This window comes from Campylobacter sp. RM9331 (assembly GCF_020137685.1).
Taxonomy (GTDB): Bacteria; Campylobacterota; Campylobacteria; order Campylobacterales; family Campylobacteraceae; genus Campylobacter_E.
In genome coordinates this window covers 1-57,671 of record NZ_JACGBA010000008.1, presented here as the reverse complement: position 1 = coordinate 57,671, position 57,671 = coordinate 1, and the positions used below count along the sequence as shown (strand labels likewise).

Below are 57,671 nucleotides of genomic sequence, written 5' to 3'. Positions count from 1 at the left end.
ATATGACAATCCTAATGATGAAGAGTTTTTTGAACTACTAAATTCTGTAGACTATGGTATTCAATTAAGAAAATTTGCATATGGAGAAAGTTCTGGTCCTATTACTCAATTATTGTCTTTAAAAAAAGAAGTTATTGTAAATGAGTCTTTTATAGATAAAAATTTTGAAGATTATATACATGTAGTAGAAGATAAAATTTGTATCAATTCTTTAGAATTAGCAAAAGTATTAAAAAGCATATTGGATAAAAATTGCAAGTTAAATAATATAAATAAAGACTTATACAGTTTTGAAGTTTTACAAAAATTATTTTTGGAGTTATAATGAATAAAATTTTTAAAAAAATATTACACTATTTAAGTGATGTAAATATATTTAAAAGAAATAAAATTATATTTACTGATATGTATTTTAATAATAATGTAGAATTAATTGATAACTATAGTTTGTTTAAGTACTGTGTGAAAAATAAGTATAATGCATATTACATGTTAGACAAAAAACATGTTCAATATCACTTGATTAAAAAAGAATTTGGCTTTAGAATTATTTCATATAATAGTGGAATCTCTTTTTTGATTTTTTCATATCATCTTTTAAAAACTAAAATTTGGGTAGATTCTGCTAATTTTTTATTTATTAGCAGTTTATATTCTGTTCTTTCAAAAAAAAATATTACTTATATACAATCTCAACATGGCATAAATTATTTTAAAGAGGGCTATAGGTTTCATATGTCTTCAAGTATATATGATAAAGTTATTTTAGCAGGTAATGCTGAATTAAATATATTTAATAAGTTGTATTGCTATAATAAGGATAATATTATTATTTCAGGTTTGCCTAGGTGGGCTGGAATAAGTAATAATAAGATAAATAAAGTACTCATATATTTCACATACAGGGAATATTTATTGATAAAAAATAAATATTTAACAAGATATTATTTTGATGTTATAGAATCATTTCTTTCATCTAAAGAGTTAGAAAATTTGAGTAAAAAAGGTTTAATGTTTGATTTTGCAATACACCATGAATTGATAGAATTGGGTATTAAAATTAAGATCCCTAGTTTTGTTAATTTGGTATATGAAGAAGATATTAAAAAATCTAAAGAAGAAGCTAGTTTACTAATTACAGATTTTTCTAGCATGTGCTTTGATTTTTATTATTTAAGTAAACCAGTTTTATTTTATCATGGTTTTTCAGATGACCCAAATTTATATTTAAGCAATCAAGATTATGAGTTATTTTTAAATCTTGATGAAAAATATAGCATTTTACCAAATGTTTTTAGAGAAAAATCTGAACTTTTTAACTCATTAGATAAATATTTTGTTAATAGATTTGCATTTAGTGAAAAAGAAAATATTGCAAGATTAAGGTTTATATCAAATAATAATGAAGATATTTATTGTAGTATAATGCAAGGTATATTGCAAGAAAAAAAGAAGAATATTTTTATAATTGATAAATCTCTTGATTTTATTGAATTTAAAAAAGAATACACAAAATTTGAAGGTTCTGTATTTAAATTAAGTAATTTTAAAAAATTAAGTAATAGTAAATTAGAGTCATGTTTAAGTGAATGTTCAAATATAGGTTTTATATTGCCATTAGTGCTGGATAAGTTTTTATTAAGAATGAGATTAACACCAAATAAAATAAAATATCTGTATAATTTACAGATTTTTATAAACGATCAATTAATTGTAAATAACAATATTTGCAATAGTATAGATAAAGTGCTCTTTGTAGATATAGTGCCTACAAAGATGATAAATATTAGAATAGAATTTAAAACTATTAACAAAAATGATTTTATAATAAAAAATAGTGAGCAAAATTTTTTATTGGAATTAATACAAGTAATTCCTTGTGAAGGGTAATATGTGATTAATATTTTTATAGCAGGTCATAATGGTATGTTAGGTAAGGCTTTAGTTGCTTTACTAAAAAGTGTTGAGTATAGAGATAAATACAATTTAATATGTAGTGATAGCAATAGATTAGATTTTAGAAATAAACAAGAAGTTGATTTCTTTTTTAAAAATAATCATATAGATATTGTTATATTAGCAGCATCTAGGTTTGGTGGAATGAATGAACATTTAAAATATAGAGTGGATTTTTTACAAGATAATTTATTAATTTATATTAACATAATGGACTGTGCATACAGATATAATGTTAATAAGTTAATTTTTATAGCAAGTACTAGTGTATATCCGAATAATGTGCAAATTCCAACTAATGAATTTGAACTTTTAAGTGGAAAATTGAATTATACACAAGAGCCTTACTCGTTATCTAAGATTATAGGTATTAAATTGTGTCAGTTTTACAATGAACAATATGATACCAACTTTATATCAATATCTCCTGTTTGTTTATATGGAGAGAATGATAATTTTGATTTAGAGAAGTCAAATGTTTTAGCTGGTATATTTAGAAAAATATATTTATCTAAGTTGTTAATGGAAAATAATATAAATGAAATTTTAAGAGAATTAAATAACAACTCTATTGAAGAATCTATAAAATATTTAAATTCAATCGGAGTATATGAAAATAAAGTTGTATTATTTGGGACAGGAAAACCAAGAAGAGAATTTTTACATGTAAGAGATTTGGCAGATGTTTGTATGTATTTTGTTGATTATATAAATAAAAAAGATGTAGATAATACACATACAAATATTGGTATAGGTATTAATTATTCTATTGGTGATTTATCAAAAATTATAGCCAATACAATTGGATACAATGGAGATATTGAGTTTGACACTAGTAAACCAGATGGAGTTTTTGAAAGACTCTCGGATTGCAATAAAATCCATAGATTGGGTTGGAAACATAAGATATGTTTAGAACAAGGTTTAAAAGAATTATACATTTGGTATTTGAAAGAAAGGAATATTAAAAAATGAAAAAAGTTTTGATTACAGGATTTACAGGCCAAGTTGGCTCACAATTGGCTGATTTTTTATTAGAAAACACTGATTATTATATAATAGGTATGATGAGATGGCAAGAGCCTATGGATAATATTTATCGTCTAACAAAAAGGATAAATAATAAAGATAGAGTCGAGATATTTTATGCAGATTTAACAGATTTTTCAAGTATGCAAAAGCTTTTTGAAAATAAAAGACCTGATTTTATATTTCATTTAGCTGCACAATCTTATCCAAAAACTTCTTTTGATATACCTATAGAGACTTTACAGACCAATATTATAGGTACAGCTAATTTATTAGAAAATATTCGTTTATTAAAGCAAAAAGATGGGTATAATCCAGTGGTTCATGTATGTTCATCTAGTGAGGTTTATGGTAGAGCAAAAGTTGGCGTTAGATTAAACGAAGAAACCAAATTTCATGGAGCAAGTCCTTATAGCATTAGTAAGATTGGTACGGACTATTTAGGTCAGTTTTATGGAGAGGCTTATGGTATCAGAACATTTATAACTCGTATGGGAACACATAGTGGTCCAAGAAGAAGTGATGTATTTTTTGAAAGTACTGTAGCTAAGCAAATAGCGTTAATAGAAGCTGGCTTACAAGAGCCAGTTATTAAAGTAGGTAATTTATCTAGCACTAGAACATATCAAGATTGTAGAGATGCAATAAGGGCTTATTATCTATTAAGTCAAGCTAGTTTAAATAATAAAGTTCCATGTGGAGAAACATTTAATATAGCAGGAGAAGAAGCATTTAAATTACCTGAAGTTATTGATATTTTATTAAGTTTTAGCTATAGAAAAGACATAGTAGTAAAGACAGATAGTGAAAGACTAAGGCCAATTGACGCTGATTATCAGATGTTTGATAATACTAAAATAAAAAGTTTTATAGATTGGAAACCAGAGATTCCGGCTAGGAAAATGTTTGAAGATTTACTTAATCATTGGAGAGATGAAATTAAAAGTGGTAGAATTCCACTAGATAGGTGATATATGAAAATAATTAGAAGTATAGCGCCTTTAAGATTAGGTTTAGCAGGTGGCGGAACAGATATAGATTTGTATTGTAATAAATATATAGGCTATGTATTAAATGCCACTATATCTTTATATGTTCATTGCACTATTATTGAAAGAGATGATAATAAAATTTATTTTGAATCATCAGATTTTAACACAAAAGAATTATGTAATTCTAGTAGTCTATTAGAAAATAATGGAGATTTGAGATTATACAAATTAATTTATAATCGTATTGTTAGAGATTATATTAAACAACCTTTAAGTTTTAGTTTATATACATACTCTGATGTACCTAGTGGAAGTGGCTTGGGTGGAAGTTCAACTTTAGTTGTTTGTATATTAAAAGCATTTGTAGAATGGTTAAATTTGCCTTTGGGTGAATATGATATAGCAAAATTAGCGTATGAGATAGAAAGGGAAGAAGCTGGTATAGTAGGTGGTGCACAAGATCAGTATGCTGCTACATTCGGTGGTTTTAATTTTATGGAATTTCATGATAATAAAAAAGTAATTGTTAACCCTTTAAGGATTAAACGTTGGATTGTAAGCGAACTTGAATCTAGAATAGTTTTGTATTTTACAAATATAACAAGGGAAGCAAAAGATTTAGAAGAACATAAGAAAGGTAAATTAGGTGATGAAAAATCTTTGCAAGCGATGCATAGTATAAAGCAAGATGCTATAGGTATGAAGGAAGCTTTATTGAAAGGTGAATTTGATAATATAGCAAATATACTTGGTAAATCATGGCAATCTAAAAAAACTGTAGCAGGCATTGTATCCAACGATGAAATAGAAAGAATTTATAACATTGCAATGCAAAACGGAGCATATAGCGGAAAGACTAGTGGAGCAGGTGCTGGTGGGTTTATGTTTTTTATGATAGACCCCATTAAGAAATATGATTTAATAAAAATCTTAAATAAAGAGCAAGGATATATTGCTGATTTTCATTTTGTAGAAGAAGGAACTAGATCGTGGAAAATATAAATAATTATATAAAAGAACATATTTTTGATTCAATAAAAGTTAAGCAAGAAATATTAAGCAGTGCTTGCGTAATTGAAGAAATTAAAAAAGCTGCATTAGAAGTATTAAATGCTTATAAAAATAATAAAAAAACTTTACTAGCAGGCAATGGAGGTAGTGCAGCTGATGCTCAACATATTGCAGGAGAATTTGTTAGTAGATTTTATTTTGATAGACCTGGAATTCCTTCTATTGCATTAACTACAGATACTAGCATTTTAACAGCTATAGGAAATGATTATGGGTATGAAAATTTATTTTCAAGACAAATACAAGCTAATGGTGTTGCTGGCGATATTTTTATAGCTATTTCAACTAGCGGTAACAGTAAAAACATTTTGAAAGCTCTAGAGGTATGTAAAGAAAAAGATATAAAAACGATAGGGTTGACCGGAAGTAATGGAGGTTTAATGAATAATTTGTGTGATATTATAATTAAAGTTCCATCTAATTGCACTCCCAGGATTCAAGAATCTCATATTTTAATAGGACATATTATTTGTGCTATTGTAGAAGAAGAGATGTTTGGTAAAGGGTTTTAGTGGAGGCTATAATTTTAGCGGGTGGATTTGGCACAAGATTACAAAGTGTAGTTTCTGATGTGCCTAAACCAATGGCGCCTATTAATGGTAAGCCATTTTTAGAATATATTTTACTGTATTTAAAAAAATATGGCATTAATAAAGTTGTTTTGGCAGTCTCATATAAAAAAGATATTATTAAAAATTATTTTAAAGATTCTTTTTCTGGTATTAAAATTATATATAGCGAAGAAAATGAACCATTAGGAACTGGTGGAGCAGTAAAACGAGCTTTAGAAAATATCGAAAGAAGTAATGTGTATGTTTTGAATGGTGATACATTTTTTGATTTTAATATTTCTAATATGAGTATTAAAAACAGCAAAATACAAATTGCTTTGAAGAAAATGTACGATTTTGATAGATATGGTTGTATTTGCGTGGATGATTTAGGGGTGGTTAAGAGTTTTCATGAAAAAAAATATACCAAAAGTGGCTATATAAATAGTGGGATATATTTAATTGACAAGTATATATTTGAAGATTTTAATTTAAATATAAAATTTTCTTTTGAAAATTTTTTAGAAGAAAATATTAAAAAATTGCAAATAGAAACTATTGTTGGAGAAGGTTATTTTGTTGATATAGGTATTCCTGAGGACTATAAAAAAGCTTTTTGTTATTTATATTAGTTATTAAAATTATTATTAAAATAATATTTATTGATCTAATTTTTATGTTGGATAAGTTTATGAATGGCTAAAATAGATTTGCAAATTAATTTTAATTTTAAATTTAAATATCTAGGATATAAAATAATAACTCCAGCTATTAGTTCGTTGATGCTTAGGTTTCTACTACGGCGAGATAGGATTTCTGGGCTTATATTTTTATCAATTGTAAGCCCCCATCCAGCATAAAATGGAGCTCCGTAAGTTACCACTACTTTATCACGAATTAATGCATCATATCCTGCTGTTGATGTGATAGTATGCACTTCATCACAAGCTTTTATGCAGCTATCTATGCTAATATCAGTTATGATTTCATCGCAATATTTTAAGATAATTTTCTCATCATTAAGCCCCTTGCGATTACCAGCTACTACATCGGGATGAACCTTGTAGATTATATAGGCATTTGGATTTTCAATTTTTACTTGTTTGATTAATCTTAAAGTATCATATCCCAAGCCACCACATTTGATAGATGCATCATCTTCTACTTGTGCTGGAATAAGTATTGTTTTTTGTTCTCTTTTTTGTAGTTCTTTATGCTTTAAACAATTGTATTTAGAAAAAGAATTATCTAAGATTAACTTTCTAATCTCTTTTGCTTCTTGTATTAATTCATCATTAAAATCAGTATTTTTTAGGATATATTCTAATCTACTTGGAAGTTGAGGGTCAAAATAAATTCCCATATCATCAACTACTAATGAGTATGCTTTAGTAAGGTTTGAGCCAAGTCCAATTGAGCGTATAAAACCATCTTCTACTATGCTAACATTCTTAAAATACTTTTCGAGTTCATCTTTATCATATTTTTTACCCCATATAAATGCTTTATCGTTTTCTGTAACCTTATACCGCTTTAAAGTACTTAAAGAGTTCATGAAAATTATTTTATTATCAAATGATTTAAAAAAATGCTTTGTATGAGCTCTTTTCCATAAGGAAAACCCAAAGAAAAATAATCTCCCTGAATTTGCCTTATAAATTTCTCTAAATTGCACTATGGTTTTCATAGTATCAAAAATATCTGAAATATCTTCAGAGTAGGGATTATAATATTTCGTATATAAAAAATACATAGCATAAAATATTTCTTCAATATTTCTTATTTTTATTCTACGCTCACATTTTTGTTTATCTTTTGTAATTCCCCATCCTGCATAAAAAGGCATTCCATAGCACACACATTCACACCCGCAAAGTAAAGCTTCAAACCCCATTGTTGAAGTTTTTGTATAAACCTTTTTAAAGTTTTTAAGTAAAATTATTGGATTATAACTATCGCTTATAATCTCACACTCTTGTGGAATTTCATTTATGTTTATATCACTTTGTTTTTTGCTATTTAGTGTATCTGGATGAATTTTTACATAAATTTTAGAACTAGGGTTTTCCTTAATTGCGTCTTTAATCATATCAAGTGAATTAATATTATTAGCTAAACCATATTTAAGTGATAGATCATTTGCACTCTGTAAAATCACTAAAACATTATCTTTATTCCCTAATTTAAATTCTTTGTAAGCATTGTTATATTTGCTTATATTATTATCTACTAGATATTTGATAGCTTTTCTTGCTTTTTGTAATTCATCTTCGTTAAACTCGTAAGTATTCAAAATATTTTCTAATCTACTTGGAGTGGTTGCATCATAATAAATCCCAATATCATCAAATACTAGTGAAAAGCTATTTTTATCATTAATGCCAAGTCCTAAAGAGCGAATAAGCCCATCTTCAAGTAAGCAAAATTTAGCATTATTTTTTTTAGCTAAATTCTTGGCTATTTTGCCACTTTCCTTTCTTCCCCAGCCATAATAAACACCATTGCAACTTGCATCACACCAAGAAAGATTTAAAAAGTTTTTAACATTTTTACGAAGTTTATATTGTTTAAAATATCTAATTAACATAGGATAAAAACCCCTTTTTTAGGGGTAAAAATTATTTTTTACTTTCTTTTAGTGCAATGTGTAATTCATTTAGCTGAGCATAAGCAACTTTACTTGGTGCATCAGTCATTAGACATTGCGCTCTTTGAGTTTTAGGGAATGCTATTACATCTCTAATTGAGCTAGATTTTGTAACTAGCATTAATAATCTATCAAGCCCTATTGCAAATCCACCATGACTAGGTGCTCCGTAGCTTAATGCGTCTAGTAAAAAGCCAAATTTTTCTTTTTGTTCATCTTCGCTAATTCCAAGTAATTTAAATACTTTTTGTTGAATATCGCTTCTATGAATCCTTATACTTCCACCACCAAGCTCAACTCCGTTTAATACTATATCATAAGCAATAGAATTTATTTCATCAATTGGTGCATCGATATTTTTTGGCATTGTGAATGGATGGTGCATTGCCGAATAGCTTCCATCATCATTTTGCTCAAACATAGGAAAATCAACAACCCATAAAAACTCAAATTTATTTTCATCAATAATCTTTAATTCATTCGCTAAGAATAATCTAAATCTTCCCATATAATCTAAAACGGTTTTTTTAGCACCAACGCCAAAGAATACTACATCTCCTACACTAAAATCAGCTTTTTCTTTTAAGAAATTTATAAGTTCAGCACCTTCATCATCAAAAAATTTAGTTAATGGTCCTTTTGGTCCATCTTCTTTCATTTGAATAAATGCTAGACCTTTAGCGCCAAATTTTCTAACATATTCTTCAAATCCTTGCATTTGGCGTTTTGAAAAAATATTATCTCCATTTTTAACAACAATTGCTTTTACACGATTTTTCTTAGCATCTTTTGCAGGTTCGCTAAAAATAGTGTTATTTGACTTTGCAAAAATGTGTGCAACATCAATCATCGGCATATCAAATCTTAAATCAGGCTTATCACTTCCATAAAGCTCCATTGCTTCATTATAGGTCATTCTTTTTACATTTTGTGGCATTGTAATGCCAACACTTGCAAATGTTTCTCTTAAGAAAGTTTCAGCATTTTGCATAACCATTTCTTGGTCGCAAAAACTCATCTCAACATCTATTTGAGTAAATTCAGGTTGTCTATCAGCTCTTAAATCTTCATCTCTAAAGCATTTTGCAATTTGAAAGTATTTATCAAACCCAGCAACCATTAAAAGTTGTTTGAATAATTGTGGGCTTTGTGGTAACGCATAAAATTCGCCTTCATGTACACGAGATGGAACTAAATAATCTCTTGCACCTTCAGGTGTAGCTTTTGTTAAAATTGGAGTTTCAACTTCCATAAAGCCTAATTTTGTTAAAGCATTTCTAGCTGCTGTTGTAATGATTGAACGCTTTTTAAAATTATCTAATAATTTAGGATTTCTAAGACTTAAAAATCTATATTTTAGTCTTAATTCTTCATTAACATTTAAATCATTTATATCAAAAGGTAGCGCTTTTGCACTATTAATTAGTTCAATTTCGCTACATACTATTTCAATTTCTCCGGTTTTTAGTCTTGGATTTACTAAACCTTCGCCTCTAGCTCTAATCTTACCTTTAGCACTTATTACATACTCATCTCTTAAGCTACTTGCTATTTCGTGAGCATTTTTGTTTATTTCAGGGTCACATACTAATTGAATAATACCTTCTTTATCTCTTAAATCTAAAAATACAACTCCACCATGGTCGCGGTAGCTATTTACAAATCCAGCTACAACTACTTCTTCATCAATGTTTTTAATGCTAAGCTCAGTGCTATAATGTGTTCTCAATTTCTTTCCTTAACATGAATTTTTATTAAATTAATTGATTTTTACTCAAAAATTGTAAATTTATAATAAAAAGAATAAGAAAAGATTATGAAAAATAAAGAAATTAAAAAAATAATTATATTTTGCAAATTAGGTTTAGAAGATAGTTTGGAATTAAATAATATAAAAAATTATCTTAATAGTAAAAATATTGAATATTTAATATATATAAATGATAGAAAAAACGAAATAGAATTTGATTTAGAAAATGTGGGATTATTAATATCCTTAGGTGGAGATGGAAATATAATTTCAGCTTGTAGATATCTAGCAAATTCTAATATTCCTGTGTTTGGAGTAAATGCCGGTAATTTAGGCTTTTTAACGGAGTTTAAAACTACAGAATTTGAAACCGGTATGAATGAGTTTTTAAGTGGTTCATATAAACTTGAGCGACCATTTTTACTAAGTGTTCAAATAAAGCTAAATAATGGCAAAATCTTACAAAAATATGCTTTTAATGACGCAGTATTTAATAGAGCAAATCATTTATTATTAGCGGATATAAAAACTAGTTTTAAAGGAGATATTTTTAATAACTATAATGCCGATGGGCTTATAATCTCCACTCCTTCAGGCTCAACTGCTTATAATCTTAGTGCAGGCGGCTCAATTATTTATCCATTAAGCCGTGTTTTTATGCTAACTCCAATTTGTTCTCATTCGCTTACTCAAAGACCAATAGTATTACCTAAAAGTTTTTTTATTGATGTTATGAGTGCAAATTGCACTTTAAGTATAGATGGGCAAGAAGTATTTAATAAAGATGAATTTAAAAGCGTTAGAATAGGGCTTAGTAATGTAAGAGCAAATATCATTAGGCGTAAAAATAGCTCTTTTTTTAGGGTTTTAAATGAAAAGCTTAATTGGGGAGAAGTAAGATGATAGAAAGATTATATTTTACAAATAATATAACTTTTGATGAACTTAACTTAGAATTTAAAAATGGTCTTATAGTTTTTACAGGTTCTAGCGGAGCTGGAAAATCAGTGATTTTTAAAAGCATATTAGCAGTTTTTGGAATTTTTGAAAGCAGTGCAAGTCTTTTAGAAATTAGCATAGATGATAAGATAAATGATGAAAGTATAGAAAATTCTAATCCTAATGTTTTTAGGGTTAAAAAGGATAAAGTTACTAGATATTTTATAAACAATCAAGCAGTTTCAAAAAAGATTATGAGTGAGCTAAATGCTAGTAATATTCGCTATTTATCGGCTAAAAATTATGATGATTTTGAGCCAAATTATTTATTAAAAATGTTAGATTTAATCATAGTTAAAAAAGAACAAAATTATGAAAATACTTTAAATGAATATAAAAATAATTTTAAAAAATTAGATGAATTAGAAAAAGAATACAAAAAATTATGTGAAGATGAAAATAAAATCAATGATTTAAAAGAATTATTAAGCTTAGAAATTAAAAAAATTAAAGATATAAATCCAAAAATAGGCGAATATGAAAAATTATTAGATATTAAAACCAAGCTTTCAAAAAGAGATAAAATAGAACAAGCTTTAAGAAAATCAGAAGGCATTTTTGCTTATGAGAGTAGTGTTTTAGAACTTTTAAGATTAGCTAATATTGATAGTGAATTTTTTGTAAGTGCTATGAATGAATTAAATGATATTTATAATGATTTAAATAATGACAGTAGTGAGTTAGATATTGAAGAGATTTTAAATAGATTAGAAAAGCTTCATTATCTAGTAAAGCGTTATGGAAGCGTTGAAGATGCGTTAAATATACTCAAAGATAAAGAAAAAGAATTAAATATTTATGAAAATATTGATTACGAAAAAGACAATATTGAAAAAGAGCTTAAAACTCTAAAAAATAAGCTTATAAGCGATGCGAAAGCTATATCAAAAATAAGATTAATTTACCTTAATGAACTTGAGTGTAAAATTAATGATTATCTAAATTTGTTATACTTAGACAAAATTGCTCTTAGGTTAGTGGAATTTGAACTAGGAATTAACGGCATAGATAGATTTGAAATCAGTCTAAATAAAGCAGGTTTTAAAGAGATTAGCTCGGGCGAGTTAAATAGATTAAGACTTGCATTTTTAGCTAGTTTTGCTGATTTTATTGATTATGCGAATGGTTATATATTTTTAGATGAGATAGATGCTAATTTAAGCGGAAAAGAGGCTATTAGTATTGCAAATGTAATTAGTAAATTAAGTAAGCATTATCAAATATTTGTAATAACTCATATGCCTTGGATTTGTGCAAAAGCAAATCAGCATTTTTTAGTAAGTAAAGAAAACAATAAAAGCTTTGCAAGAGAGCTTAGAAAAGATGAAGTAGCAAATGAACTTGCAAGAATGATTAGTGATGAGAATATCAGCCAATCAGCCTTAGATTTTGCAAAAACCATATTAGAAGGAAAAGAATGAAATTACTATTAGTAGATGACAATAAGATGTTAGCTAAAGCAATAGCAAAAAAAGTTAGTGGCGCATTAAATTGCGAATTTGATGTAGCTTATGATTTTGCAGAGGCTAAAGAGTTGCTAGATAATAATCAGTATTTTGCTGCATTACTTGATTTATGTTTGCCTGATGCTATGCATGGTCAAGTTGTTGATTATGCTCTATCTAAGAAAATTCCAAGTATTATTCTAACTGGACTTGATGATGACGCTACAAGAAAAAGTTTTATGGATAAAGACATTGTTGATTATGTGCTAAAAGAAGGTAGCGAATGTGTTGATTATATAATAGATATTATTGAACGCTTACAAAGAAACGAAAATACAAAAATTATAGTGGCTGAAGATTCAATGGCTATGAGAAATATTATTAAAAATATTTTGCAAGCTTACAAATTCCAAGTTTTCCCAGCAGCTCACGGAGCTGAAGCATTAGGATATTTAGAACAACACCCTGATGTAAAACTTATTTTAACAGACAAAGAAATGCCAGCAGTTTCTGGTGAAGAGCTTATAAAAGAAGTTAGAAAATCTTATAATAAAAATCAATTAGGAATAATAGTTTTAACAGCTCACGGAAGTGATGATGTTGGTGCTAGAATGCTAAAAACCGGAGCAAATGATTTTATTCAAAAGCCATTTTCAAGAGAGAATATTATTTGTAGGATTAATAATAGTATAGATTTAATTTATTATTCAGAACAACTAAAAGAAAGTGCTGAAAAGGACTTTTTAACAAAATTAAATAATAGAAAAAGCTTTTTTGAGGCTAGCAAAGAATATTATTCAAAAATCAATGATGATGTTGATTTTGCTGTATTAATGATAGATATAGATAAATTTAAAAACATTAACGATACACTAGGTCATGCTGCAGGAGATAGCGTTATTGTTCAATGTGGTCAGACTCTACTTGAACAAGTTAAGGGCGGGGATATGGTTGCTAGATTTGGTGGCGAAGAATTTTGTTTATTAATTAAAAATATTAAGAAAGAAGACGCTATTAAAATGGCAGTGAAAATTAGAAGTGCAATTAAATCAACTCCTGCTATGTATCTTGATAAACCAATTAATTTCACAGCTTCAATAGGAGTTGCAGTAGGCTCTAAAAAATCAGAAATAGAAGAAATGATTAAAAAAGCTGATGAAGCTTTATACGACGCTAAAAGAAATGGTCGTGATAGAGTTGAAGTTTATGAAGGCGAATAATAGTGATAATTGATACTCATACGCATTTAGATGATGAAAGATATGATAATATCTTAGATGAAGTTTTGCTTAATGCTAGCAATGAAGAAGTAAAACTTCATATTATTCCAGGTGCTGATATAAAAACATTACAAAAAGCTCGTGATATTTCACATAAATATGATAATGTATATTTTGCTGCTGGAGTTCATCCTTATGATATACAAGATTTTGATTTAGACTACTTAAAGAGTTTTTTAGAAGATAGTAAATGTGTTGCAATAGGAGAATGTGGTTTAGATTATTATAAAAATCCTAGCGAAGAAGAAAAAAAGCTACAAAAAGAAGTATTCAAAAAACAGATTGAACTATCAATTGAAAGAAAACTACCATTAATAATACATATAAGAGACGCAAATGCTGATTCTTTAGAAATATTAAAGGCTTATAAAGAAGCTTTTGGAGTATTGCATTGTTTTAATGCAAGTCCAATTCTATTGGAATTAAGCGATAGATTTTATTATGGAATTGGAGGAGTGCTTACATTTAAAAATGCAAAAAACTTAGTTGAAATCTTACCTAAAATCAAAACAGATAGATTACTTATAGAAACTGATTCACCTTATCTTACCCCGCATCCACATAGGGGGACTTTAAATGAGCCAAAATATTGCAAATTGGTTGCACAAAAAATGGCAGAAATACTAAATAAATCAATTGAGGAGATAGAAGAACTTACAACAAATAACGCAAAAAAATTATTTAAAGGATTAATTTGAAAAAATTTATATTATTAATAGTTACAAGTATTTGTTTATATGCGAATTTTTCAGTAGATAAATACGATAAACAAGAAAAAATCTTAAAAAGTATTGATGTAGATTTAAGATATTTACAAGACCAATCTTTTATGGAAATTTTTTATGATATGAGTGAAAGAGAAGTGCTTTATTTTACAAAAGTATTGAATGCAGCTAATATGAATATTCCAATTATTAAAGCAATTTTAAAAAAAGAAGGTGTTCCTGATGTTTTTTTATATCTTGCTATGGTTGAGAGTAATTTTAAAACAGATGCTAAATCTGGAGTAAAAGCTACAGGTGTTTGGCAATTTATGGAACCTACTGCTAAGAATTTTGGTCTAAAAATTGACAAATTTATTGATGAAAGAAAAGATGTTGTAGCTGCTAGCGTTGCTGCTGCAAAATATTTGCATAGGCTAAAAGATGAATTTGGTAAATGGTATTTAGCTATTTTTGCTTACAATTGTGGAAATGGCTGTGTTAGAAAAGCTATTAAAAATGCAGGTAGTGATGAATTAAGTGTATTATTAGATGAAGACCAAAAATATTTACCTAAGGAAACAAGAAGATTTTTCAAAAAGATTTTAAGTACTAGTTTAATAGCAGAAAATGATATTGCTAAGTATGGTGATATTTATTTGTTAAATCAAGTTATGGCACTTAATATAGGCAAAGTTGATGTAAAACCAAAAGAGAGTTTATCATCAATTGCTAGAAAAGCTGGGATTAGCTTAAGTGAATTTAAAGATTTAAACCCACAATTTAAAGGCGATTTTGCACCACCTTATAATTATTATGCTTATTTACCAATAGAAAAGATAGCAGCTTATAAAGATAACTCAAATCCTATTAAGTATGCTAAAAATAATGTAAAAAATGTAATAAGCTATAGGGTAAAACAAGGTGATACAATATATGCAATAGCTAAGAAAAATGGTGTTTCTACAAATGCTTTAAGAGCTTATAATAATTTAAAAGATGATAGAATTGGAATTAATCAAACCTTATTAATTCCTGTATTAGTATATGATGATAGTAAGGAGGCTAAAAATTGAAAAAATATTTAGTTTTCGTTAGTTTTTTATTTTTATTTGCTGCTTGTTCAACTACAAGTAGCTTAAACCAAAATTATAATTATGGAGTAGCTAAACCAAATACTCCAGCTACAATGAGACCTTATACGATAAATGGTAAGACTTATTATCCAAGTAAGGTTGATATTGGAGATACTGAAACTGGCATTGCTAGTTGGTATGGTCCAGGTTTTCATGGTAAAAAGACTTCAAATGGAGAAACTTTTAATACAAATTCTATGACAGCAGCTCATAAAACTTTACCTATGAATACAATGGTTAGAGTTGATAATTTAGAAAATGGAAAAAGTGTTGTAGTAAGAGTTAATGATAGAGGGCCATTTGTTGCTGGAAGAATTATTGATTTATCAAATCGTGCAGCGCATGAAATAGATATGACTAAAAAAGGCACTGCAAAGGTAAAATTAACTATATTAGGCTTTAATCAAGACAATATTAAACCTCAAATATCTAATACAAATTCCAACATTCAAAATAGTGTAAATAGTATTATGGGTGGAGATTTTATGATACAAATAGGAGCATTTAAAAGCTCTGCAAATGCTTATAATTTAGCAAAAAGATATGCAAATTATAAAGGTTATACAAGTAAAGTATTAAATTCTAGCGATGGATTTTATAGAGTGTTTTTAAAAGGCTTTAGAAGTGAAGAAGAAGCAAAGGATTTTATAAACTTAGCTAATTTTCTAGGTTCATTTATATTTAGGGAGTAAGAATGATTAAATTAGTTATTTTAGATATTGATGGATGTTTAAGTGATGGTAAAATTATTTATTCTCCTAATGCTGATTTGATTAAAGAATTTAATGTAAAAGATGGAGCTGCTATTTTAAAAGCTAAAGAATTGGGTATAAAATTTGCAATTATTACAGGAAGAAGTTCTGAAGTTGTTTTAAATAGGGCAAGAGATTTAGGCATTGAATATGTATATTGTGGTATTAAAGATAAGCTAAGTTGTGCTAAAACACTACTGAAAGATTTAAATATTACTTTTGATGAAGTTGCTGCAATAGGGGACTATTATAACGATTTAGACCTTTTAAAATCTGTTAAGCTACCTTTTATTCCTAAAGATGGGGCAAAAATTTTTGGAAGAATTTTAAATACAAAAGGTGGATATGGTTGTGTGCATGAAATGCTTGAAATTATTGTAAAAGAAAATAATCAATTAAAGCAGTGGATTAAGTGTTAATAAAAACTTTTAATATTATTTTAGTTTCTATGCTATCTATGCTTTTTTTTATAATAATACAAAAGCCTTATGATATTGATAAGATGAATTATCAACTTGATTTTAAAAGCCTTGAAGCTAATGACATTATTGGTTATGAGCTTAGTAATAAGCTTGAAAAAATAGCTTATGCTAAGCAATATTACAAAATAAATAATCAAGATAATTTGATTAATTTAAGTATAAATGATTTAGAAAAGCATTTAAGTAGCAATAAAGCAACTAAAGAAAATAATATTATAGTATTAAATGGCGATGTCAAATATAAAGATAATCTAATTAAGCTTGAAAGCGATGTATTAAATTATTCAATAAATGAAAAAATCTTAAGCTCTTTGAGTAAAACTAAAGTAACTTATAATAATAGTTTAATTAATGCTAATTCTTTTAGTTATAATTTAAATTCTTCAGATTTATTATTAAAAGAGGTTGATTTATGTATAGAAAAATAGTTATTTTATTATTATCGTTATGTAGTTTATATGCTGAAAAAATTGAGATTAATGCAAAAATTTTTGAAGGTAATAAAGATAATCAAACTGGGGTATTTAGTAAAGATGTTAGTATAAGGCAAGGTAAAGATTATTTAAATTGTCAAATATTGACAATAAGAACAAATAAGGATAATAAAATTGCTAGCTATGAAGCACAATATGTAACAAGTTTTTCTATAAGTTTAAATAAAGATAATTTCAAAGGCAAAGCAGATAAGATTGTTTATGATGTAAATAAAAATACTTATGAGCTTATAGGGAATGTTAAAATTACAGAAAATAACAAAGAATTATCAGCAGATTATATTTATATAAACCAAAATGATGGAACATATAAAGTAAAAAGCGATAAAGCTAATAAGCCAGTTAAATTAATTTTTGAGATAGCAAAATGAATATAGTAAGTGCAAAATTTTTAATATCTTGTGAAAAATATTTTCAAACACAAGAATATAATTTAGGTGAAATTGCTTTTTTAGGTCGTTCTAATGTAGGTAAAAGCTCTTTAATAAATGCTTTAGCAAATCACAAAGGTCTTGCAAAATCATCTTCAACTCCAGGAAAAACTCAATTAATTAATTTTTTTGAAGTTACATTTGCGGATAAAAACAAATTGATTTTAATAGATTTACCAGGTTTTGGATATGCAAGGGTTTCTAAGGATAAAAAAGCTGCTTGGAACAAGAATTTAAATGAATTTTTACAAAAAAGAAAAGAAATAAAATGCTTTATTCATTTAATAGACTCAAGACACGATGATTTAGATATAGATGAAGGTGTTTATGAATATTTACAAGATTTTATGAATGAAAATCAAATTTATATAAAGGTTTTTACAAAAATTGATAAATTAAATCAGAGTGAATTTTCAAAACTAAAATCAAAATATAAAGATGCAATTTATGTATCAAGTGCTAGTAAAAAAGGTATAGATAAATTGCAGGAAAAAATATATGAGTTTATTAAATGAAAGAACGAGTTGGGTTAAGCTATTATATAACAATATTTGTTTTATTTTTTTACCAATTACTATGCTCTATTACATTTTTTTTACCACCTTTACTCGGGGTTTTTTTTGTATTTTTGATTATACATTTTAAAAAAAGTGGTTTTGATAAAACTAGCTTGCTTATTATTTTATATCTATGTCTTATTGAAATAACCCACGGATTAGTGCTGTTTAGCACTACAATAGCGTTTTTAATATTTTTTTATTATTTTTATGATAAGTTGATTTACAAACTTAAAAATAGGGATATTTTGATAATTATTTTTATAATATTTGTATATTTTATAGATATATTTTTAAATTTATTATTTTCTTATTTATTTGAACTAGAAGTGCTTAAATTAAGCAATATTTTTATTTATTATATATGCCTTGAATCTTTATTATCAATTATTTTGTTTAGAGGTATTGTGTGAGATTAAAATTTGTAATTTTTGTAATATTGTCATTTTTTATAATGCTACTTTCTAGGGTATATTGGCTTAGTATTTATAGCAATGATTATTATGAAGAACTAGCACAAAAGAATTCAACCAAAGAAGAATTAATTCCGCCTATTAGAGGGATAATATTAGATAGAAATAATACCCCATTAGCTGTTAATCAGCTCGGATTTTCAATATCTTTAAAACCACATTTAAGTAGTAATTTATTAGATGTAACAACTAATAAAATTCTAAAATGCTTTAGTGATTTAGATATTGATAAAATTATTAAAATATATAAAAGAGAAAATAGCTATTACAATCAAGATGAAATAGAAATTATAGATTTTATAGAGTATGAGAAGATAAATCCTTGTTATTTTGAGCTGAATTTAGATGATAATATATTAATAAAACCAAGTGTTAAAAGACTATATCCATTTAATTCTTTAGCAAGTCATATAATAGGCTATGTGGCAAGGGCAAATGCTGAAGATATGGTAAATAATGATGTTGTAAAAGTTACAAAAAAAATTGGAAAAACAGGCATAGAAAAATATTATGATGATATATTACAAGGCACGCCTGGCAAAAAAGTTACAAAAGTAAATTCCATTAATCAAGAAGTAGAAGAAATTGAGTTTAAAAAACCAATTATGGAAAATGACATAAAACTCACTATTGATATAAGAATGCAGCAGTACTTAGATGAATTGTTTAAAAATATTAGTGGTTCAGCAGTTGTTTTAAATATTGAAGATGGCTCAATTATTGCAGCAGGTTCTTATCCAGAGTATGATTTAAATCCTTTTGTTACTGGAATTTCACAAAACGAATGGGATATGATGATACAAGATTTAGACCACCCATTTACAAATAAGATTATAAATGGTCGTTATCCACCAGGTTCGGTTGTCAAAATGGGCGTAGGCTTATCGTTTTTGCAAAGTGGTAAAATAGATACTAATACTACTTTTACTTGTTCTGGTTCTTTTGATTTTGGTGGTAGAAAATTTAGATGCCATAATGTATATGGGCATGGGGTTATGGATTTAAGAACTGCTATTAGGTCAAGTTGTGATGATTATTTTTATAAAGGCAGTTTAAAAGTTGGAATAGCTGATATAAGTGCAAGTTTATATAAGCTTGGATTTGGTAGAAAAACAGATATTGATTTACCACTTGAGAGTGTTGGTATATTACCAAATAAAGTATGGAAAAGTTCAAGATATAACCAGCCTTGGTATCAAGGTGAAACTTTAATTACTAGCATAGGGCAAGGTAATTTCCTAGCAACTCCAATGCAAGTAGCAGTCTATACAGCAAAATTAGCTAGTGGATATGAAATAAAGCCACATTTTGTAGATGAAATAAATAAAGAAAAAGTTGAAATTGTTAAAAAAGATATTTTTACTCAAAGCGAACAACAAGATTTAAAATATATTAGAGCAGCTATGTATGATGTAGCAAATACACCTAAAGGCACAGGATATAAACCTTTATTAGAGAGTAAAATCACATTAGCAGCCAAAACAGGCACAGCGCAAGTTGTAGGGATTTCTCAAAGTGAAAAAAAGCGTATGAAAGAAGAAAATATGGAATATTACACAAGAAGCCACGCTTGGATGAATGCTTATGGACCTTATGAAGAGCCAAAATATGCTGTGGTTGTTCTAGTTGAGCATGGAATGCACGGAGGTGCTACTTCTGGGCCAATTGTTGCAAAAATATTTAATAAATTATTAGAATTAGGCTATATTGATGAGCAATATCAAAAGGGATTTAAAAAACATAAATGATATTTCAAATTCTAAATGTATTAAAGATAAATTATTATGATTAGCCTATTTTTTTGCAAGGATTTATATGTTTAGAGCATTTTATTTATCTAAAAAATGGTTTTTATGGTCTTGGGGCGGGAGTTTGCTTATTTTACTTGCAATTTTTTCTCAAACCTTACTTAATGTACAAATCAATAATTGGTATAAAGATTTTTATAATCTCTTACAAGCAGCACCACAAAATAGCACTTACGAGCAGTTTTTAAGTGGCTTGAGTGATTTTTTATTTATAGCTTTACCTTATATTTTAATAGCTACATTAACAGCGTTTTTTTCTAGGCATTTTGCTTTTGCTTGGAGAGAAGCTATTACATTTGCTTATCTTAAGGCTTGGCGTAAGAATAATGATTATATAGAAGGCTCATCACAGCGTATCCAAGAAGATATATATAGATTTGCAAAAATCGTTGAGAGCTTGGGTGTTGATATTATAAAGGCTTTTATGACCCTGATTGCCTTTTTGCCTATTTTATATACTTTAGGGGCTAATTTGGTTTTACCTATTTTTAATTTTCAATCAGGTTTAATTATGTGGGCTTTATTAACAAGCGTTGGTGGTCTTATTATATCTTGGTTTGTTGGAATTAAACTTCCTAATCTTGAATATAACAATCAAAAAGCCGAAGCTGCTTTTAGAAAAGAATTAGTTTATGCAGAAAATGATAGAACCAATCACGCATTACCAGAGCAAATGTTTGAGCTTTTTACAGGGCTTAAGTTTAATTACAAAAGATTGTTTTTGCACTATGGATATTTTGATGTTTGGCTATATTTATACGAGCAATTTATGGTGATTTTTGCTTATTTGATAGTAGGGCAAAATTTATTCTTAGGAATAATTGCCCTAGGTGTTTTAGTTCAAATCAATAATGCTTTTAGTAGTGTTCGCTCAAGTTTTAGTGTTCTTACTAAAAATTGGACAACTATTACAGAATTAAGAAGTATTCACAAGCGTTTAAAAGAATTTGAAGAGCATATTAATTTTAAAATTAATTCTTAATTTATGTTATTTTGAATTAATTTTATTTGTATAAACTAATGGCATTTTTTAATTTTTAATAAAGGTTATTAATGAATTTTTTACAAAATCAAGCTTTAAAATATACTTGCAATTTTCTTAACAAAGAGCTTAAGTCTAAGTTTAATTTTAAAAATGAAGTTAATTTAGAAAAATCTAAAGATGGTAAAAAGGTAATGCTATATATTCATGTTCCGTTTTGCCATACTTTTTGTCCTTATTGTAGCTTTCACAAATTTGCTTATGATGAAGAATTATGTAAAGAATATTTTAAAACTTTAAGAATTGAATTACAGCAATTTAAGGATTTAGGATACGATTTTAATACACTTTATGTTGGTGGTGGAACTACTTTAATCAATGAAGCAGAACTTATAAAAACACTTAGTTTATGTAAGGATTTATTTAGTATTGAAGAGATTTCTTGTGAGAGTGACCCAAATCATATAAAGCCTGAAGCTTTAAAAGACTTTAAAGGGCTTATTGATAGGCTTAGTTGTGGGGTGCAGAGTTTTGATGATGAAATTTTAAGAAAAGTTAATCGTTTAGAAAAGTTTGGAAATCAAAAAGAATTAGTAAAAAAATTAGAATTAGCTAATGGTATTTTGCCAACTTTTAGTATTGATTTGATTTTTAATTTTCCATCACAAACAAAACAAATGCTAATAAAAGATATTGAATTAGCTAAAAATATTGCTCCATCACAAATTACTTTATATCCACTGATGAAATCTAATCTTACTAAAGAAATAATTGCAGCTAAATTAGGCATAGATAAACAAGATAATGAATATGAATTTTATAAGATAATTTGCGAATACTTTAGTGATTATGAGCAAAATAACTCTTGGAGTTTTTCTAAGGATAGAACTAGTTTTAATGATGAATATGTAAGCACACATCACGAATACATTGGTGCTGGTAGCGGGGCTTTTTCTTTTACAAATAATAAGCTTTTAGTAAATGCTTTTAAATTAGATGATTATAAAGCTAAGGTTTTAGCTGGTAAAAATCAAAAATTAGCTCACATAGATTTTAGTCCTGAAGATAGAATTAATTATATTTTTCTAACAGAGTTTTTTAAGGATAATTTGAATATTAATAATTTTAATTCTAATTATAATTGTGATTTAGAAAAACACTTAGGGCTAAAACTAAAAGCAATGCAGACTATTGGAGCAATTAACATAAATAATGGTATTATTAATAATACTTTTTTTGGTAAATATCTAGCACTTACCTTGATGAAAGAATTTTATATAAATATGGATTTAGTAAGGGCTTATTTTAGAAAGGATTTATAATGAAAAAATATTTATTTTTACTAATAAGCTCAATGCTTTTTGCTAGAGAAAATCCATTTGTGCCTATTGTAAAAATCAATAATCCAAGTCCTATTGAAGAGATAAAGGAATTTAAAAAAACAGCTTTTAGTGTTCCAAGCGATGCTAGAATTTTAAATAAAATGAAACTTATTTATACAAATGTAGATGGAACATTGAAAGAATTTGAATTAGATATTAATGAAGCTCTTGATTGGCATAAAGTTTATATGTTACTTGACGCCCAAGAGCTTACAAACCAAGATAAAGAAGAAGCAAAAACTGAATTAAAAGAAGTTGATAAAATAAAACTTGCATTAAAAAATCAAGAAAATGCTAATGATGACAATTCTAATGTGGAGCAAAATACTACTAAAATTACTGAAGTTAAGAAAGAAGAAAACAAAGAAAATCAAATTAGTAAAACCACAGAATATACACCTTTATCATTAGACATATCAAATAATTTTAAAATAGTTATAGACAAAAAAAATATTTCAATTAAAACAAATAGCGAATTAATTAGGGAATTTAGTTTAAAAAAACCAAATAGAATTGTTATGGATTTTAAAATTAATCCAAGTTTAAAAAATAAATCATTTGAAATAAAAGCTAATTATTTTGATGAAATTTATACTGGAGTTCATAGAAATTTTTATCGTCTTGTAATAAAACTTGATGGTATATATAATTATAATATTGAAAAAAAATCTAAAGAATATTTAATTAAATTACAATAAAAAGGGGTGTTATGAAAAAAATAATTTTTTTAGGTGCTGGATATGCGAACTTATCTTTAATTAAAAGTCTAAGCAAGGAAGATTTAACAAAGGCTGAATTTTTGCTAATTAATAATAATTCATATCATTATAAAACTACAGAATTACATAAAATTGCAGCAAATGAGAGTGAAAAAAATATCAAAATTCCTTTAAAAGATATAATTCCTAGTGAAATTGTAATTATTCAAGATAGTGCTATTAAAATTGAAGGAAATAAATTATATTGCAAAAATACTGATTATGATTTTGATGAGATTTATGTAGGTTTAGGTGCTAATAAAAATACTTTTGGTATAGAAGGGCTTGATGAAGCTTATGAAATCGGAACTTATGAAGACGCTTTAAAAACCAAAGAAATTATTTATTCTAATTTAGAAAAATCTGAAAGTATTTATAAAAATATTGTAATTTGTGGAGCTGGATTTAGTGGTGTTGAATTATGTGCTTCTATAGCTCAAGTTTGCAAAAGCAAAGGAATTGATGCAAAAATTAGCATAGTTGAAGCTATGGATGAAATTTTGCCTATGTATAACAAAGATTTAGCAAAAATAGCAAGAAATTATCTTGAAAAATTAGGCGTAAAAGTTTTAACATCTCATAAAATTATTAAAAAAGTTGGGGATAGATTGTATTTAAACAATGAAGATACTTATATAGATTCAAAAAATATAATCTTTACAGCTGGCGTTAAGGGAAATGAAGTTATTAAAAATAGTGTATTTGAAAACAAAAATAATAGAATATTGGTTAATGAGTTTTTACAAGCGCCAAATTATTCAAATTGCTATATTTTAGGAGATTGTTCTTTAATTATGAATAATGATAGACCATTTGCTCCAACAGCTCAAATAGCTTGCAAGCAAGGTAATTATTTAGCAAGAAGTTTAAGTGCTAGATTAAATAATGAAGAATTTAAAGAAACATTTATTTATAAAGACCAAGGAAGCGTTTGTTCTCTTAGTGAAAAATATGCCGTTGCAAGTATTCAAGGCAAAGATTTTAGTGGATTTTTAGCAAAAGTTCTTAAAAAAATCACAGAATTAAAATGGCAATATAAATTATTTGGATTTAAAGGTCTATAAATTTTTAATTCAAATTCTTTTTAGAATTTGAATTAAATTCTACAAAAATATTACGAATTTACACACTTTAAAATAAATTACAAAATTACACACAAATCTTACTCTTTATTAAACTTTAAAATCTAATGTTTGCTTAAAAATAAGGAGAAAGAATGGGAGTTTTAGAAAACTTTAAACAAATTGCAGCAATTCCGCATTGTAGTTTTGATGCAGTTAAATTAAAAGATTTTTTAATTAATTATGCAAAATCAAAAGGTTTTGAAGTATTAGTTGATAAGGCTGAAAATATTTTATGCAAAAAGGGAAATCCTAATATATGTTTGCAAAGCCATTATGATATGGTTTGCGTTGGAGATGCACCTAATATAAATATAATAGAAAGTGATGGATTTATTAAAGCAAATAATTCAACCTTAGGTGCTGATAATGGTATAGGAATTGCCATTATGATGGAAGCTATGAATGAGTTTAGCGACCTTGAATGTTTATTTACCGCTAATGAAGAAGTAGGGCTTATAGGTGCAAATAATTTAGAGCTAAAAATTAGCTCAAAACACTTATTAAATCTTGATAGCGAGTGTGTAGATAGAGTAATAATTGGTTGTGCGGCGAGTTTAATGATGAATGTAAATATTAAGCTAAATTATAAAAACCCTAGTAAAAAATATTTATATGAAGCTCATACTAAAGGCTATAAAGGCGGTCATAGTGGGATTGATATTATTAAAAACATTCCTAGTGCTATTAGTGATTTAGCTTTATTTTTATATAAAAACGATGCTGAATTAGTAAGCTTTAGTGGTGGGGAAAGAACTAATAGTATAAGTGTAAATGCTAAGGCTATTTTTTATAGTGACACTGAACTTAAATCTAGTGAAAATATTGAAATAACCAAGCTTGAGAGTAAAGGCGAAAAAGTAATTCAAGAAGATATTTTAAGTCTAATTGCTAGTTATAAACACGGAGTTTGGTCTTATTCAAGGGATTTAAATATAGTAAAAACTAGCGTAAATCTAGCAATCATTAGTCAAAATAATGATGAATTAAAGCTTGAATTATTTGCAAGAAGTGATAATTCAGCAGATTTAGATGAAGTCTTTTATAAAACCAAAGCACATTTTAATAATTACGAAGCAAAACTACTTGCTAAAGATGAGCCTTGGGAGCCTGTGCCAAATGATTTTACTTATGCAGTGCTTAATTCTTTACAAAAATATAATCCAAAAGCTAGTATGAGTAGTATTCACGCAGGGCTTGAGTGCGGAGTGCTAAAAACTAAGCAAAATGAATTATTATGTGCTTCAATAGGTCCAAATATCCTAAGCCCACATAGTATTTATGAAAGATGTGAGATTAGCACAATAGATATTATTAAAAACACAACATTTGATTTAATTAAAAACTACAAATAAAAGGAGATAAAATGAGTTTTCGTATAGAACACGATACAATGGGTGAAGTTAAAGTTCCTGCAGATAAATTGTGGGCAGCACAAACACAAAGAAGTTTAGAGAATTTCAAAATTGGCACAGAAAAAATGCCTGTAGAATTAATCCACGCTTTTGCGCATCTTAAGAAGTCTTTAGCTTTAGTAAATAATGATTTAGGTAAATTAGACAATGTAAAAAAAGATGCAATCGTTAAAGCTTGTGATGAGATTTTAGCTAATAAACATAATGATGAATTCCCACTTGCTATATGGCAAACAGGTTCAGGCACACAAACAAATATGAACCTAAATGAAGTTATAGCAAATCTTGCTACTAAACTTAGTGGAATGGATTTTACTAAAGAAAAAATAGTCCATCCAAACGACCATGTAAATATGAGCCAAAGCTCAAATGACACATTCCCAACTGCAATGCATATAGTTGCAGTTTTAGAAACTGAAAGGACTTTAATTCCTGCATTAGAAATTCTAGAAAAAACACTAGATAAAAAAGCAAAAGAATTTGAAAATATAATTAAAATCGGAAGAACTCACTTGCAAGATGCAACCCCACTTACTTTAGGTCAAGAATTTAGTGGATATGTATATATGTTGCAAAGCTCAAAAAGACATATTTTAAAAGCACTTGAAGAAGTAAGAGAGCTAACAATTGGCGGAACAGCTGTTGGAACTGGAATTAATGCTCATCCAGAACTTAGTGAAAAAGTATCAGCAAAATTAAGCGAACTTTTAGGCACTAAATTTATAAGTAGTCCAAACAAATTCCACGGACTTACAAGTCACGATGCTTTAGTATTTTTACACGGAGCATTTAAAGCTCTTGCAGCAAATTTAATGAAAATAGCAAACGATATTAGATGGCTTGCAAGTGGTCCTAGATGTGGTTTAGGAGAGCTTAGTATTCCTGAAAATGAGCCAGGAAGCTCAATTATGCCAGGTAAAGTAAATCCTACTCAAAGTGAAGCTTTAACAATGCTTAGCGTTCAAGTAATGGGAAATGATGCGGCAATTGGTTTTGCAGCTTCTCAAGGTAATTTTGAGCTAAATGTATTTAAGCCTGTGATTATTTATAATTTCTTACAAAGTTTAAGATTATTAGCTGATGGTATGATTAGCTTTAATGATAATTGTGCTATAGGAATTACTCCAAATATTGATAAAATTACTCATAATTTAAATAATTCTTTAATGCTAGTAACTGCACTAAATCCACATATTGGCTATGAAAATGCAGCAAAAGTTGCAAAAAATGCTCACAAAAAAGGAATTAGCCTAAAAGAATCTTGCTTAGAATTAGGCTTAGTTAGTGAAGAAGATTTTGATAAATTTGTAGTTCCTGCAAATATGATTAAGCCAAAATGAGAGAATTACTTTTAGCAATAGAAAGTAGCTGCGATGATTCAAGCATCGCAGTTATTAATGTAAATACTTATGAATGTTTATTTTATGAAAAAATATCTCAAGATGAGCATAATGAATTTGGTGGAGTTGTGCCAGAACTTGCATCAAGGCTACATACTGAAGCTTTACCTAAAATATTAGCTAAAACCAAGCCTTTTTTAAACGAATTAAAGGCAATTGCAGTTACTAATGAGCCAGGATTATCAGTATCGCTTCAAAGCGGAGTTGCAATGGCTAAGGCTTTAAGTGTGGCTTTAAATATACCATTAATTGCGATAAATCATTTAAAAGGTCATATTTGTTCTTTATTTTTAGATAAAGAAATAATGAATGATTTTTTAGTTTTGCTTGTAAGTGGCGGTCATACTATGATACTTGAGATTACTAAAGAATATGATATAAATTTAATAGCAACTACAAGTGATGATAGTTTTGGAGAAAGTTTTGATAAAGTTGCAAAAATGCTAGGACTTGGTTATCCTGGTGGGGTATTTATTGAAGAATTAGCAAAAAATGAAAGCAATAATGCTTATGAGTTTTCTTTACCAATCCCAAGTAAAAGTAGGCTTGAGTATTCATTTTCGGGTATTAAAAATCAAGTTAGATTGGCTATTAATGATTGTATGGCAAATAATACTTTAGATACTCAAAAAGCAAATATAGCAGCAGCATTTCAAAGAATTGCTTGTAAGCATATAGTTAATAAATTAAACATAGTTTTGCATAATAAAAATTATAAAGCATTAGGCGTAGTTGGTGGTGCAAGTGCTAATTTATTGCTTAGGTCTAAATTAGATGAAATTTGTAAAAAAAATAATATGCAATTATTATTAGCTCCGCTTAAATATTGTTCTGATAATGCTTTAATGATAGCAAGAGCAGGGGTTATTGCATACAAAAATAAAGATTTTGTAAATATAAGTGATGATATAATAAACCCAAAATCAAAAAATTTTAAAAGGCTTTAATTTAATGAAAAAAATATTTTTATGTTTAGGATTATTAGGTAGTTTATTAGCTAAGGATTATGGTAATTATATAAGTATTGATGAAAATGGTAAAAAAACTGCTAGATGGCATATTTATGAAGAAAATAATGAATTATTTGGCAAAGTTGTTAAATTGTTTGAATATGGCGATGATGAACTTTGTAAATCTTGTGAAAAAACTTATGATTATTTTACTTATGCAGAAGATGCTAGAAAGATGAAAATAGTAGGTGCGCCATTGCTTTATAAATTAAAAAAAGATGGTGAAAATTCTTATAAAAGTGGTTACATAATTGACCCAGAAAGTGGTAAATTATATAGAGCAAATGCAACTTTTAAAGATGATAAATTAATTTTAAGAGGATATGTTGGATTTTCTTTAATAGGAAGAAGTCAGACTTGGATTAAGGAAAAATAATGCAAGAGTTATTAACTCTTGCTAAAAGAGCAGCAAGAATTGCTGGAGATGAAATAATTGATATAAAATACCCTTTAATTAATACAAAACCAGATGGAACTTTAGTTAGTTCAGCTGATTTAAAAGCTAATGAAATCATATTTGATATTTTAGGAAAAAGTAAAATTAATATATGTTCTGAAGAACAGATTTTAGATTATGAAAAAAGAAAAAAAACTTTATTTTGGCTAATTGACCCACTTGATGGCACTAATAACTATTTAAAAAATAGAAAAAATTTTTGCGTTTGTATTAGTTTGATTGAAGATACAAGACCAATTTTAGGTGTAATTTATGATGTTTGCAATAAGAATTTGTATTATTCAGCTAAAAATATGCCAGTTTATAAAAATCAAGAAATCCTAAATAAAGTTAAAAAAGAATCAAATAAGGCTTTAGTATCTTTAAGAAAAGAACAAGATATAAATAATAGTAAAATTCCATTTAGCTACGGATACTCGGCATTAAATATAGGCTCTGCATTAAAGTTTTGTGCTTTATTAGAAGGTGATGCTGATGTATATTTAAGATACGAAAGGCTCAATTCTTGGGATTTAGCTGCTGGGGATTTTTTAATAAATCAAAGTGGTGGATTAATGTTAGGGCTTGATAAACAAAAATTGAATTATAATACGCCCAATTTTTCTTGCAAACCTTTTATAGCGTTTTCAAGTGTATTTAATAAGGATTAATATGAATATTTTTAACACACATAGAATAGTTTTTGAAGGTTCTTCGGTTAGCAAATATTTAAGTGATAATTTAACTTGCATTCAATTTAGTTTAAATGGTGTGATTGATGCGGGATTTTTACCAAAACCAACTGATGATAATTTTATAAAGCATGTTTTTATTTCCCACACTCATTTAGACCATATTTGTGCTATTGCTTTATATGTTGATAATTATTTTTTAAAACTTCAAGATAGTATTTGTATATATGCTAGTAAAGAAAGTATAGATAATCTCAAAGAGCATTTTTTTAACAATAAAATTTGGCCTGATTTTGCAAAGATAAAATTGCCAAATGGAAGTCCTGCTATAGTTTATAAAGAAATTAATGTAGGAGATAAATTATTAATAGATGATATAACAATAGAGCCAGTTAAGAGCTATCATACTGAAGGTAGTTTTGGCTTTATTTTAAGCTATGATAAAGATAGTATATATTTTACTTCAGATACTTATTATCACGATGATATAGTGGAATTAATCAATAAAAGAACTGATATAAGACAAGTAATTGCTGATGTTAGTTTTGATTCAAGTTTAGAAAAATTAGCACAAGATTCAAAACACTTAACTCCAAAATTATTAAAAAAAATACAAGAGCAAGTAAGAGATGATGTGATTTTCCATGTATACCACATTAAATATTGCTTTAAAGATAAAATAGAAGAAGAATTAAGAGAATTTAATATCTTAAAAGATTATGGAATGATTATTAAAAATGGTTCATTTATGCAATTTAATACAAATTATCAAAGTGATATGATAAATGTATTGAAAAGACATAATTTAGACCAAGAACAAAAACTAGAAACCATACTTGAATGCTTTTCTCAAATTTCTAAAAACTCTGATTCTAAAGCCAACCTAAATACCTTAGGCGAAATGGTTAAACAAAACATTCAAGCTGATAGATGTAGTGTGTGGTTTATTGACAATGAAAGAAAAGAATATTATACCTTACACGCTGATGGAGTAGGTGAGATTAGAGTTCCTTTTGGTAAAGGAATAGTAGGTCGTGCAATTGAGACAAAAGAAGCTATTTTAGAAAATAATCCAAAAAGCAATCCGTATTTTGATAGCTCAAATGATGAGAGAACAAAATATAGCACTAAATCAATTTTAGCTATGCCTATTTTAAATAGTGAGCATGAAGTTATTGGGGTATTCCAAGCTTTAAATAAACTTACAGATATTAATAATAATTTTGATAAAGATGATTTAGATTATCTAAGAATTGCAGCTGATTATTCAGGTAAGATTTATGAAGGAATGAAATTCCAAGAAGATATTTTAAACGCTCAAAAAGATTTAATTTATTCAATAGCTGAAATGGTTGAGAGCAAAAGTGAAGAAACAGGAAATCATGTAAAAAGAGTAGGTAAAATAAGCGAAGCTATAGCAAGACAAATGGGATTAAGCGAAGAAGAAGTAACACTAATTAGTTATGGTGCTCCAACTCACGATATTGGTAAGATTGGAATTCCCGATGCTATTTTAAATAAACCTGGAAGACTTGATGAAAAAGAATTTAAAACTATGCAAAAACACGCACAAATAGGATATGAAATGTTGCATAGGTTTAAAGGCAAAATTATGGAAGCAGCAGCAATCATCGCTCACGAACACCACGAAAAATATGCAGGTGGTGGCTATCCAATGGGTAAAAAAGGTGATGATATTCATATTTATGCAAGAATTGTTTCTTTAGCTGATGTTTTTGATGCGCTTGCAAGTGATAGATGTTATAAAAAAGCTTGGCCACTTGATGAAGTTTGCAAATATATTAGTGATAATTCAGGTTTTCAATTTGACCCTAAAGTGGTTGAAGCATTTTTTGCTTGTAAAGAAGAAATATTTGCAATAAAAGAAAAATATGTTGATAAATATATTGATGATAATTTAATGTGATTGTAATTTGTTGATTTTTTAGATTAATCCAAATTAATTTTTCATTGATTTGGATTAATTATTTGCTTTAATTTAAACTATTAATACTTTTTTAAATAAAATTATCTATAATCGCTCCTTTTTTTAAAATTAGGAGTAATTTAATGTTTTTTAAAAATAATAAAGAAATACAAGACAAGATTATTAACGAGTTAAAAGATAAAGAAGCTATTTTAAAAGCTATTTATAAAGAAATGGCGATTATAGAATTTGATACTAAAGGAAATATTGTTGATGCAAATGAGCATTTTTTAAAAGCTACAAAATATACACTATCAGAGATAAAAGGTAAGCATCATAGAATATTTTGTGATAAACATTATGTTAATTCAAGTGATTATTCAATCTTTTGGCAAGAATTATCAAGAAATATTCCACAAAGTGGTCAGTTTAAAAGATTTGCAAAAGATGGTCAAATAGTTTATTTAGAAGCAAATTATTTACCAATAGTAGATGAGCAAAATCAAGTTTATAAAGTAATTAAGTTTGCTGCTGATGTTACAGAGCATGAAAATGAATTGTTGGACTTAAAAAACACAATTAATGCAGCAAGTAAATCTATGGCTTTAATTGAATTCACTCCAAACGGGGAAATACTTGATGCAAATGATAATTTTTTAAATACATTAAATTACAGAAAAAGCGAAATTATAGGCAAACATCATTCTATGTTTTGTGATAGTGAATATGTAAAAAGTAGTGATTATAGAAAATTTTGGGAAGATTTAAGAAGCGGACATTTTCAATCAGGTCAATTTATAAGATATACAAAAGATAATAATCCTGTATATTTAGAAGCAAGTTATAATCCTGTTTATAATGCCGAAGGTAAGGTTTATAAGGTAATTAAATTTGCAAGCGATGTTAGCGAGCAAGTAATAAGAGATTTGAATAAAAATAAAATCGTAAGCGAGTTAGCACAAAAAAATGATGAAAGCACAAATGAAGGTAGTAAAGTTATTGCTAAAACCGTGCAAAATGTCCAAGAAATAGCAGAAATTATGAATGAAAGTAGTGAATTGGTTAATTCGTTAAATACTCAATCAGATGAGATTGTATCTGTTATTCAAACTATTAAAGATATTGCAGAGCAAACTAATTTATTAGCATTAAATGCTGCTATTGAAGCTGCTCGTGCTGGCGAGCATGGTCGTGGTTTTGCTGTGGTTGCTGATGAGGTTAGAAAACTTGCTGAAAGGACTGCAACATCAATTAATGAAATTACTTTAACAATTAATTCTATTAGAAATGTTAGTGCTAATGTTGTTGAGAGTATAAATAAAAGCATAGCTCAAGTAAATGATAGTGTTGTGTTAGCAAATACCGCAAATGAATGTATGAATAAAATCAAACAAAGTTCAGAAGAAGTAGCAAGAGCTATGGAAGAAAATAAATAAATATAATTTGAAATTCTTAGGAATTTCAAATTAGTTTTTTAAGTCTTTTTGCAATTCTTTTAAAAAAATTCTCGCAACATCACTTAATTTATCATCAATCCAAATTAACCTTAAATTAGAAGTAATTAATGGGTTTATAGGCTTAAAACATAAATCATCATTAGTATTAATTAATTTATCAAGAGATAAAGCGTATCCAATATCTTCTTTAACAAAAATTGCAGCATTGTATAATAAATCATAAGTAGCTACTATATTTAGCTTATCTTGATTTTGCCTTAAAACATTTGGCATTTCTTGCGTAAAACCTTGTCTTGATACTATAAGTGGCATTTGAAATAAATCATTTATGCTTATATCTTTTTGCTTAGCATATTTTGAAGTATTTTTCATAATAATCCCCCAAGTATCACTATGATTTAAATCTAAATAACTAAAATTGCTAATATCAAATTCTTGAACTACAACGGCAAAGTCTATTAAAGAATTTTGTAATTTATTTACCACATTTTCATAGTTTCCACTAAATATATGAAACTTAATATTTTTATTTTGTAGCTTTTTAGCAGTTCTTGCTATTTTGACTATTCCAATTGATTCAGCACAGCCTATATAAACATCTCCACCATTAAAATCTTTTAAATTTTTAAATTCTTGCTCGGTTTTATCAACTAAATCTAAAATATCACAAGCTCTTTTATAAAGCATTTCTCCTTCTTTTGTGAGAATGATTTTATAATTTGTCCTAATAAAAAGTTTTTGCCCTAATTTTACTTCTAAATCTTTTAATTGTCTTGATAGATTTGGTTGAGAAAGATTTAATTTATTAGCTGCTTTAGTTATGTTTTGCAATTTTGCAGATTCTATAAAATATTTTAAAACTCTAATTTCCATAATATTCCTTAGAAATAATTAATTTTTATAATTAATTATATATTATAAGTATTTGATATTTCTACTAAAAATAAATAAAATTATTTTACTTTTAAAACAAGGAGATTTTTTATGAATAATTTTATTTTTCACAATCCAACTAAGATTTATTTTACTGATGAAGTAGAGCAATCTTTAGAATTTGAATTAAGTAAATATGGTAAAAACATTGTTTTGGTTTATGGTTGCGGCTCGGTGCATAAAAATGGTATTTTTAACCAAATTGTAAAAATACTAGATAAATTAGGCAAAAATGTAGCATATATTGATGGTGTTATGCCAAATCCTACTTTAGAAAAATTAAACTCAGGTGTAAAGATAGCAAGAGAGCATAAAGCTGATTTTTTATTAGCTTTAGGTGGTGGTTCTGTTTGTGATTATACAAAAGCTTTAGCAGTTAGTATAAACTCAAGCGATGATTATTGGGATAGGTATTTTATAAATCAACTTGAGCCAAATTGTGATGTAGTTTCGTTAGGTTGTATTTTGACAATGTGTGGGACAGGCTCTGAAATGAATGGTGGTAGTGTAATTACAAATGAAAAAACTCATCAAAAAATAGGAAAAGTTTTTAATGATAAAAGAGTATTTCCTAAGTTTTCTATATTAAATCCTAAATACACTTTAAGTCTTAGCAAATACCAAATGATAAATGGAATTTATGATGCGTTTAATCATATTTTAGAGCAATATTTTTCAAAAGAAGATGATAATGTGAGCGATTATTTAGCAGAAGGGCTTATGCGTTCAATAATCTCATCAAGCAAAATTGCAAACAAAAATCCTAATGATTATAAGGCTAGAAGTGATATTATGTGGGCAAGTACTCTAGCATTAAATACTATGCTTCATTGTGGTAAAAATGGAGATTGGATGGTTCATATGATAGGTCAGGCTATTGGTGGCTTTACCAATGCAACGCACGGAGCTACTTTAAGTGCTATTAGTTTGGCGTATTATGAATACATAATGCCTTATAATATTGAGAAATTTAAAAGGTTTGCTATTAATGTCTGGGGTATAAAAGATAATAAAAGCGATGAAGAAATAGCTAAATTAGGACTATTTGCTATGAGAGATTGGATGAGTGAGCTAGGTCTTTGTATGAATATAAAAGATTTATCAGTAGATGAAAGCTTGATTGAAGATATTGCTAATAATGTATTCATCTTAAATGGTGGTTATAAGGAGCTTAATAAAGATGAAATTATTCATATACTTAAGAAAAGTTTTTAGCATTTTTATTGGTTTAGGAGCTTTTTGTATGTTAAATGGATTTAGCAATGATGAAATATATGTTGAAATAAATAATCAAGAATTAAAAATAAAATTAGAAAGCAATTCATCATCAACAGCTCTTTATGAAGTATTACAAAAGTCTGATTTAAATATTTTAATGAATGATTATGGTGGGTTTGAAAAGGTAGGAAGAATTGATAAAAATCTTCCTACTAATGATAAATATTTTCAAGCTAAAGCACTTGATTTGATTTTATATAATGCTAATAATATAGTAATTTATTATGATAATAATTCTTGGAGTTTTACTAAATTAGGAACAATTTATGGCATTAATAAAGATGAGTTAAAAAGGCTTTTAGGTAATGGCAAAATTAATGCTAGGTTTTATGTTAAAAATAAGGATTAATTATGATTAAGTATGTAAAAGCAAATTCTATTGAGCATAAACTTATGCTTAAACAAGCTAAAGAAGCTATGAAAATAACTTTTAAAATTAACAATACTTATAATGAACCAGAAGAATTAAATAAATTATTTTCTCAATTAATTGGTAAAGAAGTAGATGAAAGTTTTACTTTATTTCCACCTTTTAATACGGATTGCGGTAAAAATATTTCAGTAGGCAAAAATGTATTTATAAATAGCGGTTGTAAATTTCAAGACCAAGGTGGAATTTATATTGGAAATAATGTTTTAATAGGGCATAATGTAGTATTAGCTACTATAAATCACGATATCAATCCATTTAAACGCTCTGATATGGTATTAAAGCCAATAACAATAGAAGATAATGTTTGGATTGGTTCAAATGCCACAATACTTAGCGGAGTAAAAATTAAAAAAGGCTCAATAATAGCAGCTGGTGCGGTGGTTACTAAAGATGTTGAAGAATTTCAAATAGTAGCAGGGGTTCCAGCTAAATTAATTAAAACTATAAAATTAAGCTAATTAATAAATTAGCTTAATAATTTTTCTTGTTGAGTTTTTATGATATTTACAATTGAGCGAATATTATCAATTGTATATGGTAATGGTAGGAAATCTACTTCTTGAATAATCTTTTCAATATTAGGTGTTATTTTATGATTATTTAGTATAAGAATTAATTTAAAGCAATATTCATCTTGTGCTTTTACTAAACGATTTAAATCATATTCATTAAAAGTATTAATTAGATTTGCGTCTAATAAAACAGCTCTATAAGCGCAATTTACCCCATCTTCAATTTTTTCTAAAAGACCATTACTTGATTGGTTTTGAATGCAGTTTATTTCATAGCTTTCAAGATTTGCAGTGATTGTTTTTGATATGTCAATATTGTTATGAACTATTAAAACACTTAATCTATCTTTTGGAGTTACATCTGGTAAATTATTTTCTTTATCATTGATTAGTATTGGGATACTAAGACAGATTGCGTGATTAATTCTTTCATTTGTATCCTTAAAGGCATAACTAGAACTATCAATTTTTTTCATATATCCACTAAATTTATGTAATTGTTCTGAAATAGATAGTTTTTTAGGATTAGTAAAGCTTTTAAATAATTCAGTTTTTTTATCATCAACAACACCACAAACTCCAATATCAACACATAAAAGAGTTCTATTTTGCATATTATTAATAATTCCAATATCAATAAATATGGTTTCATTTTCTACATTTTGATTAATTAAATCAGCAGCAGCCCAAATAGCATTGATAATATTTGTATAATCTCCATAAAAATACCTATTTGGCATACATTTTTCATTGTTATCGTTTAGATATAACATATCTTGTCTAACTAAAAATATATTATTTTTAACACTAGCTTCGTAATTTAGCGTTTTGAAAAAATACAAAAATACTTCTTGTAAATCAAAATATAAAGATGATTTTTCAAAACTTTCACTTTCAAATTCTGCTTCATCGCTAACACTAAACATTTTTACTTTTTTAGTTTTTAATTTCATTTTTAGCTTGTAAATATAAGCTAATAATAAAACTATTAAGCCACCTAAAACTACAAATAAAAGTATTGTATCTTTATCAGAAAAATCTATTTTAGAATCTGCAAATAGATAGGTTGAGATTAAAATTAATAATAATTTTTTCATATTTTCCTTTCAAATAATAAGCATTGCATCGCCGTATGAGTAAAATTTATATTTATTTTTAATAGCTTCTTCATAAAGTTTTAAAGTATTTTGCCTACCTATAAAACTAGCTACTAACATAATTAAAGTTGATTTTGGCAAATGAAAATTTGTTAATAAATAATTTTGTCTAATTGGCCTATTAGATGGGTTTAAAAATAAATCACATTCACCACTACTTTTTTTTGTCCTTGCATAATACTCTATTGTTCTTGTAGCAGTTGTGCCAACCCCTAAAATAGGTATATCACTATTAATTAATTTTATTGCTTCATCGCTTAGATTAAAGTATTCGCTATGCATTTTATGTTCTTGTATGTTTTCACATTCTACACTAGCAAAAGTTCCTGCACCAACATGTAAAGTAATATAAGCGCTTTTTTTATCTTTTAGACTATCTAAAACTCTATTCGTAAAATGCAATGACGCAGTAGGTGCTGCAACAGCTCCAATATTTTTAGCAAACACACTTTGATAATTTATCTCATCATCTAAATTATCCATTCTTTTAAGATATGGTGGTAGTGGAATATGTCCGATTTTTTCGCTAATTGTTAAAACTTCATCGGTTTTTAAAACTTCATTGTTTTTGCAAAATTTCACAATTCTGGTGCCATCTGCGTTTAGCTTTAATATTTTTGCGTTTAAATTATCTTGAAAAATTAAAATATCATCTTCTTTAACTTTACCCCTAATTTGCACTAAAAACTCATCATTTGCTAGAATTTTATTTATAAATAATTCACATTTTGCACCACTAATTTTATTGCCATAAAATCTAGCTTTAAATACTTTAGTATCATTAAAAATCAAAGCACATTCAGGCAAAAAATTAGCTAATTCATAAAATACACTATGAGTAATTTTTCCACTATTTTTTTCATACACTAATAGTTTTGCACTATCAGCAGGATTTGCAGGGTATTTTGCTATTAATTCTTCTGGCAAATCATAATCATAAGAACTTAGTAAATTATCAAGCATTTTTATCTTCTAATAATTCTTTTTCATCATCTTCGCTATCTATATCAGGGTCAGCTGGATTTACTACTTTAGCAATATAAATTGAAATAGCATAAAGCCCAATTAAAGGAATTGCCATTAAAAATTGCGAAAATACATCAGGCGGGGTCATAATTGCTGCAAATATAAAAATAACTAATATAGCAACTCTAAAATTTCTAATAAGAGTTTTTTCAGTTACAAGACCAATTTTTGCTAAGAAAAATATAGCAACAGGTAATTCATATCCTAATCCAAATGCAATTACTAATTTTGTAAAAAAGCTCACATATTCAGAAATTGAAGGCATAGCCTTATATTCTCCACCGCTAAAATTGATTAAAAAATCAAAAGCAATAGGAACTACTAAATAATAACAAAACGCCGCACCAATTAAAAACATAATAGTAGCACTAAATACAAAAGGCACTACAAATCTTTTTTCATTTTCATATAAACCTGGTTCAACAAATTTCCAAGCTTGCCACAAAATTATAGGCAATGCTACAAGAAATGCTGCAAATAAAGACACTTGCATAGCAGTGAAGAAATTCTCTTGTGGTTTATAAAATATAATTTCAGAGCCTTCAGGCAATACATTCATAAGTGGAACACAAATAAAATGCAGTATTGGTTTCCAAAATACAAAACATACAAAAAAAGCTAAAATCAAAGCAACTACACTAATAAATAATCTTTTTCTAAGTTCAACTAAATGTGGTTTTAATTCTTCAAACATTTTCGCTCTTTTCTTTTAAAAATTGTTCTCTTTTGCTAAGTTGCTTTTCTTCTGTATTTATATTTTTTTCTTCTGTAGAATTTGAATTTTGATTTGAGTTTTCTGTGTTTTTTACACTATCAATAGTGCTATTTAAAGCATTTTGTGCGTCTTTTTCAAAATCACTTAAAGTATTTTTAATCTCATCAAATTCTTCAAAGCTTAGTTTTTTTCTGATACTATCATTTGCTTTTGTGATTTCTTCTTTATATTTTCTAGCTTCATCTTTTAATTCGCTAATATTGATTTCGTTTTCTATACTTGATTTAGCTTCGTTAATTTGTTTTTTAACAGCCTTTAATAATTTTGCGATTTCAACTATAGTGCCAGGTAGTTTTTCAGGTCCTAAAACCAAAACAGCAACTATTAAAATAATAACAATTTCCATAAAACTCATAATAAAACTCTTTTAGATAATTTTTTGCTGAATTTATCTAATTTTTTTTAATCGTTAGTTTAAATTAAGTTTTGCTACTTAATCTTTTTAAAGTTATATTTAGTTATATTTAATTAATATATTTACTAATTATTAAATTATTTTAAAGGGGTAAAATATGAAAATTAGTTCAAATAATTATAACTTACCATTACAAAAGCCAAATAATAATCAAGCATTAGCTCAAGGAAGACTTGAAAATAAAGAAAATGCAAAAAGATATGATGATTTTATTAAAATGTTTTACCCCGATACTCACGATAGCTTGGATTTTAATTACCCAACTAATAGTAATGAAGCAAAAATTCAAAGTATGGTTATTTATATGTTACTTGAACATCAAGATGCTTTATATGGCGATATGTATACGAATACAATTTATGAAAGAGCCTTTAGTCCTGAAGCAAATCAAGATGTACAAAAAGATTTAAAAGATTTTTTAAAGGAGCATTCTGATAGCTTAGGAGATTATAAATGGGATCAAGATGTAATAATAGCAAAGCTATTTAATGCAAGAAATATTAGCGAAGATGAGTTCAAGCAAAGGTATCTAGCAAGAATTGATGAGATAAAGCAAGGCAAAGAGCATGAAAGTATCCAAAATAGTGAAAATACAAAACCAAGTGATGAAATATCTAGCATAAATGAAAATGATGAAAAAGCTGAAGATAAAAAAGACAAAACTGAAGATAAAAAACCATTCGAAGCCATAGAAGTAAAAGGCACAAGCACTCGTGAAAGTATGGAAGATATTTTAAGCAAACTTGATATTCAAAATATCAAAGATGAAAGAGATTTATTAGCTATTTTAATGGCGTATAAAGATAGCAAGAATTTATATGATAAAAGAGTTTAAAATAAAGAAAATTTATAAAATTGTTAAAATGAATAAAGATTAATATTTTATATAAATAAGAATTAAAGCTAAAAATTTTATAAAAGAGTTCAGATATAAATTAAATATCTATTAATATTTTTTTAAACCTACCGATATAGAAAAATAACGGGGGTTTAAAATGCAAATAACAAATAACAATTATATAAATTATCAAACAAATATTAAAAATCAAATTCCAACCACTCAAACTCCTAAAGATAATATAAAAGAGCAAGTTATGAATTTATTAAAAGATGTTCCACAAGATGAATGTGGAACTTATGAGCCAAATAATACGCAAAGAATACTTTTGGGTGTAAATAAATCTAAGCTTCCAGAGCTTCACGCTATGCTTGAAAGCGAGTTTATGGAAGGTATGCTTTTTTATGGAATGAATAAAAAAGAGCGAGAAGATTGGATAGAAACGGGTAAAAAAGTTGGCGCTGAAGATATGGTAAAGGTTATTAATTCTTTACACCCTGCATTTTTCAACGAAAACGATGACAAAAAGGCTCTTTCTAAGCTAGACGCTTTACAAATAAATACAAAAGCTAATAATATTTATAATCAAGTATTTATTAAAAACGATTTAAAACTTTTAGAGTTTTTAAAGCAAAACGAGATTGTGGGCGTTAGATTTGCTACTAATGATACAAATTTTGGAGATACTAGCGTGCCTGAGTTTTATCTAAGCAGATTTTCTCAAGGCAATATAAAGCTAGGAGATGTTTTTTGTGGGAGTGGTGGCTTTATGGATAGGCTTATGGATTTATTTGCTCTTGATGATTTAGATGAATTTAAAATCGGTTATTTGGCTTTACAAATAGAAGTTGATTTATACAAAGAGCAAAATGGTTATGAAAAACATTTTGGAGAGAAATATTTACAAGAAAATTCCGAAAAAGATGAGAATATAAAAAGAAAACCCATAGAAGTAAAAGGCACAAGCACTCGTGAAAGTATGGAAGATATTTTAAGCAAACTTGATATTCAAAATATCAAAAATGAAAGAGATTTATTAGCTATTTTAATGGCATATAAAGATAGTGAGAATTTATATGATAAAAGAGTTTAAAATAAAGGAATAATTATGAAAATAAATTCTTATTCAACATATCAAATAACTAATATAAGCAAAAAAGAAACAAATAACGAGATTAAAAAAGTAGATAATAAAGCAGATGATAAAAAGGTAGGAGTTGTTTTAGGATACGGAGTTGATAAAGATGGCTTTTTTACAAGTGATTTTAACAAAGCCGCAGGAATTGCTGAAGATTTTAAAATACATAGCGATAGTTTAAAATCTTTAGTAGAACATAATGAAAATGCAATATCACTTTATAAAATTTGTAAATCAATTGATATAGCAAAAAGCGTTGGTAATGCTTATAATGTTGTAAGACAAGTTGTAGGAGATGAATTTTTAAACTCAAACGATAGTTTTTCTAAAGATACTTTGTCAAACACCCCACATTTATATGAAATGAGAAAAAGCACCTTAGAAGTTACTCAAATATTTGATAATGATGACAAATTTAATAATTATTTTAAATCTAAAGAGTTTTCTAATGTTTTTTCAAAGCACAAAGACACATACTCATTATCAACCATTTTTGGTGCAGATGGTAATGTTTTTAATTATTATGAAACACGAGATGATAATATTTACGCTAAATGGCTTAGAAACTCTGCTTCAGTTTGCTGGAATCCACATGAAGAACATTATAAAACAGAAAACAGCGAATATACAAAAGGTGGCTTACTAATTGCAGCTCTTAGTAGTAATTATTTTTTGGTAGAAGGTGAGCGAACTGATTATGCTAAGCAAATAGGAGAGGATAGATTTACTCCTATGGATAGGTTAAATTATGGAGCTTTGCCAAAAGAACTTAGCTCATTAAAATTACAAAATATAGATGGGTTTGATGGTAAAGAATTTGAAAGTATTATGAAGCGATATCAAAAATTATTATATGAAATGCTAAGTGGTAAAAATCTAAAAGCTCCTAAAGATATAGATAGTTATGAAACATTTGAAGAGTTTTTGCAAGTGGCTTTACAATACAGCCAAAAAAATATAAGTTTATTTGATATGAAAGTATAGGGATTTGTTATGATGGTTAATGGAGTAAATAATTTTTCAAATACTTATATGAATAATCAAAGCAAAGTTAATAAACCTTATTATGAAGATGGAAAGGCTAGTTTAGAATATCTTAAACTAGCTCAAGAAAAGTTAGAAAACGATCCGACTTATAATCCTTTTAATGATAGAAATTTAAATCTTGGAGAAAAGGCAGGTTATTGTGTGTTTGGAGCATTAGACCCTGATATTGTAGAACAAAGAAAAATAGAATGGGAAAATACTCCAGACATTGATCCAGAAGAATTAGTAAAAACTCTAAATAAACTTTTTAAAAATTTAGATAAATTAACTTCAGATAGCATAAGTAATGAAGAAAAAAATAAATTAATGAAAAGTATTTTTTCTAATACAGATGAAGATTTAAAAATATCACAATCTAAAGAAGAAATTAAACAAGAAGAAAAAGAAGAACAAACTAAAGAAAAACCATTCGAAGCCATAGAAGTAAAAGGCTCTAGCACTCGTGAGAGTATGGAAGAAATACTTAGTAAAATGGATATTCAAAATATCAAAGATGAAAGAGATTTATTAGCTATATTTTTAGCCTATAAAAATGGCGAGAATTTATATGATAAAAGGGTTTAAAATAAAAGAATTTAAAAATCTTAATTTTTATCAAAAGAGTAAAAAATGAAAATTAATTTTAATGATTTAAATCTAAGAAATTGGAATGACGCTTATAAAGATTATCAAAAAGCAAAAACACCAGAAGAAGAGAATAAATACTTAAAAGAATTAAGTAATATCGCTTTATTTAAAGGTAAAAATGATAGTCAAGAAAACAATAATATAAGTAACAATAATGCATCGACAAATATTAGTGATATTTCTATATTTTATGTTTATATGCGAGATTTTGGTTATGCTAGGCTTCATCCTGAGATGTTTATTTCTAAGCTTTTTCAAAACGATGATGAGGCAAAGGATATTAAGTCATTTTTAAAAGAAAATGCCTTAAATAACGATTACACTGCTAATTATGATTATGAGATTAAAGAACTTTTTGCAAGTGATATTAGTGTAGATGAATTTAAGAAAAAATACTTAAAGCGTATAAACGAGCTTAAGCAAGAAAATCTAAAAGATAATATAGAAGAAACTAGCGAAGAGCTTAAAAAAGATGAGTTTAAACCAATAGAAGTAAAAGGCACAAGCACTCGTGAAAGTATGGAAGAAATACTTAGTAAAATTAATATTCAAAATATTAAAGATGAAAGAGATTTATTAGCTATATTTTTAGCTTATAAAAATGGTGAGAATTTATATGATAAAAAAGTTTAGATTAAAAGAATTTAAAATCGTAAAAATTAGCATAATTTTAAAACTAATCACAAATTATTATATTTGTTTAATAAGCTAAGGAGTTTAATAAAATTAAGGCTTAAAAACTTAAACCCTAATTGTATTTTCAAATTTTTTTAAAATATAATTGTTTTATTACCTGCAATAAATACTTTATCATCAAACACTTTTTCAAGGGCATTTCTTAGCACTAGAGTTTCTATTTTTTTACCTGCTTTTCTTAAATCTTTTGAATTATAAGTGTGATTTACTCTAACTATGTCTTGAAAAATGATAGGTCCTTCATCTAAATTATCCGTTACAAAATGCGCACTTGCTCCTATGATTTTAACTCCACGCTCATAAGCTTGTAGATATGGATTTGCACCGATAAATGCAGGTAAAAAAGAATGATGAATATTGATGATTTTATCTTTAAAAGTATTTACAAAATTTGGGCTTAAAATCCGCATATATTTTGCTAATACTATATAATCAACATTGTACTTTTTAATCTCTTGAATTATATCTTGCTCGTAAAGTTCTTTATCTTTGCTAGTATCAATTAGGCTAAAATCTATATCAAATCTCTTCACAAAATCGCTTAAATCGTGATTTGCCATAACTTTTAAGATATTCGCATTTAATTCATCTTCATAGTTTGCAAGTAGCAAATCTCCTAAACAATGAAGTTCTTTTGATGCTAGGATTATTATGTTTTTCTTTCTTTTTGGGCTAAATGTGATTTGTGCGTCTGTTAAAATCTGTTTTAAATTATTTATAAAATCATCTTTTACACTCTCACTTGAGCTTAAAATCGCTAGAAAATAAAAAGAATTTGTATCGCTATTTACAAATTCATTATTGCTTTCTATATTAAATCCCGCCTTATAAATCTCATTTGAGATAATAGCCACAAGCCCTTTTTTATCAGGGCAAGTGATTTTTAAGATATATTCATTCATAATTTATCCTATGTTATTTAATTCAGCTTTTATTTCATTTAATTCGTTTTCAGCTTTTTGCATAGCAATTTTGTTTTGTTCTACAACTTGTGCTGGTGCGTTAGCTACGAATTTTTCATTGCTTAGCATTTTGTTTAGCTTTTCGTATTCTGCTAGAACTTTTTTATATCTATTTTCTAACTTAGCTTTCATTTCATCAAGTGCTTTGCTATCTACAAAAATAGCGGTTTTTAAGTTCGTGCTAACATTTACGCTAAAGCTTTCTTTAGGATTTTCATCTTGGCTTAATTCTCCTACTTTAGCTAATTTTGCTATTAGTTTTAGATAATATTCATCAAATTTATGTTCGCTTATAATTTGTGCCGGAGCGTTTTTATCAGTAATATTTGCTGTTTTTTTGATACTTCTTAGGCTATTAATCGCTTCTTTGCAAAGCTCGTAGTTTTTGATAATTTGCTCTTCAGTGGTTGAAATCTCATTTATTTTAGGATACTTTTCTACCATAATTGAGCCATTTTCAAAAATACTTGTGCTGCCTAATTTATGATATAAATAATCACTAATAAATGGCATAAATGGACTAAGTAATTTCATAGCGTTTAAAAATACGCTCGCAAGCTCATCTATACTACTCTCATCAGCCTTGCTAAACTCAATTCCATAATCACAAAACTCATCCCATAAAAACTTATAAATATTCATAGCAGCATCATTAAATCTATATTCATCTAAGTTTTTGCGAGTTTCATTTACGCATTTTTGAAATTCTGCGTTTATATAAATACCTAGTGTTGTTTTATAGCTACCTAGTATTTTATAATCCTTACCTTTAAGTAGTAAGAAATTTACCGCATTATAAAGCTTATTTGTGAAGTTACGAACTAAAATCATTCTATCTTCACTCATTCTAATATCTCTTCCTTGAACGGCTAAAAGTGCTAAAGTAAAGCGTAGTATGTCAGCACTATATTTATCAATGCTATCAAGTGGGTCAATTACATTGCCTTTACTCTTACTCATTTTTTGTCCGTTTTCATCTTTTACAAGTGCGTGAAGATAAATGTCTTTAAATGGGATTTCGCCTAGCTCATTTTCACTTTGAAATAACATTCTGCATACCCAGAAAAATAATATATCAAAGCCTGTAATTAAAAGCGAATTTGGATAAAAGTCTTTTATATCGCTTTCATTCCATAAAGTGCCTTTACCAAAATCGCCATTGTTATAACCTAGAGTTGAAAATGCCCAAAGTCCCGAGCTAAACCAAGTATCAAGTACATCTTTATCTTGAGTGATACTATCACAGCCACATTTTTCGCATTTTTCTACCTTGCTTTCACTTACATGAATATGTTCGCACTCATCACAATAATAAACAGGAATTTGATGTCCCCACCAAAGTTGTCTGCTGATACACCAAGGGCGTAATTCTCTTAGCCAAGCATTAAAGCTATTTATCCAATGAGCTGGATAAAACTTAGCATCACCATTATTTACCTTTTCTATAACTTTTGTTGCGATATCAGTTTTTACAAACCATTGTTTAGAAATATACGGCTCAACGATATTTTTACAACGATAACAATGTCCAACTTGATTTACATAATCTTCAATTTTTTCAATAAAGCCCAATTCGTTTAGTTTATCAACTACTATTTTTCTAGCCTCAAGTCTTTCAAGTCCTTTAAACTCAGCACAATGCTCGTTTAAAACTCCATTTTCATCAAAAATAGTTAAAAACTCTAAATTATGTCTAAGTCCTACTTCATAGTCATTATTATCATGAGCTGGTGTTACTTTTACAATTCCTGTTCCAAAGCTCATATCAACATGGCTATCAGCTATGATTTTTATTTTACGATTTATAATAGGCAGCGTAACTTCTTTACCGACTAAGTGCTTATATCTTTCATCTTCTGGATTTATCATTACAGCAGTATCACCAAAATAAGTCTCAGGTCTAGTAGTTGCAACTACTAAATAATCCTTATCATTTAAAAAATATCTTATATGATAAAGTTTGCCTTTATTTTCTTCATATTCAACCTCAATATCACTTAATGCTCCATCTTTTGTGCACCAGTTTATCATTCTGTTATTTTGCTCTATTAAGCCTTTATTATAAAGGTCCACAAAAGCTTTTTTAACAGCATTTTGAAGCCCTTCATCCATAGTAAAACGAAGTCTTGAAAAGGCAGGAGTAATGCCTAGTGCTTGCATTTGCTTAACTATAGCTCCACCGCTTTGCTCTTTCCATTCCCATACTTTTTCTATGAATTTTTCACGCCCTAACTCTTCTTTTTTAATCCCTTTTGCTAAAAGTTGCTTTTCAACTACATTTTGAGTAGCAATGCCTGCGTGATCAAGTCCAGGTTGATAAAGCACCTTAAAGCCATCCATTCTTTTATATCTTGTAATAATGTCTTGAAGTGTAAAAGTAAGTGCGTGTCCTATATGTAAAACACCTGTAACATTTGGCGGTGGCATCATAATTGCAAAGTTTTTGCCATTTTCTTGAATGTTTTTATTTCCATCTATTTCAAAATAGCCTTTTTGTTTGCAAAATTCATAATAGTCTTTTTCAATTTCTTTTGGATTGTAAAAATCGCTCATAAATAATCCTTAAATTAGTGTTTTTTGCCATTTTATTAATTTTTGCTTATTTTTAGGTTATTTTGCTAGACTTTTTGGCTTTTAAATATGAAAGGTGTTTAAATGAATGTAGTTGTCCGCTCATTTTTAACTTATTTTATTTTTGTAATTCTTTGTTTATTATTTAGATTTGGATTTTTATTGTCACATTATGATTTTACTTTGAGTGATTTTTTTACTTCTATATTTCAAGGTATTAGATTTGATATGCAATATTGTGGATATATAGCAAGTGTTTATTGTATTATTTCAACACTAGGTAGGGTTTTATCAAGAGTTATTTTTAATATCGCTTGTATTTTAATATTGATTGCTGAATTAACTTTTGTAGTATTTTTCAATATATATCAAAAAAATATTGATTTAAATTTATTTTTATTTAAAAATGAAGAAATAAATACGCTTATAAAAACAGCTTTAGGGGAAAATTATGGAATAATTCCTGCTATTTTTATATTTTTTATAACCTTATTTATTTTAAATTATATTCACGAAAAAATTTTAAAAAAGAATTTAAAAATTAGTTTTAAGTATTCGTTAGCACTATTTATAGTGTTTGCGTTTTCTATGATGCTTAGTATTAATCAGCAATTTTCATTTAAAGCAAAAAGTCTTTTTAATGTTACAAAAGCTTACGATAATGCTGCCCTTCAAGCAAGTACTTTTGGACATTTAAAAGGTTTTGGTGGGGCATTGAAAGATTATAAAAAATTAAAAAATATAGATTTCGCTTATTTTAATGTGGGAGATGAGTTAAGTGCTGCTAAAGAATTTTTTCACACTCAAGATAACAAAATAAACATATATGATTATATAAAACAAACTAAATTAGATGAAAATACAATAAAACCAAAAAAGATTTATTATGTAATAAGTGAGAGTTTATCTGATTGGATAATGCAAGATAAATTTAGTGATTTATTTAGTGATATTCATACTTTTGTTAAACATAAAGCTACCTATATACCAGCAATTCATAATGCAAATAATACTGCTGAAAGTTTGCAAACTCAATTTTTAGGTGTGTATTATAATGCTGATGATAATTTTACTAAATTTAATAATATTATAGCCCCTAAGACTAATTTAATTAATCAATTTAAGAATATAGGTTATGAAGTTAATTTTTATTTTGGTGGAGCTAGAAATTGGGCTGGATTATTTGACTTTACTAATAAGTTACAAATTAATAAAAACTATGATAAAGAGCATATATTTAAAGAAAATTTTGAAAATCTTAATTATCCTAATCAAAATTATTGGGGTGCTTATGATGATTTTTTATTTGCTTATGCTGGTAAAAACAGCAAAGAATTTGATTTTAATATAATTATGACAACTACAAATCACCCAACTTATGATTTAGCATTTATGCAAAAAAATGATTTTGCTATCCCATTTGATAAGATAGAAAAACTAAGCACAAAGTATAAAAACGAACTAGCTACCATTTATTGGTATCAAAAAACCTTAATAAATTGGATAGAAAAAACAGCACAAAATGAACCAGATAGTCTTTTTGTAATCACGGGTGATCATTATGGAAGATTTAATATAGATGATAGTAATGATTTGCTTACCACTCACTTAGTTCCTGTTATAATGTATTATCCAAAGACTAAGATTTATCCAACTTGTAAGATAACAAATCATCTTGATATAAGTGCTAGTATTATAAACCTAATCGCCCCTAAAGGTTATGAATATTTTAGTTTCGGAAGTCCTTGTTTTTCGTTAGAAAAAAAGGAAATTTTAGCTACTAATAAATATGGTTTTGAAATAGAATTTGAAAATGGAAAAATAACTAGCGGGGGGGGGTATTTGAGAATGGCTCAAGCACTTTCTTGGTATTTAGTTTATAAAGGAAACATAATTGAATAGATTAAATGATGAACAATTTGCGGCGGTTAATACTAGTTTAGGTAGTAATTTGATAATAGCAAGTGCAGGAACAGGAAAGACAAGCACAATAGTTGCAAGGATAGAAAAATTATTAAATGATGGTGCTAAAGCAAATAGCATTATGCTACTTACATTTACAAACAAAGCCGCTCGTGAAATGATAGCAAGACTTGAAAAAAAACTCGGCTCAAGCAAGATAAAAGGCATTGTAAGTGGGACATTTCACGCAATTAGTCTTGAATATCTTAAAAAGCATAAAAATATTCAGCTTAAGCGAAATAGTGAATTAAGAGCCTTGCTAAAAAGTATTTACGAAAAATATTCTCCTAATAAAGATGATTTGTTTGATTATTCATATTTAGCCGATATTTATTCAAGGTTTAATAATACTAATTTAGTTGATGATTTTCGTGGATATTTAAAGGCTAATTATGAAGAGCAAGGCGATAATATTAATTTTTATTGCAAAGTTTTAAGCGAATACGAAGAGCAAAAAAAAGCTCATAATTATTATGATTTTGATGATTTATTGCTAAATGCTAAGGATTTTTTCACAAATGATTATAAAAATGAGCCTTTTTATGAAGTTTTAGTAGATGAATATCAAGATACAAATAATCTTCAAAGTGCGATTTTAGACGCAATCCCTAAAAAATCTCTTTTTTGTGTAGGAGATTATGACCAAAGCATTTATGCGTTTAATGGGGCAAATATAGAAATAATTGGAAGTTTTAAAGACAGATATAAAAATGCTAAAATTTATTCACTCAATAAAAACTATAGAAGCGTTAGTAATATTTTAGAATTTGCAAATAGGGTTATTACAAAAAATGAAAGGCTATATCCAAAAGAGCTAATCGTAACTAGAAAAGAAGCTACAAAACCTATTAAATTACATAGTTTTAATCTAGCCAATGAACAATATGAATTCATTGCCAATGATATTTTAAGCAAACTTGAAGTAAATAATAGAGCTGATATTGCAGTGATTTATCGCAATAATTCAAGTGGTGATTTAATGGAAAGAAGCCTAAAGCAAAAGGGCATTAAAATAGCTAGAAAAGGTGGCAGTAGTTTTTATGAATTAAAAGAAATAAATACTCTTATAAATCTAGCTAATTTAACTAATAAAAATAGTGATATTTTAAGCTTTTTAGGAATTTTATTAGAGAGTAAAGGTGTTGGAAATGCTAAGGTAAATATTATTTATAAAGCATTTTTAGAATTAGGAAATGGTTCTTTATTAGAAGGTATTTTAAGACCTATTAAAAAAGATAATTACGATTTTTTAGCTAAAAGCGATGAGGCTTTTGGTCTGTTTGCAAGCACTCAAAATCAAGCTAAGCAAAGTGAGTTTAGCTTTTTAGCAACCGAGTTTAAAAATAATCCTGTTTTATTGTTAAAAGAGTTAAAATTTGATAACGTAACCTTTCTTGAAGAACTTTATAAATTCTTAAAAGAAAATGAAAATATTGATAATCCTAGTGTTTTATTAAATAATGCTTATTCATCTAAGATTTTTAGCTTGATTATCAATAATCTTGCAGCTAAGCGTTCTTTTAAAGGTGCAAAAATCGTAAATGAAATAAAAGAGCAAAAGCTAGAAAATATTAAAAATAATTGTAAATATATTTTAGACGATGCGAAAAACTATAATACTTTTAAAGAATTTTATGAAAAAACTATTTTAAATATTGATTATGAAAATACTAAAGGAGTTCAGCTTTTAACCGTTCATGCTAGTAAAGGTTTAGAATTTGAAATTGTTTATTTGATTGACTTAGCGCAAGGTAGATTTCCAAATCTAAAACTTAGCAAAAGTGCTGGGGGCATTGATGAAGAGCGAAGATTATTTTATGTAGCACTTACAAGAGCAAAAGACGAGCTTATTATGAGCTGGGCTAAAAGGCAAAAAGAAGATGATAAAACAGACGCAATACGCTCAATTTTTATTGATGAAGGTAAGAAAAATTAAAAGAATTTAAATCTTATTTTAAATTCTTTATTTTTTTAGCATAATTTTTAATTCTTATAGAATTAAGTATCACACAAATTGAGCTAAGCGACATAAAAATGCTAGCAATTAATGGATTTATAAGCCCCATAAAAGCTAATGGAATGCTAATTATATTGTATAAAAAGCTTAATGCTAGGTTTGTTTTTATTAGTCTATAAGTTCTTTTTGCTAATAAATGAGAGTTTTTAATGCCTATTAATTTATTATCAAGCATAATTATATCACTTGAATTAAGGGCTAAATTAGTAGCGTTTTTAAAGCTAATTGATACTAATGCTAATTTTAAAGCTAGTGCGTCATTTATGCCATCACCTACCATTAAGACTTTATTATTTTTACTAAGGTTTTGAATTATTTTAAGCTTATCTTCGGGTAAGCATTCACTATATAAATCATCAATTTGTAGTTCTTTTGCTATTTTTTCGCAAGGCTTTTGCTTATCTCCTGATAGCATTATTACTTTTATATTTTGCTTTTTAAAATAATTTATTAGCTCTAAAGCATCATCATTTAATTGATTAGAAAATACAAAATGCTCTAAAATCTCATCATTTTTAGCAAAAAACATTTCAGTTTCGTTTTTAGAATTTGCATTAATATTATGATTATTTAATAATTTTGCAGAGCCTAGATAGTATTTATCATTTTCAAATTCTGCAATCACTCCTAAGCCGCTTAATTGCGTGAGTTTAAAGTCTTTTAAACTAGGCTTAGTATCTTTTATATATTCATTTAGCGAACTTGCTATGAAGTGATTATTTTTATCTAAAATTGCCTTTAAAATACTTTTTTCATAATCATTTAGATTTATTTGGCTTAATAATTCTAATTTTGATTTTGTTAAAACCCCAGTTTTATCAAATACAGCTATGTCAATTTTACTAAGATTTTCAATATAATTTGAGTTTTTAAATAATACTTTAAGCTTTAAAGCTTCGTGTAAGCACAAAAGATTTCCAACAGGAGCGCTAAGTGCAAGAGCGCAAGGACAAGCAATAATTAATAAACTAACGCTTCTAATAATTGCTTCTTGAATATCGCTCATATTATATAAAAAGCACAAAAACGCAATGCTAAAAATCGCATAACAAAAATAAACACCAATTTTATCAGTTAGTTTTTCTAGGTTTGATTTTTTGGTTTTATTTAGTAATTTTGCAAGTTTATTAATATAGCTATCTTGAAAAGTGCAATTTGCTATGTAATCAAAACTAGCACATTCAACCACGCTAGCACTTTTTATAAAATCTCCTTGCTTAATATCAACTAATTCGCTCTCACCTGTAATAGCACTTAGATTTAATCTAGCTTGTAAGCTTTTGCAAGTGCCATCTATTAAGATTTTATCCCCTAAAAATACTCTAATTACATCATCTTTTTTTATTTTATTAACGCTTATTTTTTCTATTTTGTCATTTTTAACAATATTTATACTAGCGTTTAATAAATCACTTAAAAAATCAATATTTTCTAAAGCTTGTTTATATGATAATTGTTCTAAAAATCTACCTATAAAAACAAAGCAAATTATCATAGCTACGCTATCAAAATACACATAAGAAAGTCTTGCAAACATAGCATAAATACTATAAATATAAACTAAACTAGCCCCAAATGTAACTAGACAATCCATATTTAAAATCTTATTTTTTAAAGCAGAAATTGCGCTCTTAAACATAGATGAAGCACTATAAAAAAGCACAGGAGTGCATAAAACAAATTCAGCAAAATTAATAATATCTTGAACGCTTTGCTCCATACTAGAAAAATACCCAGCATATCTTGCGATACTAAGCCACATAATATTCATAACACAAGCAATTGCTACAATTAGTTTTGAATAAAACTCAATATGAGTTCTTTTAGCTTTCATTGTTGTATTTGGATTGTAAGCTAGTGGGATATAGCCTAGAGATATTATTATATTTAATATATCTTTTGCTTTAGTTTTATTAGGATTATATTCTATACTTGCTCTTTTTGTTTGATAATTTATATTAATTTCTAATACACCTTCATTTTTAAGCAGCATTTTTTCAATAAGCCATACACAAGCTGCGCAATGTAAATTATCTATTAAAATTAAAATTTTTTCATAATTATTTTCTTTTTCTATGAAAAAAGAGTTCTCATCATAAGAAATTTGCTCATTAATTTTAGATAAATTTGAAGCATTTTTGTAAAAATCTTCTAAATTATTTTCATTTATGAGATTAAAAACATTTTTACAACCATTACAGCAAAATGCGTTATTGCCTTGAAAAATCATACTATTTTTATCAAAATCTATTTTACAATGAGAGCACTTCAAGATAATTTCCTTTAATTTTATTGACAATTTTATTTTTAATTTATAAAATAATTTTTAATACTTCGTTTTTTACAAATAAGGAAATCAATGGATAAAGATATACAAACAGAACAAAAGCAAGATAAAAAAAATCAAAAAAAGCATATTCCAGTAGATGGATATAAAATAGAAGAATTAAAACTACTAACTCTTGAAAAACTAATAGAAATCGCAAACGAAGCTGGTGTTGAAAATCCGATGGAATTTAGAAGACAAGAGTTAATGTTTGAAATATTAAAAGCTCAAACAAAAAAAGGTGGTTTTATACTCTTTACAGGTATTTTAGAGATTAACCAAGAAGGTTACGGCTTTTTAAGAGCTATGGATGCGAATTTAAGTGATAGTGCAAACGATGCTTATGTTAGTAATTCACAGATTAAAAAATTTGCTTTAAGAGTGGGTGATATCGTAACAGGTCAAGTAAGAGAGCCAAGAGAACAAGAAAAATATTATGCACTTTTGAAAATTGAAGCGATTAATTATTTACCTTTAGCAGAAGCTAAAAAAAGAGCTTTATTTGATAACTTAACTCCAATTTTTCCAACAGAAAAATTACAACTTGAATACGACCCTTTAAAGCTAACGGGTAGGGTGCTTGATTTATTCACACCTATTGGAAAAGGTCAGCGTGGATTAATAGTAGCACCACCTAGAACAGGAAAAACTGAATTAATGAAAGAATTAGCAACTGCAATTGCTAAAAATCATCCTGAAAGCCAACTAATAGTGCTTTTAATTGATGAGCGACCTGAAGAAGTAACTGATATGCAAAGATGTGTAAAAGGTGAAGTTTTTAGCTCTACATTTGATCAACCTGCATTAAATCATGTGCGTGTGGCTGAACTTGTGATTGAAAAAGCTAAGCGTTTAGTAGAAATGGGTAAAGATGTAATAATCTTACTTGATAGCATCACAAGACTTGCTCGTGCTTATAATACTGCAACTCCTAGTAGTGGTAAGGTTTTAAGTGGTGGTGTTGATGCAAATGCACTTCATAAGCCAAAAAGATTTTTTGGAGCTGCTAGAAATATTGAGCATGGTGGAAGCTTAACAATCGTTGCAACTGCTTTAATTGATACGGGTTCAAGAATGGATGATGTGATTTTTGAAGAATTTAAAGGAACAGGAAATAGTGAAATCGTTCTTGATAGAAATATTTCAGATAGAAGAATATATCCAGCTATAAATATTACAAAGAGTGGAACGAGAAAAGAAGAATTATTACAAGGGCCAATTAACTTACCTAAGATTTGGGCAATTCGTTCAGCTATGAATTCTATGGAAGATGTAGAAGCGCTTAAATTTTTATATGCAAAAATGCTAAAAACTCAAAATAATGAAGAATTATTGTCAGGATTAAATGAATAATATGCAAAATTTATCACTTAAATATCGTCCAAAAAATTACGATGATTTAGTAGGACAAAGTGCTGTTAGTAAGAGTTTAAAATATGCACTAGATAGTAAAAACATAGCTAATGCTTATCTTTTTTCTGGTCTTCGCGGGAGTGGAAAGACTAGCTCTGCTAGGATATTAGCAAAAGCACTAAATTGTGAGCGTGGGATTAGCTCAAAACCTTGCGGAATGTGTGCTAGTTGCGTTAGTAATGATGGAATAGATATTTATGAGCTTGATGCGGCTAGTAATCGTGGTATTGATAGTATTCAAGATTTAATAGAAAATACAAAATATGCACCACTTCATTCAAGATTTAAGATTTTTATAATTGATGAAGTACATATGCTTACTCGTGAAGCCTTCAATGCGCTTTTAAAAACACTTGAAGAACCACCTAGTCATGTTAAATTTATTTTAGCAACAACCGATGTGCATAAATTACCAGCTACTATTTTAAGCAGGGTTTTACATTTTAGATTTAAAAAAATTCCTTTACAAGATATTGTAAGTAGAATGGAATTTATATTAGCAAATGAGCAAATTCCTTATGAAAAAGAAGCTTTAACTCTTATTGCTAGAAGCGGTGGCGGGTCTTTAAGAGATAGTCTTACTTTATTAGAGCAAGGCATAATTTATTCTCAAAGAAAACTTAATAAAGAAAGCATAGCTTTAATGCTAGGCTTAATAGAGCCAAATATTATAAAGCAATTTTTTGCTGATGTTTTAAGCTCAAATGATAATGGTATTTTTAGGTTTTTAGAACTTGCTAAATCTTATGAAGCAAGTGTGGTAATTGATGAGATGAGTTCTTTTTTAAAAGATAGTTTTGCTAATAAAAATCCAAATTTTTCTTTAATTTTATACGATAGATTTTTTCATATTTTAGCAAAGGCTAAAAATATGACAAAGATTAGCGATGATGATGAATTTATTTTATACATTTTAGCATTTATGTTAAAAGACGCTACAAAATTAAAAAGCATAGATGAAGATTTAAAAGTAGAAAATATAAATAAAAACGAGCAAGATTACTTAAATTTTGTAACTATGATTGCTAAAAGAGATTATAAATTAGGAGAAATATTTAAAGAATGTGCTTCTTTTGTAAGTTTTGATGGTAGTGAGTTTTGTATTAAAATCAACCCTAAAAATGAAGAAGATAAGCAGTATTTTAAACAATATTACACAAGCGTTGTAAAGAATGTATTTGCTAGTATCTTTAATGATGCAAAATTAGTTTTAATTAGTGATTTAACGAAACAAAATGTAAAAAATGAAGCAATAAAAGAAGAAAGTAATTATCCTAAAATAAATAATACTAATTTTGAAAATAATTCAAATAAGAATTTAAAACAGGAATTTCAAAATAATTACAATACTTATGAAGAAGAGATTAAATATCCCGAGTATCAAAGTGATGATTTTTTAGATTCTAATATGGCTTTTGAAGACGAAGATAATATTTATGAAATACCAGATGATATTTTAGAGCAATACGAACCTGAACTTCAAAATATTTTATTTGAATCATTAGTAAAAATTAAAATAGAAAATGATACTTTAGAATTACATGTAATGCCGCCTTATAATGAGAAAGAAAAGGTTATTTTAAGAGATAATATTAAAAATGTTTTAGCTAAATGTAGTGCGTTTTTTAAAACTAAAAATGCAAAAATAATCAATGCAGAGCTAGATAAAAAAAAACTTCATTAGAAACTAAACCTAATGAGTTTAATAAAGAGCAAGATTTTAATATATCTAGGCATTTAGGCGAATTAGAATTATCTAAATTTGTAATAGAGCCAGATTTTCAAAGTAGTATTGATTTAGAAAATAAGGCTAATGAGTTTAATAAAGAGCAAGATTTTAATATATCTAGGCATTTAGGCGAATTAGAATTATCTAAATTTGTAATAGAGCCTGAAAATATTGAAGAAAAAAATATAAATTTAGAAATAGAGCATTTAAAATTAAGTAAAGAACAATTAGAAATTAGGAAAAAATTAGATTTAATTACGAATGCTTTAGGGCCTTTAAGTGAAAATAGACCTTGAAAAATAATGTTAATTTGATATAATCACAACTTTATTTTTCTTGGGGCTGACTAGGTTTCGACAGGATTAGTAAGGGATTAGCTGCATGCCGTGTTGCTACGTTAAACGCTAAATTAAAATTAAACGCAAACAAAAAAGAATTAGCTCCTGCTTACGCTTACGCTGCGTAAGTTCAGTTGAGCCCTGCGATGCTTAAAGCTTGTAATAGCATTAGCGGGTCATCATTCAAGCTAGTTTAAAGTTTTGGCTAGACTTTAAATAAAATAAAAGCCTTAGTTTTTGCTAAAGTCGTAAGCTGCACTTGGCAAAAATGAATTTAAGCAGCCTACTAAGCATGTAGACGCTGGTTTTGAGCTAGTTTTGGACTGGAGTTCAAATCTCCACAG

At 27.3% G+C, this 57,671-nt stretch carries 50 protein-coding genes, 1 other RNA gene and 2 pseudogenes (1 of these 53 running past the window's edge); 43 read left to right on the top strand and 10 right to left on the bottom strand.

The window, feature by feature from the left end:
• The 7 genes in view from AVBRAN9331_RS04845 to hddC are tightly spaced (at most 3 nt apart) and all read left to right on the top strand, a layout consistent with a single transcriptional unit that may run on beyond the window.
• Positions 1-325, top strand: the end of a protein-coding gene (locus AVBRAN9331_RS04845) for a hypothetical protein (RefSeq protein WP_336612527.1). Its footprint begins 446 nt before the window's first position; only the last 325 of its 771 coding nucleotides appear in the window; its start codon lies beyond the left edge, outside the window; its stop codon occupies positions 323-325.
• Positions 325-1,890 carry a CDP-glycerol glycerophosphotransferase family protein gene (locus AVBRAN9331_RS04840; RefSeq protein ID WP_336612526.1) on the top strand — a complete coding sequence of 522 codons (1,566 nt, stop codon included), beginning with the start codon at positions 325-327 and terminating at the stop codon, positions 1,888-1,890. Before AVBRAN9331_RS04845 ends, AVBRAN9331_RS04840 begins: the two co-directional genes overlap by 1 nt.
• 3 nt (positions 1,891-1,893) lie before the next feature.
• Positions 1,894-2,931 carry an NAD-dependent epimerase/dehydratase family protein gene (locus AVBRAN9331_RS04835; protein WP_336612525.1) on the top strand — a complete coding sequence of 346 codons (1,038 nt, stop codon included), beginning with the start codon at positions 1,894-1,896 and terminating at the stop codon, positions 2,929-2,931.
• Positions 2,928-3,956: a GDP-mannose 4,6-dehydratase gene (locus AVBRAN9331_RS04830; RefSeq protein WP_336612524.1), complete on the top strand. Its 1,029-nt coding sequence runs from the start codon at positions 2,928-2,930 to the stop codon at positions 3,954-3,956. The genes AVBRAN9331_RS04835 and AVBRAN9331_RS04830 overlap by 4 nt, the downstream gene beginning before the upstream one ends.
• Positions 3,957-3,959: 3 nt before the next feature.
• Positions 3,960-4,979 (top strand): D-glycero-D-manno-heptose 7-phosphate kinase, encoded by a 1,020-nt coding sequence (gene hddA / locus AVBRAN9331_RS04825; protein WP_336612523.1) that lies wholly within the window; start codon positions 3,960-3,962, stop codon positions 4,977-4,979.
• Positions 4,967-5,560 carry a D-sedoheptulose 7-phosphate isomerase gene (gmhA2, locus tag AVBRAN9331_RS04820; RefSeq protein ID WP_336612522.1) on the top strand — a complete coding sequence of 198 codons (594 nt, stop codon included), beginning with the start codon at positions 4,967-4,969 and terminating at the stop codon, positions 5,558-5,560. Before hddA ends, gmhA2 begins: the two co-directional genes overlap by 13 nt.
• Positions 5,560-6,231 (top strand): D-glycero-D-manno-heptose 1-phosphate guanosyltransferase, encoded by a 672-nt coding sequence (hddC, locus tag AVBRAN9331_RS04815; RefSeq protein ID WP_336612521.1) that lies wholly within the window; start codon positions 5,560-5,562, stop codon positions 6,229-6,231. The genes gmhA2 and hddC overlap by 1 nt, the downstream gene beginning before the upstream one ends.
• Positions 6,232-6,266: 35 nt before the next feature.
• On the opposite strand, the gene AVBRAN9331_RS04810 is transcribed toward hddC, so the two are convergent.
• Complete coding sequence (locus AVBRAN9331_RS04810) at positions 6,267-8,186, bottom strand: capsular polysaccharide biosynthesis protein (protein ID WP_336612520.1); 1,920 nt, start codon at positions 8,184-8,186, stop codon at positions 6,267-6,269.
• Between the two features lie 31 nt (positions 8,187-8,217).
• Positions 8,218-9,975, bottom strand: a complete 1,758-nt coding sequence (gene aspS / locus AVBRAN9331_RS04805; protein ID WP_336612519.1) for an aspartate--tRNA ligase — start codon at positions 9,973-9,975, stop codon at positions 8,218-8,220.
• An 87-nt stretch (positions 9,976-10,062) separates the two neighbouring features.
• On the opposite strand from aspS, the gene AVBRAN9331_RS04800 reads away from it, so the two are divergent.
• From AVBRAN9331_RS04800 to AVBRAN9331_RS09870, 23 genes and pseudogenes are all read left to right on the top strand, one after another.
• A complete protein-coding gene (locus tag AVBRAN9331_RS04800; protein WP_336612518.1) occupies positions 10,063-10,899 on the top strand; it encodes an NAD(+)/NADH kinase in 837 nt (278 codons plus the stop codon).
• Positions 10,896-12,416: an AAA family ATPase gene (locus AVBRAN9331_RS04795; RefSeq protein ID WP_336612517.1), complete on the top strand. Its 1,521-nt coding sequence runs from the start codon at positions 10,896-10,898 to the stop codon at positions 12,414-12,416. The genes AVBRAN9331_RS04800 and AVBRAN9331_RS04795 overlap by 4 nt, the downstream gene beginning before the upstream one ends.
• On the top strand, positions 12,413-13,660 hold the full coding sequence (locus tag AVBRAN9331_RS04790; RefSeq protein ID WP_214117982.1) for a GGDEF domain-containing response regulator: 1,248 nt from the start codon (positions 12,413-12,415) through the stop codon (positions 13,658-13,660). The genes AVBRAN9331_RS04795 and AVBRAN9331_RS04790 overlap by 4 nt, the downstream gene beginning before the upstream one ends.
• Positions 13,661-13,662: 2 nt before the next feature.
• A complete protein-coding gene (locus tag AVBRAN9331_RS04785) occupies positions 13,663-14,418 on the top strand; it encodes a TatD family hydrolase (RefSeq protein WP_336612516.1) in 756 nt (251 codons plus the stop codon).
• Positions 14,415-15,497: a lytic transglycosylase domain-containing protein gene (locus AVBRAN9331_RS04780; protein ID WP_336612515.1), complete on the top strand. Its 1,083-nt coding sequence runs from the start codon at positions 14,415-14,417 to the stop codon at positions 15,495-15,497. The genes AVBRAN9331_RS04785 and AVBRAN9331_RS04780 overlap by 4 nt, the downstream gene beginning before the upstream one ends.
• Positions 15,494-16,249, top strand: coding sequence for a septal ring lytic transglycosylase RlpA family protein (locus tag AVBRAN9331_RS04775; RefSeq protein WP_336612514.1), 756 nt, complete (start codon positions 15,494-15,496; stop codon positions 16,247-16,249). The genes AVBRAN9331_RS04780 and AVBRAN9331_RS04775 overlap by 4 nt, the downstream gene beginning before the upstream one ends.
• Positions 16,250-16,251: 2 nt before the next feature.
• A complete protein-coding gene (locus tag AVBRAN9331_RS04770) occupies positions 16,252-16,728 on the top strand; it encodes a KdsC family phosphatase (RefSeq protein WP_214117989.1) in 477 nt (158 codons plus the stop codon).
• A 38-nt stretch (positions 16,729-16,766) separates the two neighbouring features.
• Entirely contained in the window at positions 16,767-17,219 is a 453-nt protein-coding gene (lptC, locus tag AVBRAN9331_RS04765) for an LPS export ABC transporter periplasmic protein LptC (RefSeq protein WP_239802645.1), read from the top strand.
• A complete protein-coding gene (gene lptA / locus AVBRAN9331_RS04760) occupies positions 17,204-17,656 on the top strand; it encodes a lipopolysaccharide transport periplasmic protein LptA (protein ID WP_214117992.1) in 453 nt (150 codons plus the stop codon). Before lptC ends, lptA begins: the two co-directional genes overlap by 16 nt.
• Complete coding sequence (gene yihA / locus AVBRAN9331_RS04755) at positions 17,653-18,231, top strand: ribosome biogenesis GTP-binding protein YihA/YsxC (RefSeq protein ID WP_214117994.1); 579 nt, start codon at positions 17,653-17,655, stop codon at positions 18,229-18,231. Before lptA ends, yihA begins: the two co-directional genes overlap by 4 nt.
• 451 nt (positions 18,232-18,682) lie before the next feature.
• Positions 18,683-20,494 carry a penicillin-binding protein 2 gene (gene mrdA, locus AVBRAN9331_RS04750; protein WP_214117996.1) on the top strand — a complete coding sequence of 604 codons (1,812 nt, stop codon included), beginning with the start codon at positions 18,683-18,685 and terminating at the stop codon, positions 20,492-20,494.
• Between the two features lie 67 nt (positions 20,495-20,561).
• On the top strand, positions 20,562-21,536 hold the full coding sequence (locus AVBRAN9331_RS04745) for a putative transporter (protein ID WP_214117998.1): 975 nt from the start codon (positions 20,562-20,564) through the stop codon (positions 21,534-21,536).
• Between the two features lie 71 nt (positions 21,537-21,607).
• Entirely contained in the window at positions 21,608-22,858 is a 1,251-nt protein-coding gene (locus AVBRAN9331_RS04740; protein ID WP_239802643.1) for a coproporphyrinogen III oxidase family protein, read from the top strand.
• Positions 22,858-23,616 (top strand): AMIN domain-containing protein, encoded by a 759-nt coding sequence (locus AVBRAN9331_RS04735; RefSeq protein ID WP_336608762.1) that lies wholly within the window; start codon positions 22,858-22,860, stop codon positions 23,614-23,616. The genes AVBRAN9331_RS04740 and AVBRAN9331_RS04735 overlap by 1 nt, the downstream gene beginning before the upstream one ends.
• Before the next feature lie 11 nt (positions 23,617-23,627).
• Positions 23,628-24,740, top strand: a complete 1,113-nt coding sequence (locus tag AVBRAN9331_RS04730; RefSeq protein ID WP_214118000.1) for an NAD(P)/FAD-dependent oxidoreductase — start codon at positions 23,628-23,630, stop codon at positions 24,738-24,740.
• Between the two features lie 152 nt (positions 24,741-24,892).
• Complete coding sequence (locus tag AVBRAN9331_RS04725) at positions 24,893-26,152, top strand: aminoacyl-histidine dipeptidase (protein WP_336612513.1); 1,260 nt, start codon at positions 24,893-24,895, stop codon at positions 26,150-26,152.
• An 11-nt stretch (positions 26,153-26,163) separates the two neighbouring features.
• The gene (gene fumC, locus AVBRAN9331_RS04720) at positions 26,164-27,552 is read left to right on the top strand and encodes a class II fumarate hydratase (RefSeq protein WP_336612512.1); all 1,389 of its coding nucleotides are present in this window, start codon (positions 26,164-26,166) and stop codon (positions 27,550-27,552) included.
• Positions 27,549-28,559, top strand: coding sequence for a tRNA (adenosine(37)-N6)-threonylcarbamoyltransferase complex transferase subunit TsaD (gene tsaD / locus AVBRAN9331_RS04715; RefSeq protein ID WP_336612511.1), 1,011 nt, complete (start codon positions 27,549-27,551; stop codon positions 28,557-28,559). Before fumC ends, tsaD begins: the two co-directional genes overlap by 4 nt.
• Before the next feature lie 4 nt (positions 28,560-28,563).
• Complete coding sequence (locus AVBRAN9331_RS04710) at positions 28,564-28,998, top strand: DUF2147 domain-containing protein (protein WP_214118015.1); 435 nt, start codon at positions 28,564-28,566, stop codon at positions 28,996-28,998.
• Positions 28,998-29,729, top strand: coding sequence for a 3'(2'),5'-bisphosphate nucleotidase CysQ (locus tag AVBRAN9331_RS04705; RefSeq protein ID WP_336612510.1), 732 nt, complete (start codon positions 28,998-29,000; stop codon positions 29,727-29,729). The genes AVBRAN9331_RS04710 and AVBRAN9331_RS04705 overlap by 1 nt, the downstream gene beginning before the upstream one ends.
• A gap of 1 nt (position 29,730) precedes the next feature.
• Positions 29,731-31,677: an HD domain-containing phosphohydrolase gene (locus AVBRAN9331_RS04700; RefSeq protein WP_214118019.1), complete on the top strand. Its 1,947-nt coding sequence runs from the start codon at positions 29,731-29,733 to the stop codon at positions 31,675-31,677.
• Between the two features lie 143 nt (positions 31,678-31,820).
• Positions 31,821-32,579: pseudogene (locus AVBRAN9331_RS09875) on the top strand (PAS domain-containing protein); the annotation flags it as partial.
• 24 nt (positions 32,580-32,603) lie between these two features.
• Positions 32,604-33,113 (top strand): methyl-accepting chemotaxis protein, encoded by a 510-nt coding sequence (locus AVBRAN9331_RS09870; RefSeq protein ID WP_239803726.1) that lies wholly within the window; start codon positions 32,604-32,606, stop codon positions 33,111-33,113.
• 30 nt (positions 33,114-33,143) lie between these two features.
• Here AVBRAN9331_RS09870 and AVBRAN9331_RS04690 read toward each other — a convergent pair whose 3' ends face one another.
• Positions 33,144-34,007, bottom strand: a complete 864-nt coding sequence (locus AVBRAN9331_RS04690; protein ID WP_336612508.1) for a LysR family transcriptional regulator — start codon at positions 34,005-34,007, stop codon at positions 33,144-33,146.
• A gap of 111 nt (positions 34,008-34,118) precedes the next feature.
• On the opposite strand from AVBRAN9331_RS04690, the gene AVBRAN9331_RS04685 reads away from it, so the two are divergent.
• From AVBRAN9331_RS04685 to AVBRAN9331_RS04675, 3 genes are read left to right on the top strand one after another with little or no spacing between them, the layout of a single operon-like run.
• Positions 34,119-35,282 (top strand): iron-containing alcohol dehydrogenase, encoded by a 1,164-nt coding sequence (locus tag AVBRAN9331_RS04685; protein ID WP_336608757.1) that lies wholly within the window; start codon positions 34,119-34,121, stop codon positions 35,280-35,282.
• A complete protein-coding gene (locus tag AVBRAN9331_RS04680; protein WP_336612507.1) occupies positions 35,248-35,694 on the top strand; it encodes a cyclophilin-like fold protein in 447 nt (148 codons plus the stop codon). The genes AVBRAN9331_RS04685 and AVBRAN9331_RS04680 overlap by 35 nt, the downstream gene beginning before the upstream one ends.
• Before the next feature lie 2 nt (positions 35,695-35,696).
• Positions 35,697-36,236 (top strand): DapH/DapD/GlmU-related protein, encoded by a 540-nt coding sequence (locus AVBRAN9331_RS04675; protein WP_214118035.1) that lies wholly within the window; start codon positions 35,697-35,699, stop codon positions 36,234-36,236.
• A gap of 8 nt (positions 36,237-36,244) precedes the next feature.
• Here AVBRAN9331_RS04675 and AVBRAN9331_RS04670 read toward each other — a convergent pair whose 3' ends face one another.
• Genes AVBRAN9331_RS04670 through tatB form a run of 4 tightly spaced genes read right to left on the bottom strand, consistent with a single transcriptional unit; the run spans position 36,245 to position 39,603 of the window.
• Positions 36,245-37,387, bottom strand: a complete 1,143-nt coding sequence (locus tag AVBRAN9331_RS04670; RefSeq protein WP_336612506.1) for a hypothetical protein — start codon at positions 37,385-37,387, stop codon at positions 36,245-36,247.
• 9 nt (positions 37,388-37,396) lie between these two features.
• Complete coding sequence (queA, locus tag AVBRAN9331_RS04665; RefSeq protein WP_214118039.1) at positions 37,397-38,410, bottom strand: tRNA preQ1(34) S-adenosylmethionine ribosyltransferase-isomerase QueA; 1,014 nt, start codon at positions 38,408-38,410, stop codon at positions 37,397-37,399.
• The gene (gene tatC, locus AVBRAN9331_RS04660) at positions 38,403-39,167 is read right to left on the bottom strand and encodes a twin-arginine translocase subunit TatC (RefSeq protein WP_214118042.1); all 765 of its coding nucleotides are present in this window, start codon (positions 39,165-39,167) and stop codon (positions 38,403-38,405) included. The genes queA and tatC overlap by 8 nt, the downstream gene beginning before the upstream one ends.
• A complete protein-coding gene (gene tatB, locus AVBRAN9331_RS04655) occupies positions 39,160-39,603 on the bottom strand; it encodes a Sec-independent protein translocase protein TatB (RefSeq protein ID WP_214118044.1) in 444 nt (147 codons plus the stop codon). The genes tatC and tatB overlap by 8 nt, the downstream gene beginning before the upstream one ends.
• A 157-nt stretch (positions 39,604-39,760) precedes the next feature.
• Between tatB and AVBRAN9331_RS04650 the strand changes: the two genes are divergently transcribed.
• The 5 genes from AVBRAN9331_RS04650 (at position 39,761) to AVBRAN9331_RS04630 (ending at position 43,946) form a co-directional block, all read left to right on the top strand.
• Positions 39,761-40,498 carry a hypothetical protein gene (locus AVBRAN9331_RS04650; RefSeq protein WP_336612505.1) on the top strand — a complete coding sequence of 246 codons (738 nt, stop codon included), beginning with the start codon at positions 39,761-39,763 and terminating at the stop codon, positions 40,496-40,498.
• A 160-nt stretch (positions 40,499-40,658) separates the two neighbouring features.
• Positions 40,659-41,594, top strand: a complete 936-nt coding sequence (locus AVBRAN9331_RS04645; RefSeq protein ID WP_336612504.1) for a hypothetical protein — start codon at positions 40,659-40,661, stop codon at positions 41,592-41,594.
• A 15-nt stretch (positions 41,595-41,609) separates the two neighbouring features.
• Positions 41,610-42,623 (top strand): Cj0814 family flagellar-dependent secreted protein, encoded by a 1,014-nt coding sequence (locus AVBRAN9331_RS04640; RefSeq protein WP_336612503.1) that lies wholly within the window; start codon positions 41,610-41,612, stop codon positions 42,621-42,623.
• A 9-nt stretch (positions 42,624-42,632) separates the two neighbouring features.
• Positions 42,633-43,250 carry a hypothetical protein gene (locus tag AVBRAN9331_RS04635; RefSeq protein ID WP_336612502.1) on the top strand — a complete coding sequence of 206 codons (618 nt, stop codon included), beginning with the start codon at positions 42,633-42,635 and terminating at the stop codon, positions 43,248-43,250.
• 45 nt (positions 43,251-43,295) lie between these two features.
• The gene (locus AVBRAN9331_RS04630) at positions 43,296-43,946 is read left to right on the top strand and encodes a hypothetical protein (RefSeq protein ID WP_214150499.1); all 651 of its coding nucleotides are present in this window, start codon (positions 43,296-43,298) and stop codon (positions 43,944-43,946) included.
• 137 nt (positions 43,947-44,083) lie between these two features.
• Here AVBRAN9331_RS04630 and purU read toward each other — a convergent pair whose 3' ends face one another.
• Together purU and AVBRAN9331_RS04620 are read right to left on the bottom strand one after the other, a co-directional pair.
• The gene (purU, locus tag AVBRAN9331_RS04625) at positions 44,084-44,911 is read right to left on the bottom strand and encodes a formyltetrahydrofolate deformylase (protein WP_214118690.1); all 828 of its coding nucleotides are present in this window, start codon (positions 44,909-44,911) and stop codon (positions 44,084-44,086) included.
• Between the two features lie 3 nt (positions 44,912-44,914).
• Positions 44,915-47,524, bottom strand: coding sequence for a valine--tRNA ligase (locus tag AVBRAN9331_RS04620; RefSeq protein ID WP_336612501.1), 2,610 nt, complete (start codon positions 47,522-47,524; stop codon positions 44,915-44,917).
• Between the two features lie 102 nt (positions 47,525-47,626).
• On the opposite strand from AVBRAN9331_RS04620, the gene AVBRAN9331_RS04615 reads away from it, so the two are divergent.
• Complete coding sequence (locus AVBRAN9331_RS04615; protein ID WP_336612500.1) at positions 47,627-49,444, top strand: LTA synthase family protein; 1,818 nt, start codon at positions 47,627-47,629, stop codon at positions 49,442-49,444.
• On the top strand, positions 49,437-51,440 hold the full coding sequence (locus tag AVBRAN9331_RS04610) for an ATP-dependent helicase (RefSeq protein ID WP_336612499.1): 2,004 nt from the start codon (positions 49,437-49,439) through the stop codon (positions 51,438-51,440). The genes AVBRAN9331_RS04615 and AVBRAN9331_RS04610 overlap by 8 nt, the downstream gene beginning before the upstream one ends.
• Positions 51,441-51,453: 13 nt before the next feature.
• Here AVBRAN9331_RS04610 and AVBRAN9331_RS04605 read toward each other — a convergent pair whose 3' ends face one another.
• Positions 51,454-53,793: a heavy metal translocating P-type ATPase gene (locus AVBRAN9331_RS04605; RefSeq protein WP_336612498.1), complete on the bottom strand. Its 2,340-nt coding sequence runs from the start codon at positions 53,791-53,793 to the stop codon at positions 51,454-51,456.
• 87 nt (positions 53,794-53,880) lie between these two features.
• Between AVBRAN9331_RS04605 and rho the strand changes: the two genes are divergently transcribed.
• The 3 genes and pseudogenes from rho to ssrA form a co-directional block, all read left to right on the top strand.
• Entirely contained in the window at positions 53,881-55,200 is a 1,320-nt protein-coding gene (gene rho, locus AVBRAN9331_RS04600; protein WP_214118675.1) for a transcription termination factor Rho, read from the top strand.
• Positions 55,193-56,200 (top strand): annotated as a pseudogene (gene dnaX / locus AVBRAN9331_RS09865) (DNA polymerase III subunit gamma/tau); the annotation flags it as partial. The gene rho and the pseudogene dnaX, both read left to right, overlap by 8 nt.
• Positions 56,201-57,327: 1,127 nt before the next feature.
• Positions 57,328-57,671: a transfer-messenger RNA gene (ssrA, locus tag AVBRAN9331_RS04590) on the top strand; the annotation flags it as partial.

Coding starts and splice junctions, on each gene's coding strand:
- AVBRAN9331_RS04840 (WP_336612526.1), top strand. CDS start 325: ATGAATAAAATTTTTAAAAAAATATTACACTATTTAAGTGATGTAAAT.
- AVBRAN9331_RS04830 (WP_336612524.1), top strand. CDS start 2,928: ATGAAAAAAGTTTTGATTACAGGATTTACAGGCCAAGTTGGCTCACAA.
- hddA (WP_336612523.1), top strand. CDS start 3,960: ATGAAAATAATTAGAAGTATAGCGCCTTTAAGATTAGGTTTAGCAGGT.
- AVBRAN9331_RS04810 (WP_336612520.1), bottom strand. CDS start 8,186: ATGTTAATTAGATATTTTAAACAATATAAACTTCGTAAAAATGTTAAA.
- AVBRAN9331_RS04800 (WP_336612518.1), top strand. CDS start 10,063: ATGAAAAATAAAGAAATTAAAAAAATAATTATATTTTGCAAATTAGGT.
- AVBRAN9331_RS04795 (WP_336612517.1), top strand. CDS start 10,896: ATGATAGAAAGATTATATTTTACAAATAATATAACTTTTGATGAACTT.
- AVBRAN9331_RS04790 (WP_214117982.1), top strand. CDS start 12,413: ATGAAATTACTATTAGTAGATGACAATAAGATGTTAGCTAAAGCAATA.
- AVBRAN9331_RS04770 (WP_214117989.1), top strand. CDS start 16,252: ATGATTAAATTAGTTATTTTAGATATTGATGGATGTTTAAGTGATGGT.
- lptC (WP_239802645.1), top strand. CDS start 16,767: ATGCTTTTTTTTATAATAATACAAAAGCCTTATGATATTGATAAGATG.
- lptA (WP_214117992.1), top strand. CDS start 17,204: ATGTATAGAAAAATAGTTATTTTATTATTATCGTTATGTAGTTTATAT.
- yihA (WP_214117994.1), top strand. CDS start 17,653: ATGAATATAGTAAGTGCAAAATTTTTAATATCTTGTGAAAAATATTTT.
- AVBRAN9331_RS04745 (WP_214117998.1), top strand. CDS start 20,562: ATGTTTAGAGCATTTTATTTATCTAAAAAATGGTTTTTATGGTCTTGG.
- AVBRAN9331_RS04740 (WP_239802643.1), top strand. CDS start 21,608: ATGAATTTTTTACAAAATCAAGCTTTAAAATATACTTGCAATTTTCTT.
- AVBRAN9331_RS04735 (WP_336608762.1), top strand. CDS start 22,858: ATGAAAAAATATTTATTTTTACTAATAAGCTCAATGCTTTTTGCTAGA.
- AVBRAN9331_RS04730 (WP_214118000.1), top strand. CDS start 23,628: ATGAAAAAAATAATTTTTTTAGGTGCTGGATATGCGAACTTATCTTTA.
- AVBRAN9331_RS04725 (WP_336612513.1), top strand. CDS start 24,893: ATGGGAGTTTTAGAAAACTTTAAACAAATTGCAGCAATTCCGCATTGT.
- fumC (WP_336612512.1), top strand. CDS start 26,164: ATGAGTTTTCGTATAGAACACGATACAATGGGTGAAGTTAAAGTTCCT.
- tsaD (WP_336612511.1), top strand. CDS start 27,549: ATGAGAGAATTACTTTTAGCAATAGAAAGTAGCTGCGATGATTCAAGC.
- AVBRAN9331_RS04710 (WP_214118015.1), top strand. CDS start 28,564: ATGAAAAAAATATTTTTATGTTTAGGATTATTAGGTAGTTTATTAGCT.
- AVBRAN9331_RS04705 (WP_336612510.1), top strand. CDS start 28,998: ATGCAAGAGTTATTAACTCTTGCTAAAAGAGCAGCAAGAATTGCTGGA.
- AVBRAN9331_RS04700 (WP_214118019.1), top strand. CDS start 29,731: ATGAATATTTTTAACACACATAGAATAGTTTTTGAAGGTTCTTCGGTT.
- AVBRAN9331_RS04690 (WP_336612508.1), bottom strand. CDS start 34,007: ATGGAAATTAGAGTTTTAAAATATTTTATAGAATCTGCAAAATTGCAA.
- AVBRAN9331_RS04685 (WP_336608757.1), top strand. CDS start 34,119: ATGAATAATTTTATTTTTCACAATCCAACTAAGATTTATTTTACTGAT.
- AVBRAN9331_RS04680 (WP_336612507.1), top strand. CDS start 35,248: ATGAAATTATTCATATACTTAAGAAAAGTTTTTAGCATTTTTATTGGT.
- AVBRAN9331_RS04675 (WP_214118035.1), top strand. CDS start 35,697: ATGATTAAGTATGTAAAAGCAAATTCTATTGAGCATAAACTTATGCTT.
- AVBRAN9331_RS04670 (WP_336612506.1), bottom strand. CDS start 37,387: ATGAAAAAATTATTATTAATTTTAATCTCAACCTATCTATTTGCAGAT.
- queA (WP_214118039.1), bottom strand. CDS start 38,410: ATGCTTGATAATTTACTAAGTTCTTATGATTATGATTTGCCAGAAGAA.
- tatC (WP_214118042.1), bottom strand. CDS start 39,167: ATGTTTGAAGAATTAAAACCACATTTAGTTGAACTTAGAAAAAGATTA.
- tatB (WP_214118044.1), bottom strand. CDS start 39,603: ATGAGTTTTATGGAAATTGTTATTATTTTAATAGTTGCTGTTTTGGTT.
- AVBRAN9331_RS04650 (WP_336612505.1), top strand. CDS start 39,761: ATGAAAATTAGTTCAAATAATTATAACTTACCATTACAAAAGCCAAAT.
- AVBRAN9331_RS04645 (WP_336612504.1), top strand. CDS start 40,659: ATGCAAATAACAAATAACAATTATATAAATTATCAAACAAATATTAAA.
- AVBRAN9331_RS04640 (WP_336612503.1), top strand. CDS start 41,610: ATGAAAATAAATTCTTATTCAACATATCAAATAACTAATATAAGCAAA.
- AVBRAN9331_RS04635 (WP_336612502.1), top strand. CDS start 42,633: ATGATGGTTAATGGAGTAAATAATTTTTCAAATACTTATATGAATAAT.
- AVBRAN9331_RS04630 (WP_214150499.1), top strand. CDS start 43,296: ATGAAAATTAATTTTAATGATTTAAATCTAAGAAATTGGAATGACGCT.
- purU (WP_214118690.1), bottom strand. CDS start 44,911: ATGAATGAATATATCTTAAAAATCACTTGCCCTGATAAAAAAGGGCTT.
- AVBRAN9331_RS04620 (WP_336612501.1), bottom strand. CDS start 47,524: ATGAGCGATTTTTACAATCCAAAAGAAATTGAAAAAGACTATTATGAA.
- AVBRAN9331_RS04615 (WP_336612500.1), top strand. CDS start 47,627: ATGAATGTAGTTGTCCGCTCATTTTTAACTTATTTTATTTTTGTAATT.
- rho (WP_214118675.1), top strand. CDS start 53,881: ATGGATAAAGATATACAAACAGAACAAAAGCAAGATAAAAAAAATCAA.